Here is a 43010-nt window from a genome sequence, read left to right as displayed (position 1 = left end):
TGTAGCCTATACAAACTCTTGGAACAAGAGGGTTAGCTCGGTCAGTTTTCGTTGGCTAGTAAAAGCAATGATAAGTCGAGAAGCCCCCACTTCAATTAGACCGCAAGGTTAATAAGTGGTGGGTAGTTCACCAAAGTAGGTCAAAGACTCCGGAATATGGGTAAATAAAAAGATATAGCATAAGCCGATTAATACGGCGAGTGTTAACATCATAGCACCTCCAAAAAAATGAAACTATTTTGTGTACATCACGTAAATAAACTATACGAAAGGAATGATTCTTATGATGCCATATTTAATTGCTTCTGCAGTTGTCGCGATTGTAGCAGCGTTACTAATTGTACCATTGTTCAGTAAGAATAAAGACGGCGGGCCTTCTATGAGCACACGTCTTAAAGTAATATTTGGCTTATTTATTATCGCATTTATTATTACAGCCGCTACGGTTTATGTAACAAAAATGGATATGAACTGGCTAGCATTTTGGCCTGTGTTAATTGTATTAACATTAGCAGGCGCGATTTTTTCGAGTGGTGCGGAGCGCACAGTTAAAGGTGTATTATTTTTAGCAAGTTTAGGTTTAGGTATTTATATTTTAGCTGCGCCTGTTTTTAATGCAGATACTAAATTTAAATCTGCAGAGATGAAGGAAGAGGTTGAGCTAACACCGTTCGACGAAACAAAAAAACCCGCGAGCGTGCCACCTAAATTTGTACGCAATAAAATGAAAAAAGCTTTTGGGCAAGTACCTGATGCAAGCTATTATGAGTTAGGTAGTTTACAAATCCAAAAGGTAAAAGATGAATATGTATATATTGCGCCTGTAGAGTTTTCAGGTTTCTTCCGTTGGTTAAAAGGTGATACAACACCAGGTTACTTTATGATGAGTGCCACTGACTCAACAGCTAATCCTAAATTTATTAAGCAGGAAATGCGCTATATTCCTTCTGCTTATTTAAACAAAAACCTATCACGTCATATGCGTTTACAATTCCCGACGATGATTTTTTATGGCAAACCACAGCTCGAAGTAAATGACGAGGGCAAACCATACTATATTCGTTCATATGGTAAATATATTAGTGCCCGTGATGGCTTTGATGTATTAGGTATTATTATGGTGGATGCTAACACAGGTAAAACAGAGAAGCATGCATTAAAAGATGTGCCAAAATGGATTGATGGCGCTATCGCACCAGAAGTAGTAAGTTTACAAAATAGCTACTATGGTAAATATGTTCATGGCTTCTGGAACACATTAACAAGCAAAAAGGATATTAAATTACCGTCAGATGAAGGTACAGAGGCAAATGTTAGCCCTGTATTTGATGAAAACGGCGAGATGTACTACTTCACAGACTTTACAAGTCCAAAAGAAAATGTGGACTCTATGCTAGGTTACTCATTAACTCATGCACATACTGGTCAAGCAACATATTATACTGGTGACTTATCCGAGTCATATATGGACTCACAAGGTGCACTGCAAATTATTGAAAAGAAATTTATTGAGAAAAAATGGTCAGGTCAAATGCCGATTTTGTATAATTTCTACGGTGAGGCAAGCTGGTTAACTCCAGTAATGGACTCAAACGGCTTCCTACAAAACTACTTTATTGTATCCGCAGCAAACCCTGAGATTTCGGTTTATGCAAATACACCAAAAGAAGCGCTGAAATTATATAAAGCAGCCTTAACACGTGGCGGCGGCTCTGTAGAGAACGTAGCAGATGCCGAAGAAAAAACGACAGCAGGTAAAGTAGTACGTGTATATAAGGAGCGTATTGGCGACTATACTATTGTTAATTTCTTATTAGATACAAAAGACAACTTCATGGTTAGTACCGAAACTGAACCGCTTGCGATTTATATTGAAGCAGGTGATGATGTAAAAATCACATATGGTGATACAGGTGAGCAATTCCTACCTGTTAAGGAAATGAGTATTACTACAATTAAAGTAAACGAATAAACGCAAGCCTCCACCTAAACTCTTGGTGGAGGCTTTTGTTTTGTGACTTATGGTAAAATGAAAAAATGCATGATTAAGAAGGAGATTGCTATTTTGACAAATTCATTGCAATTATCACATAGAAATTATGAGTGGATATGGATTGTTATTATTGCAAGTTTAACAGCCATTAGTAGTGAAATTAAACTACTACCATTTGAACATATTAATTTTCGTTTTGGCTTAGGCAGTATTATATTTTTATTACTACTATTAATTCGCCCGACGGAGCGGGTGGTGCGCACAGGTATCGTCACAGGTATTGTAGTAGTGCTATTTCGCACGGGGATTGATGTTAGTGTGCGTGGTGAGGAGCTAGCCACAAGCTTTATCAGCAATGCGCCAACCTTTGTGTTTTATATGGTGTACGCGATTGGCTATAGATTGCTACGCATGGACAAGCATAAGGAGCGAGCGATTACGCTAGGGCTACTTGCCGTAATTACGGAGATTATTGCGAATAGCGGTGAGCATGCTGTACGTTTCTTATTTTCGCACCAGCTCATTGATGTACAGGGCTGGTTATTAGTAATTGCAGTAGCTTGCTTCCGTAGCTTTTTTGTCATTGGTATTTATTTTTCGATTGCACAGGCATACGGTCAACGGCAGCTTACAACGGATTTAACGGTGAATGCGAATGTTTATATGGAAACCCTCTACTTAAAAAAATTGATGGATCATGTAGAGCAAGTGATGGCACATAGCTATACGCTCTACCGCGAGCTAAAAAAACAAGACCACCCAACGCATCAACAGGCACTACATATCGCACAGGAAATACACGAGGTTAAAAAGGACTCACAGCGGATCTACGCAGGCATTAATAAAATCACAGTAGATATGGCACAAACCGCTAAACTATCACAGCTGTTACAACATGTACGTAATAGTAACGAAAATTATGCCGAACATTTAGGCAAGAGCTGTACCATCCATATTGCACAGGATGCTGATCTTGTAGTAGGTGAGGCTATTGCTGTCTTAACCATTTTAAATAATATTGTAGCTAACGCTGTAGAGGCGATGGAGCGTGGCAATATTTATTTGAGTGTCACTATTGGTGAGGCTGTTTTGTTTAGGATTGAGGATGAGGGCCAAGGTATTGATGAGCGGGACCTTGCGCTAATTTTTGAGCCAGGTTTTACTACGAAATATAATCAAGCAGGTGTAGCCGCAACAGGCATAGGCTTGTCGCATGTACGTGATTTAGTACAACGCCTTGGTGGAGAGGTTAACTGTGTGCCGCTTAAAACAGGTACAAGCTTTACCATAACACTACCGAAAAGTCGGATAGAGGAGTGAAGAAATGCGTTATTTTATTGTTGATGATGATGCGGTAAGTCGCCGTATGTTGAGTCAAATTATTATAGATGGTGATTTAGGCATTGTAGTAGGAGAGGCAGATAATGGTGAAGACGCCATTACGCCTATTTTACTGAGCCATCCTGATTTTGTATTGATTGATTTGTTAATGCCAAAGCAAGATGGTATTACAACAATTGAGCAATTACAAAAGGAAAATTTTAAAGGGCATTTTGTGATGATTTCACAAGTAGTGGATAAGGATATGGTTAGTGAAGCTTATGCTAAAGACATTGAGTTTTTTATTCACAAACCTATTAATAAAAATGAAGTGACTAACGTCCTTAAAAAAACAGCAGAGCGCTTTTTATTAAAGCAGTCGTTACTTACAATTCGAGATTCTCTTGTGCATTTCGAAAAAGATACAAAAGAGGAAATCCAACTAACAGTAAAAGATATTGTGCTGTCGATTTTAAATGATTTAGGCATTGTCGGACAGTCAGGTAGTGATGATATTGTAGCTATTATTGAAATGCTGAGCACACAGCAGGATATGCCTAAACAATTACCACCTTTAAAAAATCTTTACGAAAACCTTGCAGCTACTACACGTAATACAAGTCTAGATATTGCAAAAGAGGCGAAGGCAATTGAGCAACGTATTCGACGTGCTGTGATTACCGCAACCCAAAATATTGCGATTATGGGTGCGGTTGATTATGCTAGCCAAGAGTTTGAGTATTATGCCCCTCGCTATTTTGAGTTCGCTGAGGTGCGTTTATGCATGCAAGCCGTTCAAAAGGAGCAACCGATGCCTAAAAAAATAAAAGTAAATATTAAAAAGTTTTTACAAGTATTAGCGGTTGAAACGAAAGAAAAGTACTATCAGTCATAAAATTTAAAGGAACTTTATAAATTTTTTTGTCGGATTTTGTCGGACAAGCTAGTTTGCCTCATATAATAACAACAAGTTTTTCTATGAAAACATGTTTGTAAGGAGGTAAGCAGTTTGCAAAAGAAAAAATTTAGAATTAGTCTGGCGTACCAAATTTTAATTGGTTTAGCGCTAGGTATCGCAGTGGGTGCGATTTTTTATGGTAACCCCAATGTGGAAACCTATCTACAACCTATTGGTACAATCTTTTTAAACTTAATTAAAATGATTGTTGTGCCAATCATTATTTCTACACTTATTTTAGGTGTAGCAGGCACAGGAGATATGAAACAATTAGGTCGTTTAGGTACGAAAACAATTGTTTATTTTGAAGTAGTTACAACGATTGCGATCGTTTTTGGTTTATTAGCAGCGAACATTGCTAAGCCAGGTGTTGGTATTGATATGAGTGAAATTACAGAAACAGATATTTCATCTTATGTTGAAACAACAAAGGAAGTAGAAAGTTCAGGCTTTGCGGATACAATCGTAGGTATTGTACCAACAAATATTATTGATTCAATGGCACAGGGGGATATGTTACCAATTATCTTCTTCTCTGTATTATTTGGTTTAGGGGTAGCATCAATTGGTGAGCGTGGTCAACCCGTGCTTAACTTCTTCTCAGGTGTGGCAGACGCCATGTTCTGGGTAACAAATACTGTAATGAAATTTGCGCCGTTTGGTGTGTTTGCTTTAATTGGTATTACGGTATCTAAATTCGGTGTAGGTGCATTGTGGCAGCTGGGTAAACTCGCTGGTCTCGTGTATTTATGTATGTTCTTATTTGTATTTATTGTACTAGGCTCAATTGCAAAATTAGCTGGTATTAGTATTATTACGTTAGCAAAAGTATTAAAAGAAGAACTGATTTTAGCTTACTCTACATCAAGCTCTGAAACAGTTTTACCAAAGATTATGCAAAAGATGGAGCGCTTTGGTGTACCTAAGGATATTGTATCCTTTGTTGTGCCAACGGGTTACTCGTTTAACTTAGACGGCTCTACGCTGTATCAGGCCATTGCAGCAATCTTTATTGCACAGATGTATAATATTCCGTTAACAATTGGCGAACAAATTACATTAGTGCTTGTGCTAATGATTACATCTAAAGGTATTGCAGGCGTGCCTGGCGTATCCTTCGTTGTATTACTAGCGACATTAGGCTCTGTTGGTATCCCAGTTGAAGGCTTAGCGTTTATCGCAGGTATTGACCGTATCCTTGATATGGCTCGTACAGCAGTAAATGTTATGGGTAACTCATTAGCAACCGTAGTAATTGCGAAGTGGGAAGGTCGCTTTGATGATGAAGCGGCGAAGAAATATTTTGACAATCCTGTAGTATAAAATAAAAGGAGCAAGGCTGAGAAATTTACAGCCTTGCTCCTTTTTTATTTTATTGCCAAGTGAAGCCTTTTTTTGCGAGGAAATCTTTAATATGTGGTCGGCGTTGCTCTACTAAAAAATCAGCCATTTGTTTTGTCCAATTATCAATTTTACGATTAGAGGAGCGATTGCCATAATAGTTTTCCATCGTTGCATTGAAAGCTTGTAGCTGCTCGTCATAGTTTTCATCATACGTATTTTCATGTAGCACGGCACCAACAGGCAAGCGTGGCTTTACCTCATTGCGGCGCGCTGGCACGCCAATAGTTAAGCCGAATAGAGGGAAGACATAATCGGGCAAACCTAGTAAATCACTAATGTCCTCTGGCTTATTACGTACACCGCCAATATAGCAAATGCCATAGCCCTCAGCTTCAGCTGCAACGACAAAGTTTTGTGCAAAAAGTGCAACATCTGCTACGCCAACTAATACGTTTTCAGCAGAGTCTGCAACGATGTCTACACCTTCTAATTTACCTGCCGCTTGTAGGCGTTTAAAGTCTACGCAAAATACAAAAGCTGCGCCTGAAGTTTCGTATTGACGCGGGTTACCTGATAGTAAGCCAAGTTGTTCTTTTTTAGTTTCATCTGTTACCCAAACTACGCTATAAGCCTGTACAAAATGTGAAGAAGCTGCCATTTGAGCGGTTTCAATCAAATCCACAACAGTCTCTTTTGAAAGTTGTTCGCCATCATAAATACGTACAGATGAGTGGCTACGTAAAAGTTCTTTTACCATAATATAATCCATCCCTTCTCTGTGTTACACCTTTATTTTAGTACAAAAAAAGAAAGTTTGCTATTTTATGTAGAACGTTGCTGTTATGCGTGTTGGTGCAACTTTGTACGTCTAGAAAAGACAGTTTTTATAAAAAGTGAGATTGACAAGCATTTTCATGTGGCGTATAACTATAGTTGTCGAGAGACATTGTAGTAAAAAATAATATTTCCTCGTTAGGTGAGGCTCCTATATGAAGATATGCTGCTGCCCAGAAACGTCCAAAGACGCCAATGGGTCAACAGAAGTCATCGACTTAAGGTGATTTTTAATGTAGCTGGAAGAATCCTATGTCATATAGTGCTAAAACTCTACGAAAGAGGCTTCTATTTGCTATGGCTTATTTATATAATAAGCATTTATTTAGTGATGTTTGTTAAGCATTCCTCTTTGTAGAGAGGGATGCTTTTTTTATGCTTTCGACAAGTAAACACTCGTTAGGTGAGGCTCCTATATGAAGACATGCTGCTGCCCAGAAACGTCCAAAGACGCCAATGGGTCAACAGAAATCATCGAGTTAAGGTGATTTTTAATGTAGCTGGAAAAAATCCTATGTCATATAGTGCTAAAACTCTACGAAGGGGGTTTATTTAAGTGTTTTTTGTTGCGCTTATTTTACACTCCTCTTTCGTAGAGGGGTGTTTTTTTTATAAAAGGGGGTGGTGGGAATTGGATAGTTCCCCAGATTCAGCGAATTGCCGGAGTAAGATAAATGGAAATGTTCACTTCTCAGCATTGCATGTGGAGGTGAATGATTAGGAGGATTTTTTTATGACAAAGCCATACAAATTTGAGTCAGCTGGTGAAATCATGGACACAGGCTATATTACAGTGCCTGCCCATTTCACAGTGGACAACACAATCGCATATTTCCGAAAAAATGCGAAGAACAAGGAAAACTTGCATTACCTTTACGTAACAGATGACAATAGTCGCCTTTGTGGTGTGCTATCTGTACGAGAGTTACTGCTCGCTAAAAAAGAGGAGCGTATTGATGGTGTGATGACGAAGGATGTTACCTTTGCGCCGTCTGATATGGACCAAGAGGAGCTAGCAAAGATTTTTGACCGTGATGATTTATTATCCGTTCCTGTTATTAATGAGCAGTTTCAAATGATTGGCGTTGTACATGTTGATGATATTTTAGACGTGATGACGGACGAAACAACCGAAGACTTTTTAAAAATGGCACCTGTATCGCCAATTGGTGAGAGTTTGAAGGATGCGAGTGCGATTTTACTTTACCGCAAGCGTATTACATGGCTTGTGTTGCTTGTATTTATGAACGTCTTCTCAGGTGCAGGTATTGCTCACTTTGAGGATGTTATCGAAAATAATATTGCTTTAGTATTCTTCCTGCCTTTACTGGTGGATAGCGGTGGTAATGCCGGTTCGCAAGCAGCTACTTTAATGATTCGCTCCATGGCACTTGGCGATGTAAAAATAAAGGACTGGATGAAGCTCTTTACAAAAGAAATTACGATTTCGTTTTTACTTGGTATTACAATGGCAGCAGCCGTATCTGTTGTAGGCTTCATGCGCGGTGGTGCTGAAATTGCAGTAGTTGTAGCATTAACAATGACAATTGTAGTAATGGTAGGTAGCTTAATTGGTATGTCACTACCATTCATCTTCAACAAATTAAAGCTAGACCCAGCAACAGCGAGTGCACCACTGATTACATCTATTGCAGATATTGTAGGTGTATTAATTTACTTCTCTATTGCGGCTTGGTATTTAGGCTTATAAGAAAGGCGGTGTAGCGAGATGACGCACACAGAAATTATGATGAAATTAACGATTGCTTTGTTTTTCGGTTTATTTATTGGTATTGATCGTCAATTAAAGCATAAGCCATTAGGGTTAAAGACTACGATGATTATTTGTGTAGCGAGCTGCTTAGTTACGGTTGTCTCTATTGAATCGTTTCATCGTTTCGCTACGCCCGTATTTCGCAATATGGATCCAATGCGTTTGACGGCACAAATTGTGAGTGGTGTTGGTTTTTTAGGCGCAGGTGTGATTTTGCGTCGTAATAATGATGTAATCTCAGGTTTAACGAGTGCCGCATTAATTTGGGCAGCGTCAGGGCTTGGTATTGCAGTTGGTGTAGGGCTTTATGTCGAAGCAACCTACGCAGTTTTATTATTTATTTTAGCAGTGAATGTAATCCCTCCTGTAGTGAAAAAAATTGGACCACAGCAACTACGTCAGCGCGATGTAGCGGTAAAGCTTGTAATGGAACCAAATACTAAAATGACAGAACTATTAAAAACGATTGAGGGAAAAACACGCACGCTAAAAAAAGAAAAGCGCCAGACTATCTCCGTACGTAATGTCAAAATTAAAGACGTTAGCGACGAAGCACAGCATGTGAATTTATTATTATCAGCACCAGAAGATCAGTACACAACCGAGATTTATTACTTATTTAAAAAAATTGAGCATGTCGTAAGCGTGGAGGTCGAACATTTATAAGTAGGTGATAACAATGACAACAATTAAAAACTGGCAGGAGTATTCGTATTATTTAGCATTACACTTAAAAAATAAAGAACGCCCCGCTTTTCGTAAGCAGTTTTTATCGCTCCATCCTAATGACCAACTTGCGTTTATTTATATGTTAAATGAGCATACACGCAAGCGCTTATATCGCTATATTGCGCCAGCAGAGTTTGCCGAAATCTTTGGGCGCTTAGAGCCAAGTGAGCAACGCATGGTAGTAGAGGAGTTACAACCCGCGTATGCACAGGAAACGGTACGTGCAATGCCAACAGATGAAATGGTAGATTTTTTGAGCGGATTTTCAGTTGCGGAAACCGTACCCTATTTAAATTTATTAGAGGTGCATGAGGCGGATAAAGTAAAGCGTATGCTTGGTTATGGTAAGCATACTGCAGGTGCACTCATGACGACGGAGTATATGGTGGCGCACATTACACATACAGTTGCAGATGTATTGCTACATGTGCGTGAGCAAGGCGAAAACGCTGAAACAATTTACTATATTTATATTGTCGATGATGAAGAAATTTTACGAGGTGTGGTGTCACTACGCGATATTTTATTAGAAGCGCCCACTACAATAGTAGAAGCAATCATGCAGGATAAATTAATTTCAGTGGAAACGCATATTGACCAGGAAACGGTTTTGCATATTGTACGTGATTATGATTTATTAGCCTTACCTGTTACAGAGCAAGGGAAGTTATTAGGTATTGTGACTGTAGATGATGTGATGGACGTGTATTATGAAGAAACCGAAGAAGATTTCGGAGAGTTAGCAGGTGTAAGTGGTGCGATTGATTTAGATATTGGGGTTATGCAGGCAACAAAAATTAGGTTGGGGTGGTTACTGCGCCTTATTGTAATTAGTATGATTCCTGTTGTATTTATTTATTTAAATCCACAGCATGCTTATAGCATTGCACTCGCAGTACCCCTTATTGCGAGTATCGCAGGTAACGCAGGCATACAATCGCTAACGGCTGCCACACGTGTTAAGGAACAAGGCAATGCAGGCGACTTTAAAAAGCTTTTGCTGCGTGATAGCTTAGCAGCGAGTTTAATTGCCACGGTGGTAGCCTGTATCATTGGAGTGCTTGCCTATATGGGCGGGCAATCGGTAATAGCACTAATGAGCTGTGCATGGCTTGCTATTGTATTAAGCTCATTAGTGGGTACTGTGCTACCTTATGTGGTAAAGCAGTCAGCAAGTGCATCAAGCCCAGTCATTGCGACATGGAGTGATGCAATTACAGTTATTTTATTTATTACGTTGCTTTCTTTTTAAAAGCATTACGTACCTTAGGCTCAGTTCCTGCAAAAATATTTTTAACATTTGGGATGTGTAACCAAATCGTGACACTAAATAAGAGTAAGGTAATGAGCGTTGGTATCATGCCATAATAGCAAGCGGCAATCGTAATAAAGGTAATGTATAATGCCAACAAGCCAATAACTAAATAATTAGTAGCAATCCCAATGACGACGAATAGGGCGAGCCCGAGCAAACCCATTTGCCAATCTAATGCAATAAAAGTACCGATTAAAGAGGCGGTTCCCTTACCGCCTTTAAATTTCATTTGCAACGGAAAGTTATGTCCTAAAATAACAGCGCCTGCCATTAGGTAAAGTAGTGTATTGGCTTCAGTCGCGTTAACTTCGGTATAAGGTAGCGCAAATCGCAGTAAAATAATAGCGAATACACCTTTAAAAATATCAATAATAGCGACAAGCACACCGTATTTCCAACCAAGTGTAAGGGTGGCATTAGAGGCACCTGCATTGCCAGAACCAACGCCTTTTAAATTAACCCCTGATAATTTTTGTGCGATGGCAGAGCCATGAAGACAGCCAATGAAATAGCCAATGACACTAACAAGTAAGCCCGTAATTAACATAGCCTTTCCCCCTTTTTAGTAAGATTGATTTCATCATACTATACGCATGTAATAACTTTGAAGTTTCAGAAAAAATAAATTACTTGTTGACTTAGTAAAACAGTTGGGTATATACTGTGTAACAACGAAGGCAATTCAAACAAATAACTCTTATCAAGAGCGGCGGAGGGAATAGGCCCTAAGATGCCCAGCAACCAGTGATCCATCACAATGGTGCTAAGTCCTACAGACAATTGTCTGGAAGATAAGGGGAGGAAAATGTAACTACAACCTCTTCTTATTCATAGAAGAGGTTTTTTATTTTTTCGTAAAACCTCCTCTAAGGATGCCATTCGTAAAACAAATTGGGAGGCAATTACTTATGACAAACTTTAAACCAGAAACATTATTATTACACGGAGGGCAGGATGTAGATCCAACGGGCTCACGTACAGTTCCGATTTATCGCACAACGTCTTACGTATTTAATAGCACAGAGCATGCACGTCGTTTATTCGCACTTGAAGAGGGCGGCAATATTTACTCTCGTATCATGAATCCAACAGTGGATGTTTTTGAAAAACGTGTAGCAGCACTTGAGGGTGGTACTGCAGCAGTGGCCTTTTCTTCAGGCATGGCGGCAATTGCTTTCTCAATTTTAAATATCGCAGGCACAGGCGACGAAATCGTAGCAGCAGGCTCATTATATGGTGGTACATATAATTTATTTGCTAACACTTTACCACGTTACGGCATTAACGTAGTATTTGTAGACGAAACAAACCCAGAAAATTTCCGAGCAGCTATTAATGAAAATACTAAAGCCATCTTTGCCGAAACAATTGGTAACCCGAGCTTGCAAGTATTAGATATCGAAGCAGTAGCTACGATTGCACACGAAAATGGACTACCATTATTAATAGATAGCACATTTGCTTCTCCTTATGGTTCTAACCCGATTGAGTTTGGTGCAGATGTAGTAATTCACTCAGCAACAAAATGGATTGGCGGGCATGGTACAACAATTGGTGGTGTAGCTGTTGATGCAGGTAAGTTTGACTGGACACAAGGCCGCTTCCCAGGCTTTACAGAGCCAGATGCAAGTTACCACGGTATTCGCTATGGTATTGATGCGGCGGCAGCAGCTTTCGCAACAAAAGTACGCGTACAATTATTACGTGATTTTGGACCAACATTAAGTCCAGATGCGGCATTTAATTTATTACAAGGCTTAGAAACATTACATTTACGTGTAGCTAAGCATAACGAAAATGCGGAGAAGGTAGCGACGTATTTAAAAGAGCACCCATCTGTAACATTTGTGCATCATAATAGCTTTACTGATTTCCCGACGCATGAGTTAGCTAATAAATATTTAAAAAATGGCTACGGCTCAATTTTAACTTTTGGTATTAAAGGTGGCCGTGAAGCAGGTGCTAACTTAATTGATAATGTTAAATTATTCTCTCACGTAGCTAACGTGGGTGATGCAAAGTCATTAATTATCCATCCAGCATCAACTACGCACCAACAACTATCAAAAGAAGAGCTTGAGATTGCAGGTGTATCTGAGGAGCTGATCCGCCTATCAATCGGACTAGAAGCAATTGAAGATATTATTGCTGACCTTGACCAAGCTATTGCTGCAGCAACAAACTAAACATATGCCTTGTCGTGCCAATAGCCAAAGCCCCATTTGGTTAGGCAAAATTGGACGACTAGTCGCTACATGAGACGAATTTTACGAAAGACCATTTCCGTAGTTGCGGAGATGGTCTTTTATAATAGAAGAAACTCCAATAACTGACCATCTTAAAAAAACAACTGTACGTGTGGAAAAGATTAATGTTGTAAAAAGCGAATAGATACGTTACAATTTTCAGTAAGTTAAGTTTAGAGAGATTGTGGAGGGAATACAATTATGGCAACAATAAAGGCAGCAATTTTAGGATTTGGCACAGTAGGTCAGGGCATCTACAATATCCTAAACGAAAAGCGTGAGGAATTAAAAAATAAATTAGGCTTAGAGCTAGAGGTTGCAAAAATTCTTGTAACAGATGCAAGCCGTGAGCGCGTACCTGGTACAGCGCACTTAATGACTGAAAATATTGACGATATTTTTGAAGAGCAAGGCTTACAAGTTGTATTTGAGGCTATCGTAAATGAGGAGCCTGCTTATACCTATTTAAAGCGTGCTGTCGAAAATAAATGTCATGTTATTACAGCTAATAAAGTAATGTTTGCTAAGCACGGATTAAAGTTGCAAGAGTTAGCGAAGGAATACGGTGTATTTGTCGGCTACGAAGCAACAACAGCAGGCGGTGTACCTGTTATTAAAACAATGAAAAATATTCTACTCGTAAATGATGTTAGCCGCATCCAAGGGATTTTAAACGGTACATCAAACTATATTTTAACGAAAATGCGTGCAGAAGGCTGGACGTTTGAAGATGCATTAAAAGAAGCACAAAAGCTTGGCTATGCAGAAGCAGATCCATATAATGATGTGTCAGGTCAAGATGCTTTCAAAAAAATTATGATTTTAAGTGCCCTAGCATTTGGTGAGCAACCAGATTGGGATAATGTTGATGTTATTGGTATTGATAGTATTTCAGCAGCAGAAGTTGAAGAAGCAACGGCTAAAGGTTTGCGTTACCGTCACGTAGCAGAAGTCGAAAAACGTGAAGATGGCACTATTTTTGCTAAGGTTGGCCCAATGCTTGTAGATGCAGAGCACCCGCTGTACCCAGTGGATGATGTTAATAATGCAGTAGCGCTTGAAACAAATTATATTGGCACATTGTCATTAGTTGGTCCTGGTGCAGGAATGTACCCAACAGCTAGCGTTATGGTAGAAGACTACGCTGAAATTATTGGTAAACGTGCGGGCTTTGTTGTCCGAATTTAGTAAAAAAAAGAAGCGGCACACCATGTGTCGCTTCTTTTTTATATATTGGCGATAATAAGCAATGTAGCAATAGCTAAAAACAAGAGCGTACCAATGAGTGCAAAGCCAATAAGTAGACTATGTGCGCGTGTTTTAGCTAAAGTGACAGTTACTTTATAAAAAATAATACCGAGCAAACCTCCAGCTGTGTTCATTAGCAAGTCGGTACTATCACTAGAGCCTATCATAAAAATATATTGTAGCACTTCAAAGCTTAAGCTAACGAGAGCTATTAGTGCTAACTGTGTTAGGATTGACCACTTTGGTTTTAATATTGCAAGATACATACCAAAGGGCGCAAAGATTAAAGCATTAAGATACATCTCACTATAATTAACTTTGCCGTTTGTCACCATGGGCTTATCAAATGGTATGACGTTAACATAACGAATTGTAGAAATATCCTGTAGTGAAAATTGCATTTTAAATAAAATAATCCAAAGCAGTACCGTACTATAAATCGCAAATAAAGTGACTGTTATCCACTTTTGTCGTGTTGACATTAAAAAACATCCTTTCGACATTTAGTGTAGCAGGCAATTGTGTAGGAATAGTGTGCATAATTCTGAAGAATTACTGAAGAAAAAACGAATTTGACTAATGTCAAATTCGTTTTTTGGTTATAGGCGTTAAAATATATGAAAGATTAAGAATACTATCTATACTATAGGCAATGAGCCAGACGCGTAGTACCGTATTCGCAACTTCATTCGTTAACGGTTGTATGCGGTCACTATCTGTTACCCAACGAAGACTTAACGTAAAGTCAGTATTGCCGAAAGTTATCCACATGTAGATAACTGCTGCAACAAAAATCACGCTGTGGATAACTAAATTGCGTAGCGATTTTGTGCGTATATACTGTGGGCTTTTTTCGCGCGCAAGTTGTGCATGTTCAGTTGCTGTTAATAAATCTTCGCCTGCTCGCTTGCCGAGCCAAATACGAACCATGCGGTCAATCTTTTTAAAGTCTGCAACGCCGAATGTACAAGCATAAAGCAAAAAGACCATAATCACAATATGGAATGTTGTAATTTCTTTAGTTTGTTGATAAATCAGTAAAGCAAGCCCTGCTTCGAGCAGTAGCGGTACAATAAATAGTGCTAATGCTAACTGACTTAATGTGCGGTTCTTTATTTTATAGCGTATAACAATAAAAGCAAGTGCCCCAATTGTCGAAATTATTTCGAGTAATAAAAACCAATACCATTGGTAGTTAACGAGTATATCCATTAATCTTCATCCTTAATATCAATGTCTGGTGGAATCGGCGTGCTCTTCCAAATTTCGATTTCCTCTTTAATACGCTCTAGTTGTTCGTGATAAGTATCAAACTGTGCGCTATTAATTAAATAGCTCTCTCCATCATGTACAGCGCGAATACGTCCATCGTGAATATAGCGTACAATTTGGTGTAATGGCATATTTAAGTCGTTCGCAGTTTCAGCTGCTGTTTTATACATCGCAAGCGCTCCCTTCCTCCTTAGATTATAATACGTCTTAAGGAAATCTTCATAATTGAATAGATAAGTTGTTAAGAATTATATTTTACACTATATATGAGAGTGAGGTGAATATCATGACGAAATTAACGGTGCTAGTAACAGATGATGACCAGGCAATTCGTGATGGTATTGAAATATATTTAAAAAATGAGGGCTATAACGTAATTAAGGCGGCAGATGGTGTAGAAGCGCTGCAAAAGCTCCAAGAAAATGAAGTACATTTAATTATTTTAGATATTATGATGCCAGAGATGGACGGCATTACAGCAACATTTAAAATTAGAGAAGCGCGTAATATTCCAATCATCATGTTAAGTGCGAAGGCTGAGGACAGCGATAAAATCCATGGTTTATCCGTAGGCGCTGATGATTATGTGACAAAACCCTTCCATCCTTTAGAGCTGTTAGCGCGTGTAAAGTCACAACTACGCCGCTATGTACAATTAGGTACGTATGAGAAGGACGATGATGTGATTGAAATAGATGGGCTTTGTTTAGACGAAGTAGGTAAAGAAGTAATTGTGGATGGTGAGCCTGTGCAGCTTACGCCAATCGAATATAAAATAACAGAATTATTAATGCGAAATGCAGGCCGTGTTTTTTCGACACGAGAGATTTATGAACGTGTTTGGAATGAGGAGGCATATAATGCCGAAAACATTGTAGCTGTTCATATCCGTAAAATCCGTGAAAAAATTGAGGCTGACCCAAAGCATCCGCGTTATTTGAAAGTGGTGTGGGGCATTGGCTATAAAATTGAAAAATAATATAGAGCGCATGATAACATTTTTAGGATTTTGTGCCGCTGTTATTGGCATTGTTTTATTTATGGGGCATACACTGACCTATATCCAAGAAAATTTTGATAGTGTTATGCAACTACTGCGTCGCATTGTTTAGGAGGAAGAAGCATGAAAAATCAAAAGCGACAAAAAATTATTGTTGCTTTAGCGGTATGGGTATTAATTGTGGCGATTGTTGCCCTAGAGCGACCAGATTATTTTTATGACAATATTGCGAGCAAGTACACGTATGAGCATGTTATGGAAGACTATTTGATAGATGTTGGCCCGCTTGTATTAAACCCTCCGACTAAAGAGGCAATGGTACGTAGTATTGATGTTTCGACAAGTGAGATTGATCAATACCGCTATCGCTATGGCTCAAAAGAAGAGCAAATTGCTGACATTACTTTTCAATATGAAGAAGCAATAAATGAGGCAAATCAAAATGGTAATGAAGCGCGTAAAGTACAGCTTACAGAAGAACGTGATAAAAAATTACAAGATATTAAAAAGAACTTTGAAGATGACGAGCACGTAAAGAAAAAAATCACGAAAGAAAAAGTAAAAGTTGTAGAAAGCTATTTAGCACAAATAGAAGAACAACGCACTGAGCTTATAAATAATTTTCCGTACATTAGCTATAGCTTAAAAGATGTAGACACAGGAAAAGTAAAGCAATCAGGCGATGTTGAAGCGAAGGCGATTAAAAAATACAACTTTAATCAAGAAACACAAATGCTAGTCGCTAGCACTTATGCGCGTAATGCGGAGTGGGTGTTTCAAGATGGTGATTATACGTGGCCAATGCTAACGGAGTCAAAAAAAGGAGAGGCTAGCAATCAAACGCATTACTATAAAGGCGTGCTATTGATTGATGAAAATAAATTTAAAGCATCTAATTATTACAACACCTATCGACAAGTATTAATGAAGCATTATGTCTTTTTAGCTTTTGTGGCGAGTGGTGTAATCAGTTTACTTATTTTATTGCTGATGAAGGCTCGCTTGCGAGAAGTATATGAGCGCGTAACATTCTTCCATCAAACAAAGCTAGACGTTCATTTAGCGCTTATTTTAGCGTCAGGTTTTGGCTTTATGATTAGTATTTCGCGCATGTCTAATTTATTACTATTAGAGCAAGGCAGTGCATTGATTCCGTGGTTACTCATTGTGATAGCTACAACAACTTTGTTAGTGGCGAGTGTAAATAGTTTAATTTACCGTGCAGAGTTAAAGGGTAATTTCTTTGAGTTAATGAAGGAAAGTTATTTACGTCAGATGCTAGTGGCCTGCTATGATATTGTGTTAAACCGCTCATTGTTTTTACAAACGACACTGTTACTATCATGTTCATTTATTGGTGGGATGGCAGCAACAACAATCCTTAATGGTGGTGGCGGTATGTTTATCTTCTTCCTTTGCTTCATTGTAGGGTTTTCGGGCTTCTTTTTATTCCTAGCACGCATGGGCTATTTAAGTCGTATTGTAAAAGATACAGAAGACCTCGCAGCAGGGAAGCTAAATCGTCCTATTGCTATTAAAGGGCGTTCAGTGTTTGCAAAGCACGCTCAAAATTTAAATGAGCTACGTGAAGGTGTACGAGATTCGATGAATGAGCAGGCAAAGAGTGAGCGTTTAAAGACCGAGTTAATTACCAATGTGAGCCATGATTTACGTACGCCATTAACGTCTATTATTACGTATACGGAGCTACTTAAAAACGATAATCTTACACCAGAGGAGCGTCGTTCTTATGTTGAGGTACTCGACAAAAAATCAGAGCGTCTTAAAATTTTAATTGAAGATTTATTTGAAGTTTCTAAAATGGCAAGTGGCAACATGGAGCTACACAAACAACGTGTAGATTTAATGGAGCTTGTAACACAAGTCGTTGGTGAGCATGAAGAGGAGCTTGCCGAAAGTAATCTTGAACTACGTATGACAATGCCACAAGCACCAATTTATGCTTATGTAGATGGGCAAAAAATGTGGCGTCTTATTGATAACCTAATGATTAATGTACGTAAATACGCGTTAGCGCATACGCGTGTGTATGTCACCCTAGAAGAAAATGAACAAGGGCAAGCAGAGCTAGCTATTAAAAATATTGCAAAATACGAAATTGGTGGCAATGTGGATGAACTATTTGAACGCTTTAAGCGAGCAGATAAATCACGTCATACTGAAGGCTCAGGCTTAGGTTTAGCTATCGCACAATCTATTGTAGATATGCATGGTGGTAAGATGAATATTGCAGTAGACGGCGATTTATTTAAAGTTACTGTAAATATTGAAAAAGTACGCTAAATTTACACCGTTAATTCATAATTGTTGATACAATGTAAGGTAGAGGGAAATTAATCCTCTACCTTTTTATTATAGTAAAATACAAATGCAGTAGTGATAGGAGGTCGCATCACTTGAAAATTTTGATGATTCAGCCGATTTATGATACACAATTTACTGTGCGCGCATTACTAGCGAAGATAGAAAAAATCGTTGCCCAGCAAGAGGTGGATATCGTCGTTTTTCCAGAAAGCTTTTATCAAGCAGCGACTTATGATGCCGCTATGAAAATTATGTACAAGATGGCTGATAAATTACGTGTGGCATTATTAAGCGGCGTGTCCCTAGCCGATGGCTCAGAGTGGGCACTTTATTATAACCCTAACCCTAAAGATTGGGAGACGCGTGAAACCGCATTTGTGAAGCATTCAACAGCAACTAAATTAGCCTTTGATTATGACCCACAAGTGTTGACGGACAAGGATGTATACCGTCCAATCTATTTAAAAGATTACGCACTTCAAGCAATTATTAGTCATGATTTATTTTTCCCGTTAATTACCGAGCGTCTTGAGCGTGAAGGTATGGACATGTTGATTCACTTAACGGAGGGCAATGTCAAAATGTCAAAATGGCATAATGTATTACGTGGGCGTTCATTTGAAACCTCAGCGCTCATTTTATGTACGATGGGGCATGACCCTGAGCAAAAGCAGGCATCAGACATTATTGCCTACCGTAAAGGCGTACGCATTGTGCCTGAGTTTATGGTTGGTGATAGCTTTGACCATGAGGATGCTTGCCATTTATTTGATTTAGCATGCCTTGAGTATGTACCAGAAAAAAACAAAAATTATTATAGTGATAAAAAGTATGAGGCATTTACAATTGGTAACGATGTGGAAGCCGACGTATACTTTGATTCGCGACGTAAGCGCGTTAAAACAAAGCTTGATAAGGTTGAGCAGCACGAAAATTCATTTGTTGTTGAAAAGAACGGTGAGCGGGTGCATATACATAGTGGAACATTTAAAGATTTAAAAAATAGATTGTACGTGCACAATCAGCCATCTACACCAGGTGAGCATCATATTATTGTTTATCACGTCAATAAATATATTACAAATAAGCAAAAGGCCATTGCATTATTAAAGCTACGTGCCATTGAAAATCGTATCGCAGTCGTATTGATTACTAAAAATATGTTCATTGGCGCAAAAACTACGCGCTATAAGGATATCCAATTATTTAATCCAATCGACGAAAAAATTGGTTTTGATCTAACTTTTATGAAGGGTATTGATAGCGTCTTTCAGCGTAGTAACCGCAAGCTCGGCATCCCTAAAAAATATGAGCAGGCCTATTTAAGCTTAAAGCATGAGCAACGAACATAAAAAACAAGAAGCCCAAGTAAATGGGCTTCTTGTTTTTTTGTGTAATTATTGCCAAACTGTCGCTACAATTTTCGTATCATTAGAAATTAACCAATTCGTTGCAAGGGTACGCATATCATGTAGGCTTTTAGGGACAGCATGAGGGATGAGTTTTTCGATTTGGCGTAGCTCACGCCCTAGCTGTAAAATATGTACAATTTCATGTCGAATGGCTTTGCGCTGTAAAAGTGTAGTAACCTCTCGACAAAACCATAATGTTTCGGCTTCTTCTATTGTAATACTACGGTGCTCTAGTGCAGAGATAACACCTAAAATATGTATGACTAAGGCTCGCTCAATAACGGGTTGCTCCTTAGCAGTCATCGTTAAAGTATGAATAATAACCACTCCTTCTTTTCTAGTATAAACTTTTTTTGTTTTTTTGAGAATAATTCATAAGTGCTGTCGTTGTATAAGGTGAGAGCGCTTTTTGTACAAAGGAGATAGCTATGATTACAAAACAACAACTTAAACGTTTAAGAAAGCAAGATGAAAAGGTGTTAACCGTGGTGATTGATTTATATATGCCACTTGTTAAAGCGATTGCTTATAAAATATTACAGCCAATTGGGCACACAGATAGTATAGATGAGTGTGTTAATGATGTATTTTTAACCGTTTGGCAAAATGCTTCAAAGTTTGAAGGTGAGCCAGCCGATTTTAAAAAATGGCTTGGCACAATTGCTAAGTATAAGGCAATCGATCATTACCGCGTATTAACAAAGCGTGCACAGCGAGAGCAAGTGAAAGAAGAGCTACCTCAAGTAGCCGTATATGACCAGCAGGAACGCAACAAGCTGCTACTGTTGCTAAGTGGGCTACCTGAGCTAGACCGTGATATTTTTTTAATGAAGTATTATCTACAATTGCCTAATGACGAAATAGCACAGCGCTTAGACTTAAGCAAAGCGGCTGTAGACAATCGACTATATCGTGGTAAACATCAATTAGCTAAGCAACTAAAGGAGCGATGGGCATGAAGGAACAATGGGAAAATATTAATATTGATGAAATCGAGCCTATGGAGGTCACAGAAATGGAAAAAGCACGCGTAAAACAACATATTATAAAACAACAACCTAAAAAGAAAATGGGTGCATTTGCAAAGGTATCAGCTGCCGCAGTGATTTTTGTTTCTGGTTTAACTGCAGCAGGCGTTGCCTCACCAGCGTTAGCTGAGCGCATTCCATTTATGCAAAATGTAGTAGCGTTTATTACCGACAGCCCACTTGATGAAGCAAAAAGTGAAAATGCAACAGCACTACTGCAAGTAAGTGAAGATAAAGGTATTAAAGTAATGGTAGACCGTGCCATCTTTGATGGTACAACATTAACAGTTTATTATGCAGTAGAGTCTAAAGAAGATTTAGGTGATTATCCATCATTTAGCGAACAACCTGTAATTAAAGGTTCGACGGGAAGTACGGGAAGATATACCTTAGAAAAAATTAGTGATAATACCTATGTTGGTGTTACCACAGTCACACCTCATGGTAAAAAATTCGAGTCGGTTGACGTTACGTGGGATTTGGGTATTTTAACAACAGATAGAAAAAAAGAAATCTCAGGCAATTGGTCGTTTGCCTTTACCCTAGATGCGGAACAAGCGACTACACTACCATTGCAGTATAGTATCCAAGAAGAGGGAGTAAGCTTGCATCTAACAGAGTTACGACAAACGCCTTCTATTACAACTATTTATTATTCAACAGCAATGGCTGAAGAGTTAAAGGGGAAGTACGGTAGTGTGACAGTGCTTTTCACTGATATTACAGATGACTTAGGTAATATTTATGAAATTGAAGATAATGGTGCTACAAGTGATGATGAGGGGGTGACTTTGATAGCGAGTTCGACACTTAATGCGGTTGATGAGAAAGCTACAACCCTAACTTTTACACCAAAAGCAATTTATGCAGGTCTAGAAAGTGGGCCAATTGCAAAAGAGCATGAAATGGAACCGATTACTCTTCAATTAAAATAATTTGACAACTGCCCTCAAAATTTGGGGGCAGTTTTTATTTGTGCTAAGGTATAATGAAAGTAGTATTTTTTTGAAGGGACGTGGCGGCAGTGGATTACGGTATGCTTTGGTATAAAATAAGTAAAAAAATTGTGGTGCATCAAGATTATATTGATTGGGCATTATATGAGATTATGAACGGCAGGCAAGATGTTAATTTATATGCACTTGCAAGCTATACAGCTGAGACTTACACCTACATGATTGAAGATGCTTTTTATAACTATCAAAAGCGTATGGGAATACCCACGCCGTATGAACAATTGGCAAGTTATATTAATGGACAAATTGCTTACATTAAACAAGGTGAGCAATGGGAAGAAGCCATTATTCAACTCATGCATGTTTGGCTCGCTTATGGTCAACCAGAGCCATTAGAAGTATGGTTTGAGCTATCGGAGATGTTGGATGATATTCGGTATGGTGATAATCCTAAAAATTTAACAAAGCAATATGTATGCGAGCGAGCTCAGCGCGAGGCGGCTAAGCATATTACGATGCGTTGCTTTACAAAGGAGAGCCTATGGACATAACTAAAATTACTGCTGATGAGTTGTATTGTTTTGTGGAAGGCGATTATGGCATATACGAAATTACAAGCAACATTGCGACAGCACCTTCAATTTTTGCGGAGCTTGCGCAGGTTTACTTTCATTATCCTTTTTATATTACATTTGAGGGCTATGACGACGTACGTAGCGAAATTATTACCGCTAAAAACATCGAGTGGATTGGTGATATAGGTACGGTATTAACGAGTCAAGGAAATGCGATTTACCATAAAGGTGTGCCAAGCTTTAGAGCGACCATTGCCTCAGCTATGGATTTTATGCATTTCTTGCGTCATAATTATCGCTATGTGGTAGAAAATAATTTTTTAGTAGCTACACAGCACAAATATGTTATGTATAAGCCTGTTATTCAGGATACTCATACGCAGAGCTTTGCGTATTTAAATGCGCTTATGCACACGCATTTTTTAATGTTTGGTGAGCGTGGACAAAGTGTTATTATAGGCACAAAAACAGAGGCAACTGAAGAAGCCCTCTATACAAAATTGCTAGGTTACCGACATTGGCAACTATCAACAACAGACTAAATCACTCTCTATAGGGAGTGATTTTTTGACTTATACGGATAGGGGTATTAAAATCGAGGTAAGGTAATAAAATAAGGAGGTCAAAACATGGCATACGATACTAAAGCATTAAATCGTGTTAAGCGTATGGAAGGGCAGCTCCGTGGTGTTTTACGCATGATGGAGGAAGGACAAGATTGCAAGGACGTTATTATGCAACTGTCTGCAGTACGTTCAGCTGTAGACCGTGCAATTGGCGTAATTGTGAGTGATAACCTACTAGAATGTGTACGTAGTGCTGAGGGCGACCAAGCTAAAATGGACGGCGCAGTACAAGAGGCGATGGATTTAGTCGTTAAAAGTCGCTAGAAAGTGGTATAGTTAAAGTCAAACTTAATTATTTAGGGAGACTTTTATATGTATGAAATGACAACAGATGAAGTGCTTGCGGCACTTGAAGCAGGCGAAGAGCTTGTATTAATTGATGTGCGTGAACAAGAGGAAATTGAAGCGGGTCATATGGAAGGTATTGTACACATTCCAATGGGCGACATTCCAAACGCAGTAGATTCATTAAAAGAGCATAATAAAAAATATGTAATTGTATGTCGTAGTGGTAGCCGTAGTGGTAACGTAACGATGTATTTACGTCAATTTGATATTGATGCCTATAATATGATTGGCGGCATGTTAGATTGGCGCGGAGAAGTAATTTACTAAAGGGCGGCTTAGCCTCCTTTTTTTACTAATATATATACCCTATAGTGTATTGGAGGAAGCGTAATGAAAATCGAAATGTTTACGGACTTTGTATGTCCATTTTGTTATATTGGCAAAGTACAGCTAGAGCAGGCAATTCGTGAGGCTGGTTATGAAGGTCAGGTCGAAATTGAGTATAAGGCATACCAATTAGACCCGAGCGCACCAACTACAGCAGCGCCTCGTTACTTGGATAGTTTGCGTACAAAGTTTGATGGCGATGAGAAAAAGATGGCTGAGTTGATGGATAGCATTCAAGGGCGTGCAGGTGAAGTTGGGCTTACGTATGACTTTGAAGCTATGAAAATTGCCAATACAGAAAAATTGCATCGCTTAGCAAAGTGGGCAGCGACATTTGATAAAGGTACAGAGCTAGTGGATGTTATGACGAAAGGCTATTTTACAGAAGGCTTAGATTTAAATGACGAACAGGCTGTAATGCGACAAGTAGCGGCACTGGGCTTAGATGTAGAAGCGGCAAAAGCTGTGTATCATTCGGATGCCTATCAACAAGATATTGATATGGATCGCTATGATGCAATGCAGATTGGGGTGCAAAGCGTACCATTTTTTGTATTCGAAAATCGTTATGGTATTGTAGGCGCGGAGCCAGATGAGGTATTTGTACGTACATTGCATCAGGCAGCAAAAATTGCAGGAGATACACCAACTTTGGCAATGATGGGTAATAGCGGTGCAACTTGCGATATTAATGGGAATTGTGAATAGTATAACGTGAAGCTCTTAAGCAACCTTTTTTGCTTAAGGGCTTTTAGTATGGCAGAATGGTGAAAAGTTAAACAATACATGGGAGGGTACTACGTGGAAAAAAAGAAAAATCCAGTTCAATATTTAGTTTTAGCATTGTTGCTTGTGGCAATTGGTTGGGTTGGCTATACAGCCTATGACAATAATCAAACAAAAAAAGCACAACAAGCTGCACAGGTTGAAGCACAAGAAGCAAGAGCAGCGAAAGCAGCTGAGACAGCAGATGAAACAACACAACAACAACCAGATGTAATTTACGCACCAGAATTTGTAGCGGCTAACTTAGGCGGTCAAAAAGAGGCATTGTCTTCTTATCAAGGTAAAAAGGTTGTACTAAACTTTTGGGCATCATGGTGTCCACCATGTAAAGCAGAAATGCCACATATGGTAGAATTTCAAAAAAATGATGCAGAGGCATTAAATACAGATATTGTAGCGGTTAACCTTACTCAACAAGAAAAAAGCGGTATTGGTGGCATTAAGTCCTTTGTAGATGAGTATGCGTTAAATTTCCCTGTGTTATTAGATGAAACAGGCGAGATTGCTTCACAGTATGGCATCATTACGATTCCTACAACATTTATTTTAGATGAAGAAGGCGCGATTGAGCACCAAATTACAGGGCCTGTTACTGATGACTTGTTAATTAAGTTATTAACAGAGATGGATGAGTAGGACTTAGCGCTTAATTTTTATAAATATGAAGTAAGTGTGAGAAAAATCACAGCCCTTTTCTTGTATGTCCATTAAGATGGAATTAACACATACAAGGAGGGGTATATTATGAAAATGGTTTTAGGGATAGGTGCAGGTCTTGCATTGATTGGTGCGATGTTAATCGGTGCAATTTATGGAGATAAAATGTTAAATAGCAACGAGCAAGCGGCTTTGAGCGTAGCAGCAACTGCAGCTTCAACAACTGTTGAATATGCGCCACCAAGTATCGAAGAGGTTCCGGATGGCCCTATGAAAGAAGCAATCCTTTATGGGCACGAATTAGTAAACGAAACAAATGTAGTAGCAGCAGACTTCGTAGGTAATCAATTATCTTGTACGAGCTGTCACGCAGGTGCAGGTTATGATCGAGATTCTTCTTCTTTAGTTGGTGTATCAGCAGCATATCCACAGTATATTGGTCGTTCAGGTGGTATTGTAACACTTGAGGAACGTATCAATGGATGTATGGTTCGTAGTATGAATGGTAAAAAATTTGCGGTAGATAGTGACGAGATGGAAGCAATGGTTGCTTACTTCGGCTACATTTCTGAAGGCATCCCAATGGGTGCTGACCGCGATTGGGCAATGAAAAATGATATGAAGGATGTTCCAGTACCAAGCGTAGAGGACGGCGAGAAAGTATATCAACAATCTTGTATCGCATGTCACGGCGCAGATGGTGAGGGCACAGGTGCTAATACAGGTCCAGCTTTATGGGGTCCAGATTCATTTAACGATGGCGCAGGTTTATCACGTATTAGTAAAATGGCAGGCTATGTACAAAATAATATGCCAGTAGGTGCGGCAGGTACATTAACGGACCAAGAAGCGGCAGACTTAGCAGCATTTATTTTATCGCAAGACCGTCCAGAGTGGAAAAACCACGACAAAGACTTCCCAGGTATCAAACGTCCATCCGATGTAATGGATAATGAAAAACGTCAACAAGTTAAAGACGGCACAATTAACTGGGCAGAAGTAGTTGGTAAATAATTGAGTAATTAACCAGTAACGCAAATTTGCGTTGCTGGTTTTTTGTATGTAAAGGGTAATAGTAGGTAAGGGCTTCAACAATTTGTATAATATATAAGAGGTGAAAACATGCTATATATCAAATTTGCGATTGAAATAGCAGTAGTAGGGTTATTTATTTATGTAGTAACAGGTCGCCTAATTGGTACAAAACTGAGCTTTGCGAAGCGCTTAATTTCGGTTTTACTAAGTTTAGCACTTACAACATTTGTGTATTGGTACTCCTATCTACAGCATACAAAAATTTTAGAGGGCAGTTTAGTTAATGCAATTTTTGAAGTAAGCACATTAGTATGGATTGGCAGTATGTTACTCATTGCCATGCTATTGTATTTAGTTTTTGAGTTATTTGATCCGATTGGTATTAGTGTACAGGAGACGCGCGGTCAACGTTCAATATTTGCACGTGTACGTTTATATTGGCGTCAACAAAAGCGTTTGCGTCAAGTATTACGTATTGCTGTAACAAATGGTGTCGTACAAACAATTAAATATGCGCGCCAACGCGAAAATGAACGCGAACTAGCCATTGCACTACGTCGCACGCTTGAGCAGTGTGGAGGTATCTTTATTAAATTTGGTCAGGTATTATCCACACGTAAGGAGTTATTTTCTCCAATTTTTATTGAGGAGCTCGCTAAACTACAACAGGGTGTGCCGCCACTGAGTGAGTCAGAGTCTCTCCGTGTGTTAGCAGAGGCACTACCGGGCAAGGTGGATGATGTGTTTGCATCATTTAATGCCGTACCTATTGCTTCGGCATCAATTGGTCAAGTTCACCGAGCAGTGCTTAAAGCAACGCGTGAGCAAGTAGTTGTTAAACTACTACGTCCAGAAGTAAAAGAAATTATGATTAACGATGTGAGTATTCTCGTAGAGTTTGCGAGTTGGTTTGCGAGCAAGTCTGCATGGGCAGCTAACCTTGGTTTTAAGGAGCTTGCGATTGGCTTTGCGGATGGCTTAAGTGAGGAAATTCATTTTGATATTGAAGTTCGTAATACAGTACAAGTCAGTAATGTATTAAAAAATAGCGCCTATCAAGTACGCATTCCACATATGTATACAGAGTATTGTGGTGACGCTATTATTGTTATGGAGTTTATTGAAGGGGCAAGTGTTGCGGAAGCTGACTTTCATTTTAGACGCCTTGGCATCGACCGCAAAGAGTTTGCGCGTACCGTATTGTTTTCATTTTTTGAACAAATGCTATACTCAGGTATTTTTCATGCGGACCCACACCCAGGCAATATTTTTATTGATGAGCATACGGGGCAACCTGTACTTATCGACTTTGGCGCAGTCGGTCGTTTAGGTGCACCACAACAGGAAGGGCTAAAGCTCTTTTTAATGGGCATCCAACAGGCAGATGCAAGCATTTTATATGATGGGCTGACTTTACTTGTAGAAGAAAATGACCCAACCCAGCGCGCGCGTATGGAGCAAGCGATTGATCAACTACTGCTTAAGGTATCCTTTGTAGATCGTATCCCAACAGAAGAATTAATTTATGCACTATTTAAAGTGGTACGTGATTTTAAATTAGCCTTCTATCCATCCGTTGCATTAGCACTGCGCTCGTTTGTTACACTTGATGGTACGCTACGAGTTATTGACCCAAGTTTTGATATTTTTACAGAGGCGAAGGCTTTTTCAGCACGTTATATGCGTGATGTATTGTTTAAGCCGTTTAAAGAGCCGAGGGCAACGCGTGATAAAATTGAAGAAGAACTCGCACAGTTGTTACCTAATTTACGTAAGATGCCGCGACGCATTGACCATTTATTACAACGTGTAGAAAGCGGAAAAATTATTTTACATCATGATATTTTTTCGGATGAGCATAATGCGAAGTTTATTACTCAATTATTTTCGCAAATGGTTTTGCTATTTGTTGGTATTACATTCGGTATCATTTCTGTAGCATTGTTAGCCATTTCTCAATTCATTCATGCACCATATGCCGTTTATTTAAATACAACCGCGTATTTAGGATTGTTTTTATGCGCAATATTACTTGTGCGTTTGTCCATTCAAGCGCTACGTAACACCAAGGAGTAGCTACGAATTTCGTAGCTACTTTTTTTATTACAATAATGTTGCAGTATTACTTTTAGATTAAATCAGATTGCGTTTTGTGTGCTTGCCATGTGAAAAGTGCTAGAATGGATAAAGTTGAGTGAAAATAGACGTTTAGTGAAGGAATATATATATAGCTTAGATGAAAGGAAATGATTAAAAGTGGTTTCGAAATATACAAAGCGCACGTGGTTAGCAATTGCCCTAGCAGGTGGCATTACATTTGGTACAGTAGCACCTATGCAAGTAAACGCAGAAGAGTCATCTCAGGAAATGATTGCGCAAAAGCAAAAGGTTGACCAAGAAGTAAAGGCGCTAGCAGCAGAGCTAGCTAAATTACAAAAAGAGCTAGATGCTAAAGTAAAGGTATTTGAAAAGGTCGCGGCAGATATTAAAGAAGTTGACGCAAGCATTGCAGAGACAACAGAGCGTATTGAAAAGCGTAGTGCATTATTAGCTGATCGTATGCGTGCTTACCAAGCAAAAGATACGGGTGTAAATCTTTATGTAGATGCGGTATTTAGTGCATCAAGCATTACAGATATGGTAGACCGTGTGTCAGCTGTTAAGACATATTTAAATGCAGACCAAATTTTAATTGATGAGCAAACAGAAGACAATAATAAATTAAAAGCAGAAAAGAAAGTTTTAGCTGAGAAAAAAGCAGAGCTAGAAAAGCAATTCCAAGCGCTTCAAGAGCAAGAGGGCGTTATTGAGGTTAAAAAAGCAGAGAATGAGGCAAAATCATTAAAGCTTAAAGCTAAAATTGCAACGAAGCAAGAAGAGGAGCGCTTAGAGCGTGAGCGTAAGGCAGCTGAAGAGCGTGCAGCACAATTACGTGCATTACAACAGCAACAGCTTGAAACTGTAGCAGCACCAACACAACAAGCTACAGCGCAACAAGATGCGACAACAGAAGTATCTAAAGCAGTCGCAGCACCTGAAGCGGCAACACCAGCGCCAGCAGTAGGTGGCGGTGTAGGTACAGCAATTGCCGAAGCACATAAATATATTGGTATGCCATATAGCTGGGGTGGTGCTTCGCCAGCAACGAGCTTTGACTGCTCAGGCTTAACGCAATACTCTTATGCGAAGGCGGGTATTTCGTTGCCACGTACAGCGGCACAACAATATCTTGCGACAGCGCGTGTATCAGCAAGCCAAGCACAACCAGGCGACTTAGTGTTCTTTAGTTATGGTTCAGGCGTTGCGCACGTAGGGATTTATTTAGGAAATAATATGATGATTAACTCGCAAAATAGCGGTGTTACGGTTGAGCCATTAGGTAGCTGGTGGCAACAATATATCGTTGGCTATGGTCGTCCTTAAGTTGTCGATTAGCGCTAATCATCTTTAGTGAAATCAAGGAGCGCTTTCTTCTCATTGGAAGAGAGCGCTCCTTTTTTGTACACTAGCTATAAAGGAGCGAGCTATGAACAAACAACAACAACCCTCAGCGGTAAAAACTTTTTTACAATTATTAAAGTCCTTAAACTGGCCTGTGGGCATTATGATTATTGCCCTCACGCTGACGCTTATACAAACAGCGGCAGGTTTAGTCGTACCTTTAGTTACTAAGGATTTAGTTAACTCCCTAACGACAACCGTATTTAACTGGAAAATCATGGCGTTGCTCGCGGTCGTATTTATTGCGCAGGCAATTGCAGGTGGCGTAAGTTTTTATTTATTAACATTTATAGGTGAACGTATTGTAGCGGATCTTCGCGAAAAGCTATGGCATAAAGTTTTACGTTTACCTGTGACGTATTATGATGAAAACGAAACAGGCGAAACGATAAGCCGCATTACACAAGATACGTCGACATTAAATGATTTAATTACCCAGCACCTCGTTAATGTCGTGTCAGGCGTACTATCTATTTTAGGTGCAGTTGCTTTATTGTTTTATATTGATTGGAAGATGACGCTTATTTTATTAGTAAGTGTGCCCGTCGCATTTATTATTATTATTCCGCTTGGGCGCATTATGCATAAAATTGCTTCAGCAAGGCAAAAGGAAATGGCATCATTTTCAGGCCTGCTCGGTCGCATATTAGCTGATATTCGTTTAGTGAAAGCTTACCGTGCAGAGCCATTAGAAGATGCGCGTGGTGACAAAGCAATTAAAAACCTCTTTAATTTCGGCTTAAAAGAGGCACGTATCCAGGCGATTATTTCGCCAATGATGACACTCATTATGATGGGTGTACTCGTTGTGATATTAGGTTATGGCGGCTCACAAGTGGCTAACGGTAACTTAACTGCGGGTGATTTGGTCGCTATTATTTTTTACTTATTCCAAATCATTATGCCTTTTGCTCAAATGGCTATGTTCTTTACAGCTTTCCAAAAGGCAATGGGTGCAACAGAGCGTATCCAAGAAATTTTGCATATGCCAGCGGAGCGAGAGGATGGCTTAGCTCAAGTAGCAGATGGAGAGATTAACTTTCAAGATGTATCTTTCCATTACACTGCAGACAAACCTATTTTACAGGATGTTACGTTTACAGCAGGGCGAGGTGAGGTTACTGCCTTTGTAGGACCAAGTGGTGGCGGTAAAACAACAATCTTTTCGTTGGTGGAGCGTTTTTATGATGCAACAGCGGGGCAAATTACTATGGATAATCATGCGATTGATGATATTGCGCTGGCACATTGGCGAGGTAAAATCGGCTATGTTTCGCAGGAGAGTCCATTAATTAGTGGCACAATTTTGCATAATATTACGTACGGCTTTAAGGAGCAACCACCTATGGAGGCTGTGATACAGGCGGCTAAGTATGCCAACGCTATGCAGTTTATTCAAGACCTTGAGCAAGGCTTTGATACAGAAGTGGGAGAGCGTGGTATGAAGCTATCTGGTGGTCAGCGTCAACGTATTGCGATTGCCCGTGCGTTGCTACACAATCCGCAAATTTTATTATTAGATGAAGCAACATCTAACTTAGATAGTGGCTCTGAAATTTATGTACAAGAGGCTTTGCATCATTTAATGCAAGGGCGTACCACTTTAGTTATTGCGCATCGCCTTGCTACGATTTTACATGCAGACCAAATTATTTTTATCGAAAAGGGACGCATTACAGGGCGTGGCACGCATGAAGAATTACTTAAAACACATGCTTTGTATCGCGAGTTTTCGGCAGGACAAGGCTTAGCATAACAAAAAATGGTGGGCCATCTATTATGGTCCACCATTTTTATGGAGTTACATATTAAAAGTTGTCCGGGTAAAAACCTTTTGCTAATGTTTCAATTGCTTCAGCTGCACGTACACCCTCAGATGCCGCAGATAATGGCATAATTACGAAGTGTTCATTTTTTACAGCTGTTGTATTTTTTAAGGCAGGGTCATTTTTAATAAATGTCATTTTATCCTCAAGTGGTGTGCCACCATAATCCATAATAACGATTACTTCAGGATCGTGTGTGACAACGTCTTCTTTTGACACACTAGTCCAGCCTTTTTCGATAGATTTAAAGATGTTATCGCCACCTGCTTGCGTTACAAAGTTGTTCATGATATTTTGTGCAGCTGTTAATAACTCTTTGTCGCCACTATCATAAACAAATACGCGTACAGGATCATCTTGTTCAGGAAGCTGTGCTTGAATTGCGTCTACATTCGTTTGCATTTCTTCAATTAAGTTTTCGCCGCGCTCTTCAATGCGGAAGATTTTAGCGATGTTACGAATGTCTGTGAAAATATCTTCAAGTTTAGGTTCATTCATAACAGATGATGTTTGAAGGTAGCTATTAACACCCATCTCTTGCCACTCAGCTGCAGTACCGATAGATTTTTCGGCTAATGCACTTGGCCAGCCCCCATATAAAAAGTCCGCTTCTGCATCAATAACTTGTTCTTTAGAAGGGTACTCAGCAGCTAATACTGGCACCTTATCATAAGCTTCTTTTAAAGGTGGGTAGATTTCGTCGTCTAAATAAGCTGTTCCTACCATTGAATCTTCAAGTCCAAGTGCCAGCATAATTTCGGTAACGTGCTGGTTTAAGCTAATTGCGCGTGTTGGTGCTTTGTCATATTCAAATGTTAGCTCATTATTTTCGATAGTAACAGTGTCTGTTTTTTCTGTTACCTGTTCTTTTGGTGTTTCTTCGGCTTTATCGCCACATGCGGCAAGTACTAAAGCTAATGCCATAACTAAAAATAAATGGATTTTTTTCAATTATAAACGCTCCCTTAATTGTTTTTCGGATAAATAGGTAATGCTTGGACGCTTAGTAACGGGGTGGGTGATAACCTCTGCGTGCACCTCAAACACCTCGCGTAATAGCTGAGGTGTAAGTACGTCTGCAGGTGTGCCACTCGTGACAACGCGCCCTTGCTGCAACACATAAATACGGTCGCAGTACGCTGCCGCTATATTTAAATCATGTAATGCGGCTAATACAGTTAATTGCAATGAGTCAATTAAATCCATAACCTGTAGCTGATGTTTAATATCTAAATGGTTAGTAGGCTCATCTAAAATTAATAAGTTTGCTTGTTGTGTAAGTGCGCGCGCAATAATGGCGCGCTTTTTTTCGCCACCTGATAAGGAACTAAAATCGCGCGAGGCAAGGTGTGTTATGCCAGCTTGTGCTAAGGAGCGGTCAATAATTAATGCATCTTTTTTAGCATCCATCGCAAAAAGCTTTTGGTGTGGCGCTCGTCCCATCGCCACAATATCGCGTACTGAAAAATCAAACAGTACAGGTGACTCTTGACCAACGACTGCCATTTTTTTGCGATTTCCTTATCAGCTTGCTTACTAATATCCTCATCATATAAAATGATTTGCCCTTGTTGAGGTTTGAGTAGGCGGTACATATTTTTAAGTAGTGTTGATTTACCACTACCATTCGGGCCAATTAAGCCAACGACCTCGTCTTGTTGCACATGTAACGAAATGTCGTGCAAAATGGCTTTGTCCATAATGCTGTAGCTAACGTGTTGAGCTTTAATAGCCATTAGTCACCCTCCCCAAACGAATAGGAGTTGCGGCGTAGCATCCAAATAAAGAATGGGCTACCGCATAACGCTGTAATAATTCCGATAGGCATTTCCTCTGGTGAAATAATAATACGTGCTACCGCATCAGCTAGTACTAAAAAGATAGCGCCAACCAATGCGCTGATTGGCAATACATGCTTATAGTTTGAGCCTACTAGCAAACGCACAATATGCGGAATAATAAGCCCAACAAAGCCAATTGCACCACTCACGGCTACAATAACACCTGTTAATAAGGAAACAAGTAAAATTAATAGCTTGCGAAAGCGGTCAATATTCATCCCAAGTGTAATGGCAGCTTCCTCACCCATCAGCAATACATTTAAATTGCGGTACTGTAAATATAAAAAAGTAAATACAATAATAAAGGTAATGAGTGGAATTGGTAGCACACTCCATTTCGCGCCGCCTAAACTGCCAAGCATCCAATACATAACAGCTTTAATGCCGCCCTCTTGTTTTGACATGAGCAACATAAAGTTAGTAATGGCAGAGAGCACTAATGAAATTGCGATACCTGCGAGTAGTAAGCGAATGACAGAAATACGTCCCTGTACTTTCGCTAACATAAATACCACAATGACCGCGAGCAGCGCGCCTAAAAAGGACGCAAAAGATAGTGCGTATACACCTAAAAACGAAAAAGCGCCAAGTAAAATTACTGATGTAGCACCAACGGACGCGCCAGATGATACACCTAAAATATAAGGGTCAGCAATCGAGTTGCGCACAAGTGCTTGAATGGCAGCTCCTGAAATGGCAAGACCTGCACCAACAATCATAGCTAAAATAGTACGCGGTACACGTAGCTCCCAAATAATAATTTCTTGTGCCTTTGTCCAGTCGGCTTCGATAACATCACCAAAAAAGGGCATATGACTAAAAATAACGCGCCAAACAATAGATGGTGTAATGGCTACTGAGCCTACAATAATGGCAAAGGTCATGGCAGCTAGTAGCAGCGCTAGCAAGCTAATAACAAGCATAGGCATTTTATTTTTAAGCATCGCATAACCTTCTTTCGTGATAAGTAATAACCACCTGCAAGCGTATCAAAAAACGATTCGAAATGTGAAAGAACGGAGAAAACATCTGACTATGTGACATAAGTAAGGTAAAATGCGTAAATTCGTTAATAAAATGCTTTTTTCTAGCGTGGGGTAGTGTAATTTACTTTCTGTGCAAAAGTCGTTAAACTAAAGCTATGTAGGAGTTTATTAGGGAAGGGAAACGGTCGAACATGACAAAATCACAATGGATTAAGGATTTACAACAAATCGTAGCACCCTCACAACTGCGTGTTGATGAGCCGCTTCATTTATATACGATGACTAAGCTAGGTGGTAACGCTGATATTTTTGTATTGCCACAGACAGCAGAGGAGGCACAGCAAATTGTAGCGTACGCACATCAGCACGCTGTACCATTATTAATGCTAGGTAATGGCTCAAATATGGTTGTGCGTGACGGCGGTATGCGAGGTATTGTTATTACATTTTCAGCGCTTGACGCAATACGTGTAGAGGGCACAACTGTACATGCGGAGGCTGGTGCATTAATTAAAGATGTATCTAAGCAAGCAGCAGCGGCAAGTTTAACAGGCTTTGAGTTTGCTTGTGGCATTCCTGGCTCTATTGGCGGCGCAATGGCAATGAATGCAGGCGCATATGGCGGCGAAATTAATGACATTATTGTTTCTTCAACAGTATTAACTAAAGAAGGCGAAATCATCACGCTATCTAAAGAAGCGTTAAAATTAGGCTATCGTACAAGCAGTATTGCAACAGAGGGTTACTATGTTTTATCCTCAATCTTTGAGTTAGCTAAAGGTGACCAGCAAGCGATTGACGAAAAAATAGCAGACCTTACACACCAGCGCGAGACAAAACAACCGCTTGAGTTTCCGTCAGCTGGCAGTGTCTTTAAACGACCACCCGGTCAATTTGCGGGTAAATTGATTCAAGATAGCGGTCTACAAGGTAAGGGTGTTGGTGGTGCAGAGGTTTCAACTAAGCACGCAGGTTTTATTGTCAATAAAGGCGGCGCAACCGCAACGGACTATATCCAAACAATCGAAATGGTGCAACGCGTTGTTAAAGAGAAGTTTGGTATCGCGCTTGAACGCGAAGTGAAAATTGTTGGTGACGAAAAATAAAGTAGCGGAGCTCCGAGTTAGTGGCGGAGCTTTTTTTATATGGAGGTAAGTGTATGAAATTTATTTCGTGGAATGTAAACGGCATCCGTGCTTGTTTAAAAAAAGGTTTTATGGATTTTTTTAATGAACAAGACGCGGATATTTTTGCGATACAGGAAACAAAGTGTCAGGCAGAGCAAGTTACGCTCGATTTACCTGGCTACTATCAATATTGGAACGATGCAGAAAAGAAAGGTTACTCAGGTACAGCAGTCTTTACTAAAAAAGAGCCACTCGCTGTGCGTTATGGTATTGAAGAAGATAGCGAAGCAGAGGGGCGTATTATTACGTTAACATTTGATGATTTTTATTTTGTTAATGTTTATACACCTAATGCGCAGCGTACATTAGCACGTTTACCATTTCGTTTAGCGTGGGAAGATCGTTTATACACGTACTTGCAAGAGCTAAATCAGCATAAGCCTGTTATTTATTGTGGAGATTTAAATGTGGCACATACAGCACTCGATTTAAAAAATGCTAAATCAAATGAGGGCAACTCAGGCTGTACTATAGAAGAGCGCGAAAAAATGACGCGCTTAGTAACGACAGGTTTTACGGATAGTTTTCGTCATTTATACCCGACTGCAACAGATCGTTACAGTTGGTGGTCTTATATGAATAAAGTACGTGAGCGTAATATTGGTTGGCGTATTGATTACTTTATTGTGAGTGACCGATTAATACCTTATATTACACAATCCGAAATGCACGATGAGGTGCTAGGTAGTGACCACTGCCCAATTTATTTAACACTTACGCTGTAGTAGCGTAGGTGTTTTTTAAATCGTAATGACTACACATTCAAACAATCATTTGAATGAGAAAAGAAGTTGTGCTATATTATAATCAAATAAACATTTGAATGAGGTGTGAAAGATGGCAAAACATACATGTGGTGGTTCAACATCATTAGAAGAAACAAACGTTTTACATATTCGTGAGCAAATTCCTAATCTTGTAGGCGTGGCAAAATTTTTAAAGGCGCTATCCGACGAAACACGCTTAAAAATTGCTTATGCCCTAACGATTGAGCAAGAGCTTTGCGTCTGCGATGTCGCAGAAATTATCGGCTCATCCGTAGCAACAGCCTCGCATCATTTGCGTTATTTACGTGATCATCATTTAGCAAAGGCAGAGCGTAAAGGTAAGCAAATGTTTTATTCTTTAGCGGATGATCATGTGTACCAAATCGTAAAAATTGCTTACGAGCATTCTATGGAGGAGGAAGCCAAATGACAGCAAAACAAGAGTATCGTTTACAAAATTTATCCTGTGCTAGTTGTGCCGCTAAATTCGAAAAAAATATTCGTTGTATTGACTCAGTAGAAGATGTGCAGCTCAACTTTGGTGCATCAAAGCTAACCATTGTAGGTGATGCGACGATTGAGCAACTAGAGGAAGCAGGCGCTTTTGATGGCATTACAGTTCGTGAGGCCAGTGTACGAGCTAAACCTAAGGCGATCCCATTTTATAAACGCAAAGAAAATATTTTAGCTGTTTTTGCGCTTGTCTTTATTATTGCAGGCTATATTGCGGCAGCTCAATTTGGCGAAAAGTCAGCCATAACTATTGGTATCTTCCTTACGGCTATTGTTGTAGGCGGGATTGATATTTTTATAACAGGCTTTAAAAACTTAGCCAAGCTTGATTTTGATATGAAGACATTGATGACTATTGCAGTAATTGGCGCTACCATTATTGGTGAGTGGAAGGAAGGCGCAGTAGTTGTATTCTTATTTGCGGTGAGTGAGGCGCTTGAGGCTTACTCTATGAATAAGGCGCGTCAATCGATTGAGGGTTTAATGGATATAGCACCTCCAACAGCACTTATTAAGCGTGCGCATGGTGAGCATGTACATGAGATGGAAGTAAACACTGAGGACATACAAATTGATGATGTATTGATTGTTAAGCCAGGACAAAAAATTGCGATGGATGGCGTAGTGATCACAGGATTATCAACGGTTAATCAGGCAGCTATTACAGGTGAGTCAGTGCCTGTCACACGCACAATTGGCGACGAAGTATTTGCGGGCACATTAAATGAAGAAGGGGCAATGGAAGTACGCGTAACAAAACGTGTTGAGGATACAACTATTGCTAAAATTATTCATTTAGTAGAAGAAGCACAAGCGGAAAAAGCACCTTCACAAAAATTTGTTGATCGTTTTGCTAAGTATTATACGCCTGCGATTATGTTAATTGCGTTACTCGTAGCAGTAGTGCCGCCACTCTTTACAGGTGATTGGCAAACATGGATTTATCAAGGATTGGCTACTTTAGTCGTTGGTTGCCCTTGTGCGCTTGTTATCTCAACGCCAGTAGCGATTGTTACGGCAATTGGTAACGCAGCACGTAATGGTGTATTAATTAAAGGTGGTATTCACTTAGAGGAGCTTGGTCATATTAAAGCCATTGCTTTTGACAAAACAGGTACACTCACAGAAGGTACACCAACTGTAACAAAAATTGTAGTAGCAGCTAGTGAGAGTGAAGCTTCTGTATTACAGCGTATTGCAGCTGTAGAAAAACCTTCGCAACATCCATTAGCCAAAGCTATTTTAACAAAAGCACATGAGCAAAACCTATTAGTGAGTGAACCGACAGATTTCCAATCCGTAACAGGTAAGGGCGCTTATGCTACTGTAAACGACGAAGTTATTTATGTAGGTAGTTTAACGTGGATTACTAGCCTTGTAGCGTTAGAACCACAAATTACACAAGAGGCACAGCGTATGCAAGAGCTGGGACATTCAGTAATTGCGGCTGCTACAGCCACTAAGGTGCTTGGCATCATTGGTATTGCTGACCAAGTACGTGCTGAGAGTAAGGGTGTCCTTGCTAAGCTACGCAAACAACATATTGACCATACAGTAATGCTAACAGGTGATGCTGAACCAACAGCAAAAGCAATCGCTGCTGAGTTAGGTTTAACAGATGTACGTGCAGGTCTACTGCCAGAGGATAAGTTAGCAGCTATGAAGGAGCTACGCAAGCAGTATGGCACAGTAGCAATGGTAGGTGATGGTGTTAATGATGCACCAGCACTAGCTACAGCATCTGTAGGTATTGCGATGGGCGGTGCAGGTACAGATGCAGCGCTCGAAACAGCTGATGTGGCCTTAATGGGTGATGATTTATCTAAGTTACCTTACACAATTGGCTTAAGTAAAAAGACCCTACGTATTATTAAGGAAAACATTGCTTTTGCCTTGGGTTTAAAAGCCATCGCGCTATTACTTGTGATTCCAGGGTTATTAACATTGTGGATTGCAATATTTGCTGATATGGGAGCAACTTTACTTGTAGTGCTTAACTCCCTACGTCTAATGCGTACACAAAAGTAATAGTTCAGACAAATTTAATAAATTTCGTATACAATACGCTTACTAACAAGGATTTTCATTGATATTTGTAAATTAAGGCGCTATGATTAGTGTAATGTGAAGAAATTGGTGAAATTGGGGCGAAAGTAACGTGGTTGAAACGAAGTTATTAATAAATGTGACAGAAGAAATTGTAGTTGGGCTAGTCGGATTTTATTTAAGAGGCGTGGAGTACCAAACATTTTGCCATTGCGATAAATGCGAACGCAAAATTATTGCGACCACATTAAATGCCATGCCAAGCTACTATGTAACAAACGAGCAAGAGCGCAATGAGGCGTTTGCTAAGTTAAATACAGATGAGCAGGTAGAGTTTATGAACAGTACAATTATTCATGCTATTCATACTGTAGGCAAAGCGCCAAATCATTTATAAAATATAAACAAAAGGGGTGTCCTAAAATGGTCACCCCTTGTTTACATTTTCACGATATAATGTAGTACACTATATAGTACGACAATAAGAAAGAGAGGGATACGATATGCCAACACCAAGTATGGAGGACCATATCGAACAAATTTATTTATTAATTGATAATAAAGGATATGCACGTGTATCTGATATTGCTGAAGCACTTTCGGTACTTCCTTCTTCTGTAACGAAAATGGTACAAAAACTTGATAAAGATGGCTACCTTAATTACGAAAAATATCGTGGTTTAGCGCTAACATCAAAAGGCAAAAAACTTGGTAAGCGTTTAGTACAACGCCATGAACTGCTAGAGCGATTTTTAGAGCTGATTGGCGTTGACGCACATACGATTTATGATGAGGTTGAGGGCATAGAGCATCATTTAAGTTGGCATTCGATAGACCGTATCGCCGACTTAGTTCAGTTAATGGAAGATGACAAGAGCATTCAACAAAAATTAGCACAAATACGATTACAAGATGGTGAGGAATAACATGAATAAATTACAATCAGGAGCAGTTGCAAAGCTAACAGTATTAGCTGAGGAAAGCTCAAAATGGATTTTAACAAATGGCGATGTAGAGTTACCAGTTAACGCATCAGAAATTACAGGCGAAATCGCTGTTGGTGATGTGGTAGATGCCTTTATTTTCACAGACCGCCGCGGTGATTTAGCAGCAACAACAGCAATCCCTACAATTTTAGAAGGCGACTATGACTGGGCACGCGTTTACCGTGTGACAAAAGAGGGCGCTTATATTGATATTGGTACATCACGTGAAGTGTTAGTACCAGCAGAGGATTTACCAGTATTACCAGAGCTTTGGCCTGAAGCGGGCGATCATTTATATGTAACTTTACGCGTAGATCGTAACGGTGAGTTTTACGGTCGCCTAATTACAGAAGAAAAAGTGCTTGAAGTATACGAAGGTGCATTTGAAGAAATGCATAATAAAGATATTTTAGCTCGTCCTTATCGTTTATTACCTGTAGGTACATTTTTACTTGGCGTTGAAGAGCCATACCGCATTTTTGTACACGAAAGTGAAATGTATAATGAGCCACGCCTTGGTCAAGATTTAACAGTTCGTGTTATTGATACAAAGGACGACCATTCGTTAAACGGCTCACTGTTACCACGTAAACATGAACGTATTGATGGGGATGCCGAAAAAATCTTTGATTACCTTGAGAGTGTTGGCGGTAAAATGCCATTTTGGGATAAATCATCACCAGAAGAAATTAAAGAAATGTTTAATATGAGTAAAGCAGCATTTAAGCGTGCACTAGGCACATTAATGAAAGCACGTAAAATTAAACAAAGTGACGGCTGGACAGAAAAAATTTAACTTGTAATAATAAGGAATGAGCGGGTGAAACCTTCTCATTCTTTTTTCGTAGTAATTACTAGGGAGGTTAGGATATGAAACAAAAACTACTAGCTTTTGTAGCGGTATTTGCCTTAATCATGACAATGGTTAGCACACCCGTTGCATCAGCAGCTAAAGTAATTGATGAGCGTTTAGGTGTACCTATTGTAGTGTACGGTGCTAACTTAACGGATGCCGAAAAACAAACTGTAAAAAAAGCATTAGATGTAGCAAATGATGATACTGTGGAAGAAATCACAGTAGCAGGGAGCGACTTAAATCGCTATATTACGAACAGTAATCCCAATGCACAAATGTTTTCTTCTGCTAAAATTACATTAAAAAATAAGGGTGAAGGCCTAGTTATTGATATTGTAACGCCTTCAAACATTACTGAGATTACTAACGATATTTATGCCAACGCAATGTTAACAGCTGGTATTGAGGATGCCCTTGTAGAAGTAGCAGCACCAAAGCCAGTAACAGGACACTCAGCGCTTGCAGGGATTTATAAAGCATACGAACAACGTTCAGGCGAAACATTAGACACAAGCCGTACAGATGTAGCCAATGAAGAATTAAACGTAGCTACAACAATTGCAAGTAACTCAGATGTTAGTGACGAAAAAGTAGCAGAGTTATTAACAGAAATTAAAAAGCAAATTGCCGAAAACACACCGCAATCACGAGAAGAAGTTGAGCAAATTGTAAATGACCAGCTTAGCAAGCTAGAAATTAATTTAAGTGAACAAGACCGACAATTATTGATTGATTTAATGGATAAAATCAAAGGCTTAAATATTGATTTTGACAAATGGTCTGAGCAATTAAATGATTTAAGTTCAAAGCTTGGCGATAAAATTAGCGACCTAACTTCGGAGGATGGCTTCTGGGGTAAGGTAAAAGCATTTTTCCAAGGCCTAGTTGATACAGTATCTTCGTGGTTCAAGTAAGCTTTATGCTAAACTAAATGTGGGGGTGAGAACATGGAATTCACATTCGTAGATAGAGGCGACAACAATTTTGCGTTTGAACACAAGCAAGGCGATGACGTTATTGCTGAAATTTCGTGGGTGCAAAAAGGTGAAGTAATGTCGATGAATCACACATTTGTATCTGATACATTACGTGGTCAAGGTGTAGCTAAGCAATTACTCGACCGTGCAGCAGAGTATGCACGTGCAGAGGGCTACAAAATGGAAGCAGTTTGTTCATATGTAGTATCCGCATTTAAGCGTGGTACGTATGACGACGTAAAAGCATAACACAAAAGGCAATCTTGCACATCACGTGTAAGATTGCCTTTTATAATTCGTCTGTCATTTGCAATTACCCCTTCACGAAAATAATGACATTACAATCGCAGTTAATAAAGCAAACGCTGCGAGCAATGTACTAACGTCAACAATATGATGAAAATTTACGCGTCGCATATGCCTCCCCCTTATTAGTAGTTATTTAACTATTACCCAAAGAAATATGAAGTAATCGTGTTAAAATAAGGCAAGGAGTGTGAGGATAATGTTTATGATTAAAACATATGAGGAACTAAGCAAGGAAGAATTATATGACATCATTCAATTACGCATTAATGTCTTTATTGTAGAGCAAGAAACTTACTATGAAGATCTCGACAATCATGACCAGCAGGCGCTACATTTACTCCATCGTGACGATGAGGGTAAACTTGTTGCATACGCGCGTATGCTACCCCCAGGTGAAATATTTGAGGAAGCCTCTTTTGGCCGTATTATTACAACGCAGGCAACGCGCGGCACAGGCTTAGGTAAGCGTATGATGAATACTATTATGGCAAGGATTAAAGAACAATGGGACAATCCACCTGTTTTTATTCAAGCACAAGATTATTTAACAAATTTTTATAGCCGTTTTGGCTTTGAACCCGTATCAGAACCTTATATGCACGAATGCTTACCACATAGGGATATGCGCTATACACCAATGCAAGAAGATTTCGACAATGTAGGTTTTACTTCTGCACTGGAGGGTAAAGAAGAAGTATCTAAGAGACGAGAGAGGGGCAATTCAACAATGGCAAAATTAAAAGGTAAAGGCGTAGTAGTAGCAGGTTTAGTAGCAGGTGCAGCAGCATATCTAAGTAAGCCTGAAAACCGTGACAAAGTGTTAGACGCAGTTAATGTAGCAAAAGAAAAGGTTACAGACTTCGTTGAAACACAAAAAGAAGCACTAGCACCACAAACGCAACCTGAAGCACATGAAGGTCATGCTGAAACACTGAAAGAGCAAGCAAAAGCTGCAGCAGAGTCAGATGATTTAACAATTGCAGAAAACAAAATGTTAAGCGAAGGCGCTCAAACAACTGTTCAATATTACAATGAAAAAGTAGATCGTAAAGAAGAACAGGACGAAGCAAAAGAAGAAGAAAAATAAAAAAATCCGTAGGCGTTTTT

General features: G+C 39.4%; 42 protein-coding genes, 1 pseudogene and 3 riboswitches. Of the genes and pseudogenes, 34 read left to right on the top strand and 9 right to left on the bottom strand.

Features of this window, described 5'->3' with window-relative positions; translation table 11 throughout:
• Positions 1–283 precede the first annotated feature (283 nt).
• The 4 genes from CH76_RS08290 to CH76_RS08275 all read left to right on the top strand — a co-directional run bounded on the left by CH76_RS08290 (position 284) and on the right by CH76_RS08275 (position 5594).
• Positions 284–1972: a hypothetical protein gene (locus CH76_RS08290; protein ID WP_036145038.1), complete on the top strand. Its 1689-nt coding sequence runs from the start codon at positions 284–286 to the stop codon at positions 1970–1972.
• A gap of 93 nt (positions 1973–2065) precedes the next feature.
• Positions 2066–3313, top strand: coding sequence for a HAMP domain-containing sensor histidine kinase (locus CH76_RS08285; RefSeq protein WP_161769880.1), 1248 nt, complete (start codon positions 2066–2068; stop codon positions 3311–3313).
• Positions 3314–3317: 4 nt separating this feature from the next.
• A complete protein-coding gene (locus CH76_RS08280; protein WP_036145037.1) occupies positions 3318–4208 on the top strand; it encodes a response regulator in 891 nt (296 codons plus the stop codon).
• Between the two features lie 114 nt (positions 4209–4322).
• Positions 4323–5594, top strand: a complete 1272-nt coding sequence (locus tag CH76_RS08275; RefSeq protein ID WP_036145035.1) for a cation:dicarboxylate symporter family transporter — start codon at positions 4323–4325, stop codon at positions 5592–5594.
• 49 nt (positions 5595–5643) lie between these two features.
• On the opposite strand, the gene nfsA is transcribed toward CH76_RS08275, so the two are convergent.
• The gene (gene nfsA, locus CH76_RS08270; RefSeq protein ID WP_036145034.1) at positions 5644–6372 is read right to left on the bottom strand and encodes an oxygen-insensitive NADPH nitroreductase; all 729 of its coding nucleotides are present in this window, start codon (positions 6370–6372) and stop codon (positions 5644–5646) included.
• A 204-nt stretch (positions 6373–6576) separates the two neighbouring features.
• Positions 6577–6740, top strand: a riboswitch (M-box (ykoK) riboswitch).
• A 97-nt stretch (positions 6741–6837) separates the two neighbouring features.
• Positions 6838–7001: riboswitch (M-box (ykoK) riboswitch) on the top strand.
• A 181-nt stretch (positions 7002–7182) separates the two neighbouring features.
• Between nfsA and mgtE (CH76_RS08265) the strand changes: the two genes are divergently transcribed.
• Genes mgtE (CH76_RS08265) through mgtE (CH76_RS08255) form a run of 3 tightly spaced genes read left to right on the top strand, consistent with a single transcriptional unit; the run spans position 7183 to position 10204 of the window.
• Positions 7183–8160: a magnesium transporter gene (mgtE, locus tag CH76_RS08265; RefSeq protein WP_036145033.1), complete on the top strand. Its 978-nt coding sequence runs from the start codon at positions 7183–7185 to the stop codon at positions 8158–8160.
• 18 nt (positions 8161–8178) lie between these two features.
• A complete protein-coding gene (locus tag CH76_RS08260) occupies positions 8179–8889 on the top strand; it encodes an MgtC/SapB family protein (protein WP_036145032.1) in 711 nt (236 codons plus the stop codon).
• A gap of 13 nt (positions 8890–8902) precedes the next feature.
• A complete protein-coding gene (mgtE, locus tag CH76_RS08255; RefSeq protein WP_036145030.1) occupies positions 8903–10204 on the top strand; it encodes a magnesium transporter in 1302 nt (433 codons plus the stop codon).
• Here mgtE (CH76_RS08255) and CH76_RS08250 read toward each other — a convergent pair.
• The gene (locus CH76_RS08250; protein WP_036145029.1) at positions 10185–10814 is read right to left on the bottom strand and encodes a glycerol-3-phosphate acyltransferase; all 630 of its coding nucleotides are present in this window, start codon (positions 10812–10814) and stop codon (positions 10185–10187) included. The genes mgtE (CH76_RS08255) and CH76_RS08250 overlap by 20 nt on opposite strands.
• Positions 10815–10961: 147 nt before the next feature.
• Positions 10962–11065, top strand: a riboswitch (SAM riboswitch).
• Positions 11066–11175: 110 nt separating this feature from the next.
• Between CH76_RS08250 and CH76_RS08245 the strand changes: the two genes are divergently transcribed.
• Both CH76_RS08245 and CH76_RS08240 read left to right on the top strand, forming a co-directional pair.
• Positions 11176–12453 (top strand): O-acetylhomoserine aminocarboxypropyltransferase/cysteine synthase family protein, encoded by a 1278-nt coding sequence (locus CH76_RS08245; protein WP_036145028.1) that lies wholly within the window; start codon positions 11176–11178, stop codon positions 12451–12453.
• A 261-nt stretch (positions 12454–12714) separates the two neighbouring features.
• The gene (locus CH76_RS08240; protein ID WP_036145027.1) at positions 12715–13701 is read left to right on the top strand and encodes a homoserine dehydrogenase; all 987 of its coding nucleotides are present in this window, start codon (positions 12715–12717) and stop codon (positions 13699–13701) included.
• A 38-nt stretch (positions 13702–13739) separates the two neighbouring features.
• On the opposite strand, the gene CH76_RS08235 is transcribed toward CH76_RS08240, so the two are convergent.
• The 3 genes from CH76_RS08235 to CH76_RS08225 form a co-directional block, all read right to left on the bottom strand.
• Complete coding sequence (locus tag CH76_RS08235) at positions 13740–14243, bottom strand: VanZ family protein (RefSeq protein ID WP_036145025.1); 504 nt, start codon at positions 14241–14243, stop codon at positions 13740–13742.
• A gap of 100 nt (positions 14244–14343) precedes the next feature.
• A complete protein-coding gene (locus CH76_RS08230) occupies positions 14344–14973 on the bottom strand; it encodes a hypothetical protein (protein WP_036145023.1) in 630 nt (209 codons plus the stop codon).
• Positions 14973–15203: an excisionase family DNA-binding protein gene (locus CH76_RS08225; protein ID WP_036145022.1), complete on the bottom strand. Its 231-nt coding sequence runs from the start codon at positions 15201–15203 to the stop codon at positions 14973–14975. The genes CH76_RS08230 and CH76_RS08225 overlap by 1 nt, the downstream gene beginning before the upstream one ends.
• A 116-nt stretch (positions 15204–15319) precedes the next feature.
• On the opposite strand from CH76_RS08225, the gene CH76_RS08220 reads away from it, so the two are divergent.
• From CH76_RS08220 to CH76_RS08210, 3 genes are all read left to right on the top strand, one after another.
• Positions 15320–16012 (top strand): response regulator transcription factor, encoded by a 693-nt coding sequence (locus CH76_RS08220; RefSeq protein ID WP_036145021.1) that lies wholly within the window; start codon positions 15320–15322, stop codon positions 16010–16012.
• 144 nt (positions 16013–16156) lie between these two features.
• Positions 16157–18337, top strand: a complete 2181-nt coding sequence (locus CH76_RS08215) for a sensor histidine kinase KdpD (protein WP_051910289.1) — start codon at positions 16157–16159, stop codon at positions 18335–18337.
• Positions 18338–18450: 113 nt separating this feature from the next.
• Positions 18451–19710 (top strand): hypothetical protein, encoded by a 1260-nt coding sequence (locus CH76_RS08210; RefSeq protein ID WP_036145020.1) that lies wholly within the window; start codon positions 18451–18453, stop codon positions 19708–19710.
• A gap of 45 nt (positions 19711–19755) precedes the next feature.
• Here the strand turns inward: CH76_RS08210 and CH76_RS08205 are convergent, their stop codons facing one another.
• Entirely contained in the window at positions 19756–20097 is a 342-nt protein-coding gene (locus CH76_RS08205) for a DUF3969 family protein (protein ID WP_152553315.1), read from the bottom strand.
• A gap of 101 nt (positions 20098–20198) precedes the next feature.
• Between CH76_RS08205 and CH76_RS08200 the strand changes: the two genes are divergently transcribed.
• The 12 genes from CH76_RS08200 to CH76_RS08145 all read left to right on the top strand — a co-directional run bounded on the left by CH76_RS08200 (position 20199) and on the right by CH76_RS08145 (position 31365).
• Complete coding sequence (locus CH76_RS08200) at positions 20199–20729, top strand: sigma-70 family RNA polymerase sigma factor (RefSeq protein ID WP_036145017.1); 531 nt, start codon at positions 20199–20201, stop codon at positions 20727–20729.
• The gene (locus CH76_RS08195) at positions 20726–21733 is read left to right on the top strand and encodes a DUF4179 domain-containing protein (protein WP_036145016.1); all 1008 of its coding nucleotides are present in this window, start codon (positions 20726–20728) and stop codon (positions 21731–21733) included. Before CH76_RS08200 ends, CH76_RS08195 begins: the two co-directional genes overlap by 4 nt.
• Positions 21734–21822: 89 nt before the next feature.
• Positions 21823–22305: a hypothetical protein gene (locus CH76_RS08190; protein ID WP_036145015.1), complete on the top strand. Its 483-nt coding sequence runs from the start codon at positions 21823–21825 to the stop codon at positions 22303–22305.
• Positions 22296–22871, top strand: coding sequence for a hypothetical protein (locus tag CH76_RS08185; RefSeq protein ID WP_036145014.1), 576 nt, complete (start codon positions 22296–22298; stop codon positions 22869–22871). The genes CH76_RS08190 and CH76_RS08185 overlap by 10 nt, the downstream gene beginning before the upstream one ends.
• A gap of 87 nt (positions 22872–22958) precedes the next feature.
• A complete protein-coding gene (locus CH76_RS08180; RefSeq protein ID WP_036145013.1) occupies positions 22959–23219 on the top strand; it encodes a metal-sensitive transcriptional regulator in 261 nt (86 codons plus the stop codon).
• 48 nt (positions 23220–23267) lie between these two features.
• Entirely contained in the window at positions 23268–23570 is a 303-nt protein-coding gene (locus tag CH76_RS08175) for a rhodanese-like domain-containing protein (protein WP_036145012.1), read from the top strand.
• A gap of 63 nt (positions 23571–23633) precedes the next feature.
• Positions 23634–24338, top strand: a complete 705-nt coding sequence (locus CH76_RS08170; RefSeq protein WP_036145011.1) for a DsbA family protein — start codon at positions 23634–23636, stop codon at positions 24336–24338.
• Positions 24339–24431: 93 nt separating this feature from the next.
• On the top strand, positions 24432–25052 hold the full coding sequence (locus tag CH76_RS08165; RefSeq protein WP_051910288.1) for a peroxiredoxin: 621 nt from the start codon (positions 24432–24434) through the stop codon (positions 25050–25052).
• 108 nt (positions 25053–25160) lie between these two features.
• The gene (locus tag CH76_RS08160; protein ID WP_036145010.1) at positions 25161–26087 is read left to right on the top strand and encodes a c-type cytochrome; all 927 of its coding nucleotides are present in this window, start codon (positions 25161–25163) and stop codon (positions 26085–26087) included.
• Between the two features lie 108 nt (positions 26088–26195).
• Positions 26196–28184, top strand: a complete 1989-nt coding sequence (locus CH76_RS08155; protein ID WP_036145009.1) for an AarF/ABC1/UbiB kinase family protein — start codon at positions 26196–26198, stop codon at positions 28182–28184.
• A gap of 180 nt (positions 28185–28364) precedes the next feature.
• Positions 28365–29531: an NlpC/P60 family protein gene (locus CH76_RS08150; protein WP_036145008.1), complete on the top strand. Its 1167-nt coding sequence runs from the start codon at positions 28365–28367 to the stop codon at positions 29529–29531.
• Between the two features lie 103 nt (positions 29532–29634).
• Positions 29635–31365, top strand: a complete 1731-nt coding sequence (locus CH76_RS08145; protein ID WP_036145003.1) for an ABC transporter ATP-binding protein — start codon at positions 29635–29637, stop codon at positions 31363–31365.
• 52 nt (positions 31366–31417) lie between these two features.
• On the opposite strand, the gene CH76_RS08140 is transcribed toward CH76_RS08145, so the two are convergent.
• From CH76_RS08140 to CH76_RS08130, 3 genes and pseudogenes are all read right to left on the bottom strand, one after another.
• A complete protein-coding gene (locus tag CH76_RS08140; protein ID WP_051910290.1) occupies positions 31418–32359 on the bottom strand; it encodes an ABC transporter substrate-binding protein in 942 nt (313 codons plus the stop codon).
• A gap of 27 nt (positions 32360–32386) precedes the next feature.
• Positions 32387–33135 (bottom strand): annotated as a pseudogene (locus CH76_RS08135) (ABC transporter ATP-binding protein).
• A 35-nt stretch (positions 33136–33170) separates the two neighbouring features.
• Positions 33171–34220 (bottom strand): iron ABC transporter permease, encoded by a 1050-nt coding sequence (locus tag CH76_RS08130; protein WP_036145001.1) that lies wholly within the window; start codon positions 34218–34220, stop codon positions 33171–33173.
• A 233-nt stretch (positions 34221–34453) separates the two neighbouring features.
• Here CH76_RS08130 and murB point away from each other — a divergent pair, with 233 nt between their 5' ends.
• The 10 genes from murB (at position 34454) to CH76_RS13495 (ending at position 42990) form a co-directional block, all read left to right on the top strand.
• On the top strand, positions 34454–35368 hold the full coding sequence (gene murB / locus CH76_RS08125) for a UDP-N-acetylmuramate dehydrogenase (protein WP_036145000.1): 915 nt from the start codon (positions 34454–34456) through the stop codon (positions 35366–35368).
• A gap of 53 nt (positions 35369–35421) precedes the next feature.
• Entirely contained in the window at positions 35422–36174 is a 753-nt protein-coding gene (locus CH76_RS08120) for an exodeoxyribonuclease III (protein WP_036144999.1), read from the top strand.
• 112 nt (positions 36175–36286) lie between these two features.
• Positions 36287–36646 (top strand): metalloregulator ArsR/SmtB family transcription factor, encoded by a 360-nt coding sequence (locus CH76_RS08115; protein ID WP_036144998.1) that lies wholly within the window; start codon positions 36287–36289, stop codon positions 36644–36646.
• Entirely contained in the window at positions 36643–38757 is a 2115-nt protein-coding gene (locus CH76_RS08110; RefSeq protein WP_036144997.1) for a heavy metal translocating P-type ATPase, read from the top strand. Before CH76_RS08115 ends, CH76_RS08110 begins: the two co-directional genes overlap by 4 nt.
• A gap of 130 nt (positions 38758–38887) precedes the next feature.
• Positions 38888–39172, top strand: coding sequence for a late competence development ComFB family protein (locus tag CH76_RS08105; protein ID WP_036144996.1), 285 nt, complete (start codon positions 38888–38890; stop codon positions 39170–39172).
• 106 nt (positions 39173–39278) lie between these two features.
• Positions 39279–39701, top strand: coding sequence for a transcriptional regulator MntR (gene mntR, locus CH76_RS08100; protein ID WP_036144995.1), 423 nt, complete (start codon positions 39279–39281; stop codon positions 39699–39701).
• A 1-nt stretch (position 39702) separates the two neighbouring features.
• Positions 39703–40557 carry a S1 RNA-binding domain-containing protein gene (locus tag CH76_RS08095; protein WP_036144994.1) on the top strand — a complete coding sequence of 285 codons (855 nt, stop codon included), beginning with the start codon at positions 39703–39705 and terminating at the stop codon, positions 40555–40557.
• Between the two features lie 74 nt (positions 40558–40631).
• Positions 40632–41531, top strand: a complete 900-nt coding sequence (locus CH76_RS08090; protein ID WP_036144993.1) for a DUF1002 domain-containing protein — start codon at positions 40632–40634, stop codon at positions 41529–41531.
• Positions 41532–41564: 33 nt separating this feature from the next.
• On the top strand, positions 41565–41843 hold the full coding sequence (locus CH76_RS08085; RefSeq protein ID WP_036144991.1) for a GNAT family N-acetyltransferase: 279 nt from the start codon (positions 41565–41567) through the stop codon (positions 41841–41843).
• Between the two features lie 256 nt (positions 41844–42099).
• On the top strand, positions 42100–42990 hold the full coding sequence (locus tag CH76_RS13495; RefSeq protein ID WP_051910287.1) for a GNAT family N-acetyltransferase: 891 nt from the start codon (positions 42100–42102) through the stop codon (positions 42988–42990).
• Positions 42991–43010 lie beyond the last annotated feature (20 nt).

The organism is Lysinibacillus sp. BF-4, assembly GCF_000743635.1.
GTDB lineage: Bacteria > Bacillota > Bacilli > Bacillales_A > Planococcaceae > Metalysinibacillus > Metalysinibacillus saudimassiliensis.
This window is presented reverse-complemented; position numbering and strand designations above follow the sequence as displayed.

Excerpts from the sequence above, each read along its gene's own strand:
- CH76_RS08290 (WP_036145038.1), top strand. The coding sequence starts at position 284 with ATGATGCCATATTTAATTGCTTCTGCAGTTGTCGCGATTGTAGCAGCG.
- CH76_RS08280 (WP_036145037.1), top strand. The coding sequence starts at position 3,318 with ATGCGTTATTTTATTGTTGATGATGATGCGGTAAGTCGCCGTATGTTG.
- nfsA (WP_036145034.1), bottom strand. The coding sequence starts at position 6,372 with ATGGTAAAAGAACTTTTACGTAGCCACTCATCTGTACGTATTTATGAT.
- mgtE (WP_036145033.1), top strand. The coding sequence starts at position 7,183 with ATGACAAAGCCATACAAATTTGAGTCAGCTGGTGAAATCATGGACACA.
- CH76_RS08260 (WP_036145032.1), top strand. The coding sequence starts at position 8,179 with ATGACGCACACAGAAATTATGATGAAATTAACGATTGCTTTGTTTTTC.
- mgtE (WP_036145030.1), top strand. The coding sequence starts at position 8,903 with ATGACAACAATTAAAAACTGGCAGGAGTATTCGTATTATTTAGCATTA.
- CH76_RS08250 (WP_036145029.1), bottom strand. The coding sequence starts at position 10,814 with ATGTTAATTACGGGCTTACTTGTTAGTGTCATTGGCTATTTCATTGGC.
- CH76_RS08245 (WP_036145028.1), top strand. The coding sequence starts at position 11,176 with ATGACAAACTTTAAACCAGAAACATTATTATTACACGGAGGGCAGGAT.
- CH76_RS08240 (WP_036145027.1), top strand. The coding sequence starts at position 12,715 with ATGGCAACAATAAAGGCAGCAATTTTAGGATTTGGCACAGTAGGTCAG.
- CH76_RS08235 (WP_036145025.1), bottom strand. The coding sequence starts at position 14,243 with ATGTCAACACGACAAAAGTGGATAACAGTCACTTTATTTGCGATTTAT.
- CH76_RS08230 (WP_036145023.1), bottom strand. The coding sequence starts at position 14,973 with ATGGATATACTCGTTAACTACCAATGGTATTGGTTTTTATTACTCGAA.
- CH76_RS08225 (WP_036145022.1), bottom strand. The coding sequence starts at position 15,203 with ATGTATAAAACAGCAGCTGAAACTGCGAACGACTTAAATATGCCATTA.
- CH76_RS08220 (WP_036145021.1), top strand. The coding sequence starts at position 15,320 with ATGACGAAATTAACGGTGCTAGTAACAGATGATGACCAGGCAATTCGT.
- CH76_RS08215 (WP_051910289.1), top strand. The coding sequence starts at position 16,157 with ATGAAAAATCAAAAGCGACAAAAAATTATTGTTGCTTTAGCGGTATGG.
- CH76_RS08200 (WP_036145017.1), top strand. The coding sequence starts at position 20,199 with ATGATTACAAAACAACAACTTAAACGTTTAAGAAAGCAAGATGAAAAG.
- CH76_RS08195 (WP_036145016.1), top strand. The coding sequence starts at position 20,726 with ATGAAGGAACAATGGGAAAATATTAATATTGATGAAATCGAGCCTATG.
- CH76_RS08185 (WP_036145014.1), top strand. The coding sequence starts at position 22,296 with ATGGACATAACTAAAATTACTGCTGATGAGTTGTATTGTTTTGTGGAA.
- CH76_RS08180 (WP_036145013.1), top strand. The coding sequence starts at position 22,959 with ATGGCATACGATACTAAAGCATTAAATCGTGTTAAGCGTATGGAAGGG.
- CH76_RS08175 (WP_036145012.1), top strand. The coding sequence starts at position 23,268 with ATGTATGAAATGACAACAGATGAAGTGCTTGCGGCACTTGAAGCAGGC.
- CH76_RS08170 (WP_036145011.1), top strand. The coding sequence starts at position 23,634 with ATGAAAATCGAAATGTTTACGGACTTTGTATGTCCATTTTGTTATATT.
- CH76_RS08160 (WP_036145010.1), top strand. The coding sequence starts at position 25,161 with ATGAAAATGGTTTTAGGGATAGGTGCAGGTCTTGCATTGATTGGTGCG.
- CH76_RS08155 (WP_036145009.1), top strand. The coding sequence starts at position 26,196 with ATGCTATATATCAAATTTGCGATTGAAATAGCAGTAGTAGGGTTATTT.
- CH76_RS08145 (WP_036145003.1), top strand. The coding sequence starts at position 29,635 with ATGAACAAACAACAACAACCCTCAGCGGTAAAAACTTTTTTACAATTA.
- CH76_RS08140 (WP_051910290.1), bottom strand. The coding sequence starts at position 32,359 with ATGGCATTAGCTTTAGTACTTGCCGCATGTGGCGATAAAGCCGAAGAA.
- CH76_RS08130 (WP_036145001.1), bottom strand. The coding sequence starts at position 34,220 with ATGCTTAAAAATAAAATGCCTATGCTTGTTATTAGCTTGCTAGCGCTG.
- murB (WP_036145000.1), top strand. The coding sequence starts at position 34,454 with ATGACAAAATCACAATGGATTAAGGATTTACAACAAATCGTAGCACCC.
- CH76_RS08120 (WP_036144999.1), top strand. The coding sequence starts at position 35,422 with ATGAAATTTATTTCGTGGAATGTAAACGGCATCCGTGCTTGTTTAAAA.
- CH76_RS08115 (WP_036144998.1), top strand. The coding sequence starts at position 36,287 with ATGGCAAAACATACATGTGGTGGTTCAACATCATTAGAAGAAACAAAC.
- CH76_RS08110 (WP_036144997.1), top strand. The coding sequence starts at position 36,643 with ATGACAGCAAAACAAGAGTATCGTTTACAAAATTTATCCTGTGCTAGT.
- mntR (WP_036144995.1), top strand. The coding sequence starts at position 39,279 with ATGCCAACACCAAGTATGGAGGACCATATCGAACAAATTTATTTATTA.
- CH76_RS08095 (WP_036144994.1), top strand. The coding sequence starts at position 39,703 with ATGAATAAATTACAATCAGGAGCAGTTGCAAAGCTAACAGTATTAGCT.
- CH76_RS08090 (WP_036144993.1), top strand. The coding sequence starts at position 40,632 with ATGAAACAAAAACTACTAGCTTTTGTAGCGGTATTTGCCTTAATCATG.
- CH76_RS08085 (WP_036144991.1), top strand. The coding sequence starts at position 41,565 with ATGGAATTCACATTCGTAGATAGAGGCGACAACAATTTTGCGTTTGAA.
- CH76_RS13495 (WP_051910287.1), top strand. The coding sequence starts at position 42,100 with ATGTTTATGATTAAAACATATGAGGAACTAAGCAAGGAAGAATTATAT.